Genomic DNA, 57,671 nt, shown 5'->3' with positions numbered 1-57,671 from the left:
ATCGTCCCCATGGCGCCATCCAGGATCAGGATGCGCTGCCGCAGCGCAAGGGCCAGGGGATGGTTTGCGAGACTGTCCATATCCATGGGTGGTTCCTGTAAAAAGCCCGCAATTCTAACAGATCAGGGGCGGCTTTGGCTGCGTTGAAATCAGATCTCGCACTATCCGGGAGAAGTTTGCTAGAATACTTGACCAATTTACTCGGAATGGAAGAGGTTCATGGTCACCATTACAGAATCGGCACAGGGTTATCTCGCCGAACTGCTGGCCAAGCAGGAGGATGCCCTGGGCGTGCGTGTCTTTATTAACCAGCCGGGGACGCCCAAGGCGGAAACCTGTATCGCCTATTGCCGCGAGGGCGACATTCAGGAAGGGGATGAAAAGCAAACTTTCGGCGAGCTCGACGCCTGGTTCGACGCTCGCAGCCTGCCGTTTCTCGAGGATGCGCTGGTGGATTACGCCAAGGATCGCATGGGTGGCCAGCTGACCATCAAGGCGCCCAACGCCAAGTTGCCGCGGGTGGATGAGAACAGCCCCCTGGAAGATCGCGTCAACTACATTCTGTATAACGAGGTGAACCCGGCCCTGGCGTCCCACGGCGGTGAAGTCAGCCTGGTGGAAATTACCGAGGATCCCTATGCCATTCTCAAGTTTGGCGGTGGCTGCCAGGGCTGTGGCATGGTCGACCAGACCCTGAAGGGCGGGGTGGAGAAAACCCTGCTGGAGCAGTTGCCGGAGCTCAAGGGTGTGCGCGACAGCACCGATCACTCGGACCGCAGCCAGGCCTATTACTAGACGCCAACGCGACTTGGCAGCGCATCCCTGAGAGTCTCGCGCAGTGCCCGCAGGCAGTGCTCCGTTTCCTCCCAGCCAATACAACCGTCGGTCACCGAAACACCGTATTCCAGCTCGGCCAGGTTCTCCGGTATCGGCTGGTTGCCCGCTTTCAGGTTACTCTCAATCATCAGGCCGATAATCGAACGATTGCCTTCCAGGATCTGGTTGCCCACGTTCTCCACCACCAGCGGCTGCAACTCCGGCTGTTTGCTGGAGTTGGCGTGACTGCAGTCGACCATGATGTTCTGGGGCACAGAGGCTTTTGCCAGTGCTTCTTCACACAGGCGCACGTGTACCGAGTCGTAGTTGGGACCATTGCTGCCGCCGCGCAGTACGATGTGGCCATAGCGGTTGCCGCGCGTGGTAATCACCGAGACCTCACCCCGCCCGTTGATGCCCAGGAAGCGGTGCGGCTTGGCCACCGAGTTGAGCGCGTTGCTGGCCACGGTGAGGCCGCCGTCGGTACCGTTCTTGAAACCCACCGCCGAAGACAGGCCGCTGGCCATTTCCCGGTGGGTCTGGGATTCTGTGGTGCGGGCGCCGATGGCGGACCAGCTGATCAGGTCCTGCAGGTACTGGGGAGAGATCGGGTCGAGCGCCTCGGTGGCGGTGGGCAGCCCCAACTCGAGGATGTCGAGCAACAGCCGGCGGCCGATATGCAGTCCCTCCTCGATCTTGAATGAATCATCCAGGTGCGGGTCATTGATCAGGCCTTTCCAGCCCACCGTGGTGCGCGGCTTTTCAAAGTACACCCGCATCACGATGTACAGGGTGTCTGACAGCTCCTTTGCCAGAATCTGCAGGCGCCGGGCGTAGTCCATGGCGGCGCTGACATCGTGGATGGAACAGGGACCCACCACGACAAAGATGCGGTGATCCTTGCGGTCGAGGATGTTCTGTATCACTTCGCGACTGTCACTGATCATCTCGTGCGCGGCGTCGCTGAGTGGCAGCATCTCTTTCAGCTGCGCCGGCGTGACCAGCACATCCTGAGAGGCGACGTTGACGTTGTAGACTTCCATATTGCTCATTGACCGTTACCTGATAGAGTGTCTCCAGCCGGCGCCGGAGCACCTGTCGAGGCGCGACATTCTATAGCAGCGCTGCAGTTTTGGGTAGGAACCGCCCGCCGCCAACGTCCGGAGAAACGCTTGCCCCGACTGTACGACATCGATCCATTGCAACCCCTGATCGCCGCCGGCTACACCTTGTTGACACCCACCCAGCGCCTGGCGCGGCGGATCCTCTCCGAGTGGGAGTTGGCTGCCGGAGACGTTGCCGGGGAGCGATCCGTGCCCCGGGTTTGTGCCCTGGAACCCTGGTTGCAACAGCGCTGGCAGGAGGCCGTGGCAGCGGGTCGACTGCCAGCCCGACGGCTGCTGAGCCCGGCCCAGACCCACGAATTGTGGCGCCAGGTTATCGCTGCGGACCAGGCCCAGGCCGGACGCTACGATCTCCTCCAGCCCGGCGCGGCGGCTCGTCTGGCGGCCCGGGCCCGGGACACGCTGCTGCGCTGGCAAGTTGAGCTGGCGGCGCCCGCGATACGGCAGCTGTTCCTGTTGGACGAAGATTGCGGCGCCTTCTTGCGCTGGACCGATGCCTTCAGCGCCCGTCTGGCCCGGGATGGCCTGACCACGTTGGTGGACGCGATGCTCGCGCTGGCCGCGCTGACCCCGGATACGCCGCGCATACCCGTCGCCCTGCTGGCTTTTGACACCTTGCCACCCCTGTATGAGCACTGCCTGCAGGGACTGGTCGCGGATCTGCAAACGCTGGAACCTGCAGTTGCGGCTGCGGTGGAGTGTGAAGTGCTGCGTTGTCAGGACAGCCGCAGCGAACTCGCGGCAGTGGCGCGCTGGGCGGCAGATCTGGCGACGAGAGAGCCGGATTTGCGGCTGGGTATTGTGGTCGCTGACAGTGCCGGGCAGCGGGCCACGCTGGACTACCTTCTGCGGCGCGAGTTCGATTGCCTGGATCGGCGCTACCAGAGCCTGCCGGTGAACTTTTCAGTGGGCCAGCCGCTGGCGGACGTTCCCCTGGTGCGGGACGCCCTGCAGCTGCTGACGCTGCCGGCCGAGGGTATCGGCCCGCAGGCGCTGGCCCTGCTGTTGCAATCGCGCTTTGTCCAGCCAGGCCTCGCGAGCGAGGGCGGCACGACACTGCTGACGCGCTGCTTCGAGAGCCGGCTCGAGCGCCTTACGCTGGCACAGTTGCAGAGAGAACTGGAGGCGGCTGGGGGCGGCAACTCCGCGCTGGCGCAAGCGCTGCAGGTCAGCGCGATGTCGGCTCTGACCGGTGGCCGCCATCCACCGTCAGTGTGGATGGCGCGCTTCGAGCGCCTGCTGGCGCCCTGGGGCTGGCCCCGGACGGCGCTGGATTCGCTGGAATACCAGCAGCTGGAACAGTGGCAGCGATTGTTGCGGGACTATGCCGGGTTCGATCTGGTGATGTCGTCCCTGGGATACGCTGAAGCCCTGCAGTTACTGCGGCGACTGGCCGGGGAGGCCGGTTTCCAGCCGCAAACCGATGACAGTACGGTGCAGGTGCTGGGCCCATTGGAGGCGGCGGGCCTGCAGTTCGACAAGCTCTGGCTGTGCGGAATGCAAGCCAGCCAGTGGCCTGCGCCGGCCCGTCCGCATCCCTTCATTCCGTTGCGCCTGCAACGCGAACGCGGCATGCCCCATGCCAGCGCGGAGCGGGAGTGGGCCTTCAGCGAAGCCTTGCTGGACCGCTACCGGCGCGCCACCGGAGTGCTCTATGCCAGTTTTGCCGCACAGCGCGATGGCGTTCCCGAACTACCCAGCCCGCTGTTGCGGGATTTCGCCCCGATGCCAGACCTGCCCCCGGCGCCGTTAAAGCACTCTTGGCTGCAGGCGCTGGGCAATACCTGCCAGGTGCCGGATCAGAGTGCACCGGCGCCACCGGTAGCGGCGACGGAGGCTGGCCTGCTACGGGGTGGCAGCGCGATCATCGAAGATCAGTCCCTGTGTCCCTTTCGGGCTTTTGCCCGGCGCCGCTTGCAGTTGCGGCCACTGCCGGAACCAGAACCCGGCCTGTCGGCTGCGGACCGGGGCGAAGTGCTGCACAGCGCCCTGTTCCACCTCTGGGGTGAGCTTGGTGACCGGGCCGCGCTGGAGCAGCTGTCACCGGCGGCGGAGCAGAGCTGCCTGCAGCGGGCGGTGGCATTGGCGATGGCGACATTGCCCGTGTCGCGACAGCGCGCCGCGGGTCGCGCTTGCCTGCGGCTGGAGGGCGTGCGTTTGCAGCGATTATTGGCGGAATGGCTGCAACTGGAGCGGCAGCGACCTCCATTCAGGGTTCTGGCGCGCGAGGCCCCGGGCAAGCTGGAACTGGGGGGGCTGACTCTGTCGCTGCGGATAGACCGCATCGATGCGCTCGAGGATGGTTCCACCCTGCTGATTGACTACAAGTCCGCTCTCTCCGCGGTCGCTGACTGGTTCGGGGAGCGGCCGGCGAAACCGCAGTTGCCGCTGTATGCGCTCGCTGCCGAAGCGCCTCTGGCAGGTGTTGCCTTTGCCACCGTGCAAGAGCGGCGTTGCCAGTTCGCGGGCCTGGCGCGGACGGATGCCGGTCCCGGAATCCACACCGACATCGCGGGCCGCACCCGTGGCCAGCACCCCTGCGCCGACTGGGAGCAGGTCGTGGCGCACTGGCGGCAGTCGCTGACTGCACTGGCCACCGCTTTTGTTGGCGGCGAGGCGGCAGTGACACCAAAATCGCCCGGCAGCTGCCGTCATTGCGGGATGCAGGCCCTGTGCCGCATCGAGGCGTCTGGCTCATGACCATCAGCGACGCCTGGCAGCGAGAGCGGGCACTGGATACCACCGGGAGCTTCTGTGTCAGCGCACCCGCGGGTTCCGGCAAGACCGAGTTGCTGATTCAGCGCTATCTGGCGCTGTTGTCGAGGGTTGCGCAGCCGGAGCAGGTGCTGGCAATTACCTTTACCCGCAAGGCCGCGGCGGAAATGCGCGACCGGGTTGTCGCCGCCCTGGGGGCTGCTGCGGCCGGGGAGCCGATTGCCGGCAGCCACGAACAACGCACCCGGGAACTGGCAGCGGCGGCACTGACCCATGGCGGGCAACAGGGTTGGCAATTGTTGCGTGATACAGCTCGGTTCAACATCCGCACCATCGATGGTTTCTGCCACGCCCTGACCCGGCAGATGCCGATATTGAGCCGCTTTGGCGGCCAGGCCAGCGCCGTGGACGACGCCCGCGAGCTCTACCAGGAAGCGGTCGCCGGCCTGTTCCGCCTGCTGGAGGAAGGGCATCCGGTAGCCGCGGATCTCGAGGCGCTGTTGCTGCACTTTGGCAACGATTGGCTGCGTCTGCAGGGACTGCTGTCGGCTCTGCTGGCCCGCCGCGAACAGTGGCAGGATTATGTCAGCCTGCGTCACGATCCGGCCTGGGCCGAAACAGTGTTGCGCGACACTCTCGAGCACCTGGTCAGGGACCGGCTGCGACGCCTGGCTGCGGCATTGAGCCCGGTTGCCGGGGAGCTGAACGGGCTGCGCACCTACGCCGCAGCCCAGCTGGGCCAGTCGCCTCCCGCTGACCTGTCTGCCACGAGCACGGCCTCGCTGCCCGCCTGGCGGGATGTTGCCCGACTGTTGTTGAAAGCGGACGGGCACTGGCGCAGCCGGGTAGACAAGCGCCAGGGATTTCCTGCGGCAGGCGTTCCTGCGGCAGGCGCTCCTGCGGGAGAGGGGTCCGCAAGAGACTGGAAAGAGCGCATGCAGGCCCTGTTGGCCCGCCTGGACGGCGAGGAGTCGCTGCGCCGGGATCTGCTGGACCTCGCAGTACTGCCGGCGACGGATCCCGACGACCACGGCTGGCATCTGCTGCTGCATCTGTTTCACGTGCTGCCGGTGCTGGCGGCCCAGTTGCTGCTGGTGTTCCAGCAGCGCGGACAGGTGGACCACACCCAGATTGCCCTCTATGCCCTGCAGGCGCTGGGCGAGGATGAGGCGCCAACGGATCTCGCCCTGCGCCTGGATTACCGCCTTGAACATCTGCTGGTCGATGAGTTCCAGGACACCGCCATCAATCAGTATCGGCTGCTGCAGAGGCTGACTCGCGGCTGGGGTGAACACAATGCCCAGCAGCCGGAGCGGCCCCGCACCTTGTTGCTGGTGGGCGACGGCATGCAGTCAATTTACGGTTTCCGCGATGCCAACGTGGGCCTGTTCCTGCGCGCCAGGGACGAGGGGTTCAATGGCGTGATACCGGAATACCTGGTGCTGGGGAGCAATTTCCGTTCCCGCGCGGGTATCGTCGCCTGGGTCAACGCCGTTTTTCGCCAGGCCTTTCCGGCCACCGACGATATCGCCCGGGGCGAAGTTCGTTTCACGCCTGCGGTGGCCACCCGCGCCGCGGCCGCGGGCCCCGCCGTAGCACTGGAAGTGATTGCGGACGAGCCGGGGCCGGGCGCGCTGCGCGAGGCCGGGCTGCTTGGCGAACGGATTGCCGCCATCCTGGCTCTGATGCCCGACACCAGTGTGGCTGTACTCGCGCGCAGCCGCGCCCAGCTGCAACCGGTGCTGGCGGCCCTGCGCCTGGCTGGTATCAGTTATAACGCCCAGGATATCGACAGCCTTGCCCGCAATCCCGTGGTCGCGGACCTGTTTACCCTGTGCCGGGCGCTGGCGAACCCGGCGGACCGGGTCGCCTGGATGGCACTGCTGCGCGCACCCTGGTGTGGACTGGACCCGGCTGACCTGTTGCGGGTGGCGCAGTTTGGCGCCTCCCCATTTCCGGCGCCGGTGGCCAGCGCACTGCAGGTTCCGGTCCTGCTGGCGCAACTCAGTGCCGACGGGCGCCGACGCGTGGCTCCGCTGGCCGCGGCGCTGGCAGAGAGCCGCCAACGCCGCGATCGACGCGGATTGCGGGTCTGGGTGGAACTGCTGTGGGAACAGTTGGGCGGACCCGCCTGTGCTGGCTCCGAGACCGACCTGCACAACGCCGATCGCTTCCTGCAGTTGCTGGAACAGGCCGACAACGAGGGCAGGGGACTGGACCTGCCCTGGCTGCAACGTCGCCTGGCGGGCCTGTACGCGCGCTCTGGAGAGGCTGCCGCCCGGGTCCAGGTGATGACCCTGCACAAGGCCAAGGGGCTGGAATTCGACCATGTGTTCATGCCCGGACTGGCGGGCCGGGCACGGGCGGACGAGCGCCCGGCGCTACTCTGGGACGATTACACCGACGCCGACGGCGCGCGCCGCTTCCTGCTGGCGACCGACGATCACAGTGAGCGCGACAGCCCCGGAGTCTACAACACCTTGCTGCGCATCCGCCGCCACAAGTCCCGGGTAGAAAATGCGCGCCTGCTCTATGTGGGCGCGACCCGCGCTGTCCGCACACTGACCCTGAGCGCGGTGCTGGCACCGGATCCGACGGCGGACAGTGGGGTGCGCATGCCGCCGGCAGATGCCCTGCTGGCGAGCATCTGGGACACGGTGGCGCCCCAGGCGCGGGTGCATCGGGTTGAGGAGGGGCCGGCTCAGGAAAGCGACGCGATAACCTCGTCGGCATAGCGTTTCACGCCGTCGATTTTCAGGTTCACGTCCCCCGTTTCGCCGTGATAGAAGGCCCAGGGCATGGTCAGGATGTGCGTGACGCCGGCGTCTTCCAGGCGCTTGTAGCCATCCGCATCCCAGGCGTCATTGGGTGTTGCCATCACTTCAAAGGGCTCGTGCTCCCGGCCACAGTCCCGCCGCCACTGCTGAATGCGCGCGATGCTGTCGATGATCTCACTGGAGGGCTGCAGGTCGGTGACCCAGCCGTCGGCCAGGCGCGCAGCCCTACGCATGGCCGGGTCGGAAATTCCCCCGATCCAGATCGGAATGCGTGCCGTGGGCGCCGGGTTCATCTCCAGGCGCTCGAACTGGTAGAACTGGCCGTGATACTCAACCATCTTGCCACTCCACAGCAGGCGCATGATCTCCAGCATTTCGTCGGTGCGCTTGCCACGGGTGCGGAAATCCTGCTGCATCAGGGCAAACTCATCCGCCGACCAGCCCACCCCGAACGCCGGCGTGACCCGGTTGTCCGACACTATCGCCGCGGTACTGATGGCCTTGGCGACGAGAAAGGGATTGCGCATGGGCAACACGAAAATATTGTTGGTAAAACGCAAACGCCTGGTGATGGTGGCCAGGGCGCCGATCACTACCCAGGGGTCGGGCCAGTCGGTGAAGGCGGCCCAGCGCCGGCTGCCGTCTTCAGTGTAGGGATAGGGTTCGCTGATCTGCTCCGGATGGACGACGTGATCGGAGAAGGACATCGCGTCCCAGCCGTATTCGTCGGCGACCGGGGCTATCCGGGTGAGATGGGCGACACTGCTGAATGAGGTGGAAAGAACAAATTTCACGGCCTGTGCTCCGCTTCTGGCTGGGGTTGTCAGGCCACCACTCTAGCAACCGGGGAACCAATGCCGGGAGCCTGGACCAGTCTTGAGCGGCAATCATCCCGGTGCCGGCCAACAAATCATACCCGGGCTTAGCGGCTGGCCAGGTAGATGCGAAACCTGCGGTCCTGGGCGAGGACCCGCTGCTGGCGGAAGCCATGTTCCAGTGTGCGCCGGTAGTCGAGGTGGCGATTGGCGACCAGGCACAGCTGGCCGCCCGGGGCCAGCACCGCCGCCGCCTGGCTGAGCAGGCGCCTGCCCGCATAGTCATCCACTGTATGCTGGAGATGGAACGGTGGATTGCACAGGACAAGGTCGGGTGCGGGAGCGTTCCAGTCCCGGAGGCCGTCGCCGTGGAAAAAATGGGTTTCCGGCATCCGCTCGGGCAACACGGTTTCGAGGTTGAGTCGTGCAGAGGCGATGGCGTGGGCGGACTCATCGCAAAACCACAGCTCCCGGGCCAGGCCGCGCTGCAGAGCGAACAGGCCGATGACACCGTTGCCGCAGGCGAGGTCTACCGCTCTCGCTACCGGCTGCAGTTGCGACAGTTGTTGCAGCAGGAGGCGAGTGCCAGGGTCGAGACTCTCGCGGCTGAAGACATTGGGCAGAGAGCGCAGCGCGGCGCCCAGCGGCTCGCAAAGGTAGCTGCTTAGGGGCTCAGGCATGGTCCCTGCCGTCTGCGCTCCGCGCTGCGCCCGCCAGGCATGGGCCTTGTACCGCCCGCGCAATCTGTCACAGGGGCCGATGTAGCGGTTGATGAGGTTGTCCACTCCGGCAGGCAGGTGCTTGTCCATTCCCGCCGCCAGCAGCGTGGCCCCGGCGGGGAGGACCCGGGCAAGCTGTGCCAGCTGGTATTCCAGCAGGGCTTTCTGCTTCGGGATTCGCAGCAGCGCCAGTGCCGCACCCGCGGGGGGGAGGTCGGTACTCCAGACCAGTGCCGGCGCCGGGGTGTTGTTGGTTCGGGCATTCTCCGTCAGCGCGCGGGCTGCAAGAGCAGAATCCGTCCACAGGGTGCAGGCAGCACCTGTCGCAATCAGGGGCAGGGACAGGGCGCCGTAGTCGTCGTTGACAATGAGCGTGGACCCCGGCAGGGGTTGTTCGGCAACCGTATCCAGCAACAACAAATCGGCCCCGCACCAGGCCCGCAACAGCTCCTGTTTGCGGGCTGGGTAACGTTGTAGCTGGAACGGTCCGAACGGAGTGTCGCAAATGCTCGCGGCGCCGGGATCAGCCGCCGCGGACATACATGGTCAACTGCTGGCCCGGATAGATTGTGCCCCGCGGATTGAGCGCGTTCCAGGCGATGAGGTCCTCAACCTTGACCTTGAACCGCCGGGCAATACGATACAGGGAATCTCCGCGGCGCACTTTGTAGTCCCGGGGTTGGATCTGCGCAGCGCCACTGTTGGCAGCCAGCGTGGCGGCTGCGTAATCCCCCCGGGGAATCAGCAGGGTCGCCCCTTCGCGGATCAGGCTGCCCTGGATGTCGTTGGCTTCCCGCAACAGGTCGACCCGGGTACTGAATGTCCGGGCTATCCGCGACAGTGAATCTCCGCGTTTGACCCGGTAGTGCCGCCAGCTGACCCGTTCGTCCGGACTGAGGGAGGCGAGACGGGCGCGGAACACGTCCGCCCTTTCCGGCGGCAGCAGCAGCTCGGTGACGCCGGGAGACGTGGCCCAGCGCAGGTGGCCGGGGTTGAGTGCCTGCAGCACAGGCAGCTCGACATCGGCCAGCTCCGCCGCCCGCGCCAGTTCAATCTGGCCGCCGGTAGGCACGGGCACAAACGCGGGCGCGTTGGCCAGCGGCGGCAGCGCGAGTTCCCAGGCATCCGGCTCTCCGACAAGGCTGCTGAGTGCCAACAGGCGAGGGACGTAGTTGCGGGTTTCCGCGGGCAGCGGCAGGGACCAGAAATCGGTGCGTCGACCGTGGGCGCTGTTGCCCATGATCGCGCGGCCAACACGGCCCACCCCTCCATTGTAGGCAGCGACGGCGAGCAGCCAGTCTCCATCCAGGTTGTCGTGCAGGTACTGCAGGTAGTCCAAGGCCGCGGTGGTGGATTGCCGCAGGTCGCGACGGCCGTCGTACCACCAGTCGCTGTCGAGCCCCAGGTTGCGCCCGGTTGCAGGCATGATCTGCCACAGGCCCATCGCCTGTTGCGAGGAAAGCGCAAAGGGATCGAGAGCGCTTTCCACCAGGGGTAGCAGCGCCAGTTCCAGAGGCATGTCGCGGCGCTCGATTTCCTCCACGATGTAGTGCAGGTAGAGTGCCCCGCGTTCGGTGATGGTGTCGAAATAGCGTTCCTGCGCCAGGTAATGGGCCCTGGCTTCCCGCACCTGGCGGTTGTCGGGTATGTCCCACTGCATGCCGCTGCGCAGGCGTGCCCACAGGTCGTCGGGATTGATCTGCTCCGGTGTCGGGGAGCGCAGGGTACGGGTAAGCGGGGCGCCTCTGCGCTGCAACTGACTGCTCGCAGTCGTCTCCCGGGCGCTGTCAACGGCGTCATCGGAGGGCAGGACCTGGCAGCCGGCGATCACGAAAAAGCTCGAAATTACTAGCAGTATCCTATATAGGTAATTGTTTATATTTGAAAAAATCAAAATTCGTCCTTCCAGGACCGAAGGGCGGCAAAGACCTCTGCAGGCTTCTCCCCGTGCCATTTGCCCTGACGTCGAAGTGCAGCCACAAGAGCGGGCTCCTCGCAGCGCAGGAATGGATTGGTGGCCCGTTCCTGCGCCAGCTCCGAGGGTACCGTGGGGGCACCGCGTTCCCGCGTGGCAGCGACTTCCGCTTCGCGCCGGATGAGGTCTTCGTTGTCGGGTTCTGCCGCCCGGGCAAAGCGCAGGTTGGCCTGGGTGTATTCGTGGGCACAGTACACGCGGGTGGCGCCGGGCAGGGCAGCGAGGGCAGCCAGCGAAGCGTACATCTGCGGGGCCGTGCCCTCGAAGATGCGCCCACACCCCCCGGCGAAGAGGGTATCTCCGCAGAACAGCAGGGGCGGCTGCCGATCGCTGCCGGCATGGTAATAGGCAATGTGATCCAGCGTATGTCCGGGCACCGCCATGACCGTGAACTCATGGTCCAGCACCGTGACCCTGGCCCCAGCTTGCAGTGGCCGGGTGATGCCGGCGATAGCCGGATTGCGCGGACCATAGACCACGGGGTCACTGTGGGCGACCAGATCCGGGAGGCCGCCGACGTGGTCGAAGTGGTGATGGGTGATCAGGACGCCAGCGAGTTCGAGCTGGTCCCGCGCCAGCACCGCCAGCACGGGGGCGGCGTCGCCGGGATCGACCACAAAGCAGCGCCGGCTGCCGCTGTCGCGCAGGAGCCAGATATAATTGTCGCTGAAGGCCGGTACTGCTTCGATTGCCAGCATGGATAACGTTCAAAACCCCCTGAAATGCAGTAACATGCCCGCTTGGACACACAACGAGCCGATAGCCGGCCGCTGGAGACAATGGGCGAGTGTAGCGACATTTCGGACGAACTGGAATCCTGGTATGCAACTGCGGCGGGGAGTAATCTGCGGGCTGCCGTGCAGGCCGCCCTCGAGCCCATACTGGAGACCGCCTTCGGCTACCATCTGCTCCAGGTCGGCCATGTTCGCCAGCAGCCCCTGTTTGGCAACAGCCGGATTCGCCATCGAGCCTATGCCGCGCCGCGCCCCGGCCACAGTGTAACCGTTGTTGCGGAGCACGATGAGCTGCCCCTGGAGAGCGACAGCGTCGACGTGGTCATTGCCCATCACTGCCTGGACTTCACCGCGCAGCCGCACCGGGTACTGCGCGAGTTGCAGCGGGTCCTGACGCCCAACGGCCAGCTACTGCTGATTGGCTTCAATCCCTGGAGCCTGCTGGGAGCAGTGCATCGCCTGCGGGGGCTGGGTGGCAACCCGCTGTGGCAGAGCCACCGGCCGGTGGGCTGCACCCGCCTGCTGGACTGGCTGCGGCTGCTCGGTTGCGAGGCGGAGTCCGCCCACTACCTGAGCCCGCTGCCGGTGCCGGGCGAAGGCCGGATCGGTCGTCAGGCCGCCACCATCAATCGCTGGAGTGAACGCCACCGCTTGCCGCTGGGTGATGTTTATCTGATTCGCGCCATCAAGCAGGTCGGCGGTGCCACCCGGCCCGTACAGCGGGCCCGCCGTGGCACCCGCCTGATCGGGCTGGCAGTGCCGAACCCGGCACCAACCCCGCGCCAGGGTGACCACGCCGCGTGAAGCATGTGGAGATCTTTACCGACGGCGCCTGCCGCGGCAATCCGGGACCGGGTGGCTGGGGCGCGTTGCTGCGCTGCAATGGGCGCGAGCGGCAACTCTTTGGCGGGGAAGCCCACACCACCAACAACCGTATGGAATTGCAGGCGGCAATCGAGTCCCTGCGGGCCCTGAAGGAACCCTGCGAGGTCACGCTGACCACCGATTCCGCCTATGTGCGCGACGGCATCACCAGGTGGCTGCCCAACTGGAAGCAGAAAGGCTGGAAAACGGCTTCAAGGCTACCGGTCAAAAATGTCGACCTGTGGCAGGCGCTGGATGAGCAGAGCCAGCGCCACCGGATCAAGTGGCACTGGGTCAAGGGCCACAGTGGCCACCGGGAGAACGACATTGCCGACCAGCTGGCCAACAGGGGCATCGATGAACTTTAGGCCCGGCGACAACGAGGAGTACCTGTGAGACTGATTGTACTGGACACGGAAACGACCGGCCTGGAGGTCAACCAGGGCCACCGGATCATTGAAATCGGCTGTGTCGAACTGGTGAACCGGCGCCTGACCGGCAACCACTTCCACCGTTATATCAATCCCCAGCGCGACATTGACCAGGGCGCCATCGAAGTACATGGCATCACCAGTGAATTCCTCGCCGACAAGCCCCTGTTTGCGCAGGTAGCCGCGGAATTTCTCGATTTCGTCCGCGGTGCCGAGCTGGTGATACACAATGCCCCCTTCGATATCGGCTTCCTGGACGCGGAACTGCGGCGTCTTGATGAACGCCATCCGGGCCTGGAGGTCCTGTGCCCGGTGACCGACACACTGCTCATGGCCCGGGCCCGACACCCGGGACAGCGCAACAATCTGGACGCGCTCTGCAACCGTTACACCGTGGACAACTCCCAGCGCGACCTGCACGGGGCTCTGCTGGATGCCGAGATCCTGGCCGACGTGTATCTGGCAATGACGGGAGGCCAGACCGCCTTCCAGTTGGCGGATCACGGGCCGGGAGAGAGCGACGGCAGTGGCCGCAGCGAGGGCATCCGGCGCTTGCCGGCCCAGCGACCGGCGCTGGTCGTGCCCAGGGCCAGTGCCGAAGATCTGGCCGCCCATGAGGCCCAGCTGGAGGCAATCGCCGGCGCCAGCGGCGGCAAGGTGCTGTGGCGGGAGGTGGTGCGGACATGAGTTTCAAACCCGACAATCGGCCTCCGGCCTCTGTGGAGGACGCCCTGCATCTGGTGTTCCAGCGCGGCCAGGTGGTTACCGACATGAGCAGCCGCGACCCGCTGCTGCAGCGGGAGGAGCTGCGGGCCATGGGCTGGGTGGTGATGCGTGAGCAGTTCCTCGGTTACTGGCACGGTCGTCCCTGCTACGCAGTGGAGATTGACGCCGGTATTGAGCCTGATCCCATGCGCTTTGCCCGCGGCAATCTGTATCAGTTGCTCGGCCGCATCGACGATGGCCTTTTTGCCCTCGCTGGCCGGGCCGCCCAGTTGCTGGCCTGGGAGCGCGATCACCAGTTCTGTGGCCGCTGCGGCGCCGCCATGACCGTCGACCTCGTGGAGCGGGCCATGCGCTGCGGCCCCTGCGGCACGGTCAACTATCCGCGCATCAACCCCTGTGTCATCGTGCTGGTTACCCGCGGGGAGGAATTGCTGCTGGCTCGCAATGCCAACTTCCCGGGCAACATGTACAGCACCCTGGCAGGATTCATCGAAGCCGGTGAGAGCGCGGAGGACACCCTGCATCGGGAGGTGCGGGAAGAGGTCGGGGTGGAGGTGCGCGGGCTGCGCTACTTCGGTTCCCAGTCCTGGCCGTTTCCGAGCCAATTGATGCTGGGTTTCTTCGCGCAGTATGCCGGCGGCCAGATTGTCTGCGAACCCGCGGAGATCGCCGACGCGGGTTGGTACCACTTCAGCGACCTGCCCCAGGTGCCGCCCCCGAGCTCGATTGCAGGACAACTCATTCGCCACTACATCAACGAACTGACACGGGAGTAACCCTTTTGGAATATCTTTACGAATATGGGCTGTTTCTGGCCCGGGCCGTCACTGTCGTTGCCGCCATCCTGTTGGTCGTCAGCGGTATGGTCGCCTTGAGCCAGCGGCACAAGTCGGAGCGGAAGGGGCACATGGAAATCAACAAGCTCAATGATCGCTACCAGCAGGTGGGCGACACCATGCGCGAGACGATAGCGGGTCCGGAGGTTCACAAGGCCGAACTCAAGGCCCGTCACAAAGCCGACAAAGCTGCCGCCAAGGCGGCGAAGAAACGCCTCAAGGGTCGGGAAACAGCATCAGAAAGTAATCGCAAGCGTCTGTTTATAATGGATTATGACGGTGACATCAGGGCCAGTGCTACAGATCAGCTGCGGGAGGAGATATCCGCGGTGTTGCCGCAGCTGGAGGAGGGTGACGAGATCCTGCTGCGGCTGGAAAGCCCCGGTGGCCTGGTGCATGGCTATGGCCTGGCAGCCAGCCAGCTCAAGCGCATAACCGATGCCGGGGCCCAGCTGACCGTGGCCGTGGACAAGGTCGCAGCCAGCGGTGGCTACATGATGGCCTGCGTCGGGCAGCGAATTATCGCTGCACCCTTTGCGGTGCTGGGCTCCATCGGGGTATTGGCCCAGCTACCCAATTTTCACCGTCTGTTGAAGAAGCACGACATCGATTTCGAGCTGCTCACGGCCGGTGAATACAAGCGCACCCTGACCCTGTTCGGCGAGAATACCGACAAGGGCCGGGAGAAGTTCATCGAGGACCTGGAGATTACCCACGGCCTGTTCAAGGCCTTTGTGGCCGAAAACCGGCCCGCGCTGGATATCGACAAGGTGGCTACCGGGGAGATCTGGTACGGTCGCGATGCGCTCGACATCGGCCTGGTGGATGCGCTCCAGACCAGCGACGCCTTTGTGCAGGAACAGCTGCGGGATCGCGACGTCTTCGAAGTCAAATTCGTAGAGAAGAAGGCCTGGCAGGAAAAGCTGGGCATGGCCGCCGAGGGCGCGGTGGAGCGCGGGCTGCTGAAGCTCTGGCAACACAACCGCGGCCCTCATGCCTGAGCGGCGCCGGCGATCCTGCAGCAGCCCGGTCAATAACCGTGGTAGCGATTGTAGTCAAATACCCCCGCCGCCCGCGAATCCTGTTCTCGCTGCAGAGTGTGCAGGCGGTCGCTGACCGACCAGAACCAGGGGGAATTGCGCCGTACCCCGTAGCGATAGCGCAGCAGCGCCATGTCCTCGTCCGTGCGCAGGGCGAGGATATCCGCCACGAACAGCGGTACCTGCTTCTCATGGATCTGGAAAAACTGGTTGGGATGTGAGCCGATAATCCCGGCCACGACCGTCAGCCCATCTTCTTCCGGCAATCTGCGCTCGTCCTCGCGGAACAGCTGGGCAATATTGCTGTAGCCGGCGTCATGCAGCAGCGTGTAGGCCTCGTCCCGCTGGCTGCCAATCACATGGATGAAGCTGACTGCGGGCAGGAAGCGGTTGTGCTTGCCGCGGGCTGCCACCAGGCGGTCGAAGGCCGCGGCCATGGCAGGGCTGGCGCTGTGGCGGTAGTCGAAATTGGCGGCGCCGGCAGCGTGGATGCGCTGTCGCATCCAGCCGAGGAATTCCGCCTTCGGGTCCTCGCTCTGGTAATCAAGGGGGCTCTCGAGCTGGATACTCTCGCTGCGGATGAACTGGTGTTCGCGGACGGCGTCGGGTGCACCCCGGTACCAGTGGTCCCAGAGTTCCTGACGCTGGTCCGCGGGCAGGAACAGGAGCAGGTTCAGCTCCCCCTCCATGCGCAGGAAATCCATGTACAGACGCGACTCGAGCTGATGGGAGACGGCGCCGAAGACGTCAAAGTTGGCCACCAGCAGATAGTGGATGCGCTCCAGCAGGGAATAGGTGATGACCCAGGCGGTCTTGGGAGTATCGCCGACAAAGCCCTTGACCACCGAGGCGGTGTCGACGTGGCGGAAGATGGTTAGTGCGGCGTTGGGGTTGTCGCCGTCGCCGTCCCAGATGGCCTCAAGGCCCGGTTTGCGCCCTTGCTGGGCGTACTGCTCGCGCAGGTGCTTGTCCTTGGCCCGCATGTAGCGTTTGTGGGCACGGGCGTAGCGGCGCCAGTCAAGCAGGTCGATGACGCTGCCGCTGGTGGCGGTGGGCAGGCGCAGGTTGTGGCTCTCCTGTTCCAGGAACGGGCCGTCAAGCTCCGGTTCCAGCTGATCCGGGTCAAGGAACATTACCCAGAACCTGTCGTCGATGACGTTCAGGGCAATCTGGCCACGGCACACCGGCCCCTTGATGAAATTCATGATGGTGAATTCCGCGTCCTCCAGCAGGAAGCGGTAGCGGGCCCTTACCGGGATAGCGGCGAAGTTGAGGAACGGGTTGCCGGCGGTTTCCTCAGCGTAGCCGGGGAGGGCGGGGACTTCGTACTCCGGTGCCAGGAACAGATCCCGGTACCAGTCCCTGCGTGCACGGTCGAAGCGATAGGGTTGGTGGCTCTTGCGGGCCACGACCACGGGCATGCGCTGCAACCGGTAGTAGAAGTCGCTGTACCCGGGGTCATCGAAGGGACGCCGGGTAGCGATGATCTCGACCGGTTCTCCGGGCGCCGTGCTGGAGCGTACCAGTCGGAACCAGTGCGGATTGTCGCGGTTCTCCAGGTGCAGGGTAGCCAGGAACAGGTGCTCGTACACATAGCGTGCCATCAGCCGGGACTTGTTATCGGGGGCATTGAGGAAGCTCTCCCAGGCTGTCACCTCGGTTGCCACTGCGTCTGGCAGCGGTTCCGGGGCCAGCGGCGGGGCGCCCGCATCCAGCCAGCGCCCGAGGATTGCGTGCTCTTCCGGCTGCAGTCCCGGCAGTCCATAGGGCATCCCCCACAACGGATAGTCGCGGGCGAAGCGGTCGAACTCGCCGGGCTTGGGGCACTGCTGGTCGCGGTGCAGATCGAAATCGAAGCCGTCGGGCAGGGCGCCGGTGCTGGGCAGTGGATTGGCCTGCTTGAGTTCCAGTATTCGCCGCATGACGCCCTGCTGTGGAGTGTTCGCATCGAGTACCGGGAAAAAGCCCTTGTCGCGCCACTCCCGAGGGCTGTGGGCATCGTCGAACAGGCGGGTCAGATCGCCGGCCAGCAGCCGGGTGGAGTCGTAGACCAGGGTCTTGCTGGCGCCCCGGGACAGCCCCTCGTGGGCTTCCAGCTTGAGCTGGCAGGGAGCGTCGTAGCAGGCGTGGCAGACGACGCAGCGCTGGGCCAGGATCTCCTGCGCCCTTTGCGCCGTGTCATCCGCCGACCCGGTAGCGGACAGCAGCAGCAACAGGACTGCAACGACCACTGGGTTGTTCCCTGGATTCACACGTGCTCCACGTCAGATTGGCGGCAATGACCGGGGACAACAACGGGTGCGGATCCGGCCGGGCATTGGTCTCCAACATGATAACACGCATACTATTCAGGCCCACTCGCCACGCAACAACCTGAACCGCGACAAGGAATCGGCATGAGCATCGACACCATCATCTTTACCCTGGACCTGCTGGGGGTTGCGGTATTTGCCATCAGTGGGGCGCTGGCGGCTGCGGAAAAACGCCTCGATATCCTCGGTTTCGTGCTGTTTGGCACCATCACCGGCATCGGCGGTGGCACGGTGCGCGATCTCCTGCTGCAGACCGGGGAGGTCTTCTGGATCGGCAATATCGCCTATCTCTGGGTCTGTATCGGTGCCAGCGTTGCCACCTGGTTTCTGGCGCACTTGTTCGAGTCCCTGCGCACCGTCCTGTTGTGGGCGGACGCCCTGGGCCTGGCGCTGTTCAGCGTGCTGGGCACTCAGAAAGCCCTGGCCTGGGATGCCCCGCTACTGGTGGCCATTGGCATGGGCATGATGACCGCCACTTTTGGCTCGCTGATCCGGGACGGATTGCTGGGACGACCGCCGGTGCTGCTGGAGCCGGATATCTATGTGACCGCGGCGGCACTGGGTGCGGTCAGCTATGTGGTGCTGGCCGCGCAGGACTGGGGGCAGGGTATAGCCCTGCCGCTGGCGGTGGCCGCTGCCTTTGCGCTGCGGGGCGCAGCCATCCTGTTTGACCTGCGCCTGCCCAAGTATCGTCCCCGCGGCGGGCAGGAGTCCTGAGCGGGGCGCATTGCTTCAGCCCTTGCCGGTGGGCTTGTTGGGTCCGGCCTGGGAGTCCTTTTCTATGTATTCGATGATCTTGCCGGCGATGTCGATGCCAGTGGCTTTCTCAATGCCCTCCAGGCCCGGCGACGAGTTCACCTCAATGACCAGCGGACCGTGAGCCGAGCGCAGGATGTCCACCCCGGCCAGGTCCAGTCCCATGACCCGGGCCGCCTTCAGGGCCAGGCGTCGTTCCTCGGGAGTCAGCTTGATCACCTCCGCGGTACCGCCGCGGTGCAGGTTGGAGCGATATTCGCCTTTCACCGCCTTGCGCTGCATGGCGGCAATCACTTTTTCCCCGACCACGAAACAGCGGATGTCCGAGCCGCCGGCCTCCTTGATGAATTCCTGCACCAGGAAATCGGAGCCGATCCCGCGGAAAGCATTGATCAGGGCCTCTGCAGCTTTTTTGGTCTCCGCCAGCAGCACGCCGTTACCGTGGGTACTTTCGGTCAGCTTGAGAATCAGCGGCGCGCCGCCAACGGATTCGATCAGCTTGTCCGTGGCCCTCGCAGAGTGGGCGTAACTGGTGACCGGTTGGCCGATACCGCGCCGGGCCAGCAGCTGGTGGGCGCGCAGCTTGTCCCGTGAGCGGGTGATGGCAATCGATTCGTTCAGTGAATACACCTGACCAACCTCGAACTGGCGTAACACCGCACAGCCGTAAGAGGTGATGCTGGCGCCGATCCGCGGGATAACCGCCTCGAAATCCAGGGCCTCCACCTTTTCCGCGGAGTGCTGGTAGGTCACCGTGGGATCGTTGGCAGTGATATTCATGTAACACTTGAGCACATCGATAACCCGCACGTCGTGCCCCCGCGCGGTCGCCGCTTCCAGCAGGCGACGGGTGGAATAGAGTCTGCGGTTGCGTGACAGAATGCCGATCTTCATAGAGTGTCCCTGGAGCTGGAATGGAAGTGACTGCAACGCGCATCATAGCTGGTATGGAGGCGTTTTACACAAACTCCCATGGCGGTGGGCGCCCGGCGGTGGAGCGAGACAGCTGTGGCTAGCGGATATAGTCCAGGTTCTGTTGCAGCATTTCGGGCGTCACCAGGGTCACCCCGCCGGGGGAGACCTCGAAGCGGCGCCGATCCTGCTCCGGGTCAAATCCGATGACAGTCCCCGCCGCCAGTTGGCAGCCGGTTTCAATCACTGCCTTGTGAATGTGGCAGTCGGGCCCGATCACCACCCGGGGCAGCAGAACCGAGTCCGTCACCCTGGCGGACTCTCCCAGCCGGACTTGAGAAAACAACACCGAGTGGCGTACCAGGGCCCCGGATACGATACAGCCGTTCGCAACCATCGAATCCACCGCCATGCCCCGGCGGCCCTCATCGTCAAACACAAACTTCGCCGGCGGCGCCTGGATCTGGTGCGTGCGAATGGGCCACTGGGTGTCAAACAGGTCCAGCTCTGGTACCACGCCGATCAGCTCCATGTTGGCAGACCAGTAGCTGTCCAGCGTGCCCACGTCGCGCCAGTAGGCCCGGGCGCCAGTCTTGGGGTCCCGAAATGGGGACGCATAGACTCTGTCCTGTTGTACCGCACGCGGCAGGATGTCCTTGCCAAAGTCGTGCCCGGACTTTTCATCCAGGTTGTCACGGCGCAGACAATCCAGCAGATAGTCGACGGTAAACACGTAGATACCCATGGAGGCCAGGGCGTAGTCCGGTTGTTGCGGTATGCCTTGGGGCGTCGCGGGCTTTTCTTCAAATCCACGTACGCGACCGTCGGGGTCAACTTCCATGACCCCAAAGGCGCTGGCATCCGCCAGCGGCACCTCCATGCAGGCGACCGTGACATCGGCCTGGTTCTCCACGTGGGTGGCGAGGAGGGCGCCGTAATCCATCTTGTAGATATGGTCGCCACCCAGGATCAGCACGAACCGGGGGTCGTGGGCGTGGATGATGTCGATATTCTGGAATACCGCATCGGCGGTACCGCTGTACCAGCCCCCACCGGTGCGCTGCTGGGCCGGTAGCAGCTCCACGAACTCCCCCAGCTCGCCGCGCATAAAGCCCCAGCCCAGGCTCAGGTGACGAATCAGGGAGTGGGCCTTGTACTGGGTCAATACACCGATCCGGCGCACGCCGGAGTTGACGCAGTTGGACAGGGTGAAGTCGATGATGCGCATGTTGCCGCCGAAGGGAACCGCGGGCTTGGCCCGCTCGGTGGTCAGGCCACCCAGTCGGGAGCCGCGGCCTCCGGCCAGAATCAGCGCCAGGGTGTCGCGCGTCATCGCGCTGACGAAACGCTCCGGGAAATGAAAGCTCACCCTAGCGGTGCCATTCGGCCCGCAGGTCTCGGCATTCTTCGCGCCAGGGGCAGTTCTCTTCGCTGCAGGTAAACCGCTGCTCACTGGCAAAGCAGGGACGTTTCCCCGCGGCAGCCTGCTGCGCCCATATTTTCCAGCGCCGCGCACTGCCGGTACGTCTCCGAGCGCTTGCGCGATCCGGGTCGGAAGCAGATCCGCTGTGGTTGCTCAATCTGGCCTGCTGCATGGTATGGCTCCTTGCGCACGACTGACAGGATCAACAAGCCGCCGCGCCAATTCGGTTCTGTCAGAGTAACGCCAAGGGGCATGGGCTGCGTTGACCCGCGTCAATCGAGTTGAGATTAGTACACTGAATAGCCTTCCGCAAAGAATCCACATATGCGCATAATATATATTATGTTAAGTAAAGGATTTGGGCACACAGTTATGCACAGGCTGCTTGCCGGGCGCGCTTCCCAGGGCCATGATGTCGGCCTCCCTCTTCACATTTCGTATAGCTGATTGTCATCATGAGCCACAAACTCCACATTCACAGTGAACAACGCGCCCTGCGCTGGGCGCTTGTAGGTTCCCTGGGTTTCATTGCACTGGCGCTGACATTCGCATTGATCACGCGCTCGGACGCTATATTGTTCGACGGTATCTACTCGCTGATCGCGTTTTGCGTGGCGTTACTGACGCTCAAGGTTGCCCGTCTGGCTGAGCGGCCAGATGATGACCGTTTCCACTTTGGCTATACCTCCATGGAACCGGCCCTCAACCTGTTCAAGGCGCTTTTTATCCTGGTTGCCTGCACCTGGGCCTGCATTGAGGCAGTCAAGCGGCTGATGCTTGGTGGCAATCCGGCGGAATACGGCCTGGCCACGATCTACGGTGCCGCTGCCACGGTTGGCTGCCTGCTGGTCGCCTGGTTGATGGCCCGCGCAGGGCGCCAGACTCGCTCCGACCTGGTAGCCGTCGAATCCCGGACCTGGCTGGTGGATGGCCTGCTCAGTGCCGCGGTGTTTGCCGGGTTCCTGTTTGCCTGGTTGCTGGAAGGTGCCGCCTGGGCCCAGTACGCTCCGGTGGTCGACCCGCTGCTGCTGATCGCCATAGTGCTTGTAGCGCTGCCCGTGCCGCTGGGGATTCTTCGCGACAGCATGCGGGAAATATTGTGGATGGCGCCTCCAGAACCGCTGGTCAACGACATCGAGGAGCAGCTGCTGGCCTCCCTCGCCGACGTGGCAACCGACCTGGTTGAGGTGCGGGTTACCAAACGTGGTCGCAATACCTACCTGCTCGTCCACGTGGTTGTCAGTGAGGATTTTCGTATCAATTCTGTCGCCGATCTCGATGTCATTCGCCATCGCAGTGAGGCGGCACTGAAATCCTGGCGGCCCGAGATTGTCATGGATATGTTGTTTGTCCGCGATCCGGCGCTGGCTGACTGACCCTGCCGCCATTCCGGGCAAGGGCGTTCGCGTACTTTACACAGCTGCAAAAAATTGCATAGAAAACTGACAGGAGTTGATGCCATGAATGCACCCTTGCCCACTCGCCGGGAAGAAACTGCTGCGCAGCGCTGGGGCCGGTTCAGCCCGATCAGCACAGGTGAGGAATATGTCGCCAGCCTGCGCAACCGCGGTGTCTGCGTGTACCTTTTCGGCGAGAAAATTGCAGAGCCCGTGGACCACCCGATCATCAGGCCTTCCATCAACGCCTTGCAGGCGACCTACGACCTCGCAATTGCAGACCCGGAGCTGGCAACGGCGCATTCCCCTCTGGTCAATGCGCGGGTCAACCGGTTCCTGCACATTGTCGAGTCACCACAGGACCTGGTACTGAAAAACCGGATGCAGCGCCGCATGGGCCAGCTCACCGGTACCTGCTTCCAGCGCTGTGCAGGCCTGGATACCATCAGCGTATTGCACTCCATTACCTGGGATATCGACCAGAAGCACGGCACGCCCTATCACCAGCGCTATCTCGACTTCATGCGCGAGGCCCAGTGCAACAACGTGATTATCGGTGCCGGCATGACGGATCCCAAGGGAGACCGCAGCAAGCGGCCCCACGAGCAGGCGGACCCCGACCTGTTTCTGCATGTAACCGCACGCAATGATCGCGGGCTTTACGTCACCGGGGCCAAGGCCCACATGACCGGTGGTCTCAACAGTCACTGGATCTGCATCATGCCGACCATGAACATGACAGCGGCGGACCGGGACTACGCGGTGGTGGGCATGGTGCCCGGCGATGCCGAGGGCCTGACCTATATCTACGGCCGCCAATCCTGCGATACCCGCGCCCTGGAAGCCGGCGATATCGACAAGGGCAACGCCCGCTACGGCGGGCAGGAGACCCTGGTGGTGTTCGACAATGTGTTCATTCCCTGGGAGCACGTATTGTTGGACGGCGAATACGAGTTCGCGCAGCCGATGGTGGCGCGGCTCACCGCGTACCATCGCGCCAGCTATGTCTGCAAGACCGGGCTCGGGGACGTGATGGTAGGCGCCGCAGCCGCGATCGCCGAGTACAACGGCGCCGATGCTGCCAGCCATATCAAGGACAAGCTGGTGGAAATGACCCACCTCAACGAGACCATCTACTCCTCCGCCATCGCTTCCTCCCACGAGGCGCAGCAGCTGGCTTCCGGTATCTATATGAACGATGAAATGCTGGCCAACGTCTGCAAGCACAACGTCACCCGCTTTCCCTACGAGATTTCCCGTCTGGCCCAGGATTTGGCGGGCGGCCTGATGGTCACCCTGCCCTCGCAGGCGGATTTCGAGCAGGAAGAGACCGGTCCAATGCTGCGCAAATATTTCCAGGGCCGGCCTGATATTCCGGTCGAAAGCCGCACCCGCATACTGCGCCTGATCGAGAACATGACCCTGGGTCGTAACGCAGTGGGTTACCTGACCGAGTCCCTGCACGGGGCCGGCTCGCCCCAGGCCCAGCGCATCCAGATCCTGCGGGGCATGGAACTGGAACGGAAAAAAGGCTACGCGCAAGAGCTTGCGGGTATCGAGATCATCGCCACGGACGCAGCAGCGCGCTGACTCAGCCCAGCTTCAAGCCGACGGTGGCGATGCGCTCGCCGTCGAGTTTCTTCACCACGAACTGCACGTGCCCCAGGGAGACCCGGTCACCGACCACCGGCTTCTGGTGGAACTGGCGGTTGATGAACTCTGCCACGGTCAGGGCACGCAGCGGCTCGGGCACTTCGAAGCCGTACATCTGTGACAGGTCCGCGAGACGCGCGTCGGGCTTGAGTACGAAGCTGCCAAAGAAATCCGCAACCTCGCGCTCGCGGTCAGTGCGGCTCGCGGTCGGGGTAAACAGCCGCGCCAGCGCCGGAGTGCCGCCGTCGGTCCCCAGTACCATGACGTGATCCGCGTCCTGTATCGTCTGCTGCTGCCATTCCTGCAGCAGTACCCCCTGGCGTACCAGCCCCACCAGCTGGGCACCCCCGGACAGTGGCAGGCGCGCCACCTGGGTGCCGATGGCCGGGCTGCCGACCACCGCCCGATACACCAGCAGCTCCTTTTCCTGGTCATCCGGTATTTTCAATACCAGGTGCTCTGGTTCCTCCAGCACCGGCGGTACTTCGATACCCAGCCAGCGAGCGATGGGGGCGATAGTCCAACCCTGCAACACCAGCGACACGAGAACCACGAAAAAAGCCAGTTCGAAGAAGGTATCCGCCAGCTCCAGCCCCGCCAGGGAGGGAAACAACGCGAGGATAATGGGTACGGCGCCGCGCAGGCCGCACCAGCTGATGAAGACCTGCTCCCGCCAGGGAAAGTGGAATGGCAGCAGGGCCAGCAGTACTGCCACCGGTCGCGCTACCAGGATCAGGGCCAGCGCGATGCCCAGGCCGGGCAACACCAGGGGTATCAGGCTGCTGGGTGTAATCAGCAGCCCCAGCATCAGGAACATGCCGATCTGCGCCAGCCAGGCGATGCCGTCGTGAAAACGGCGAATGTCCTTGGCGTGGGGCAAGGAGGCATTTCCGACCAGTATTCCCACCAGATAGATCGCCAGGAAGCCGCTGCCGCCCCACAGGTTGCTGATGCCGAAGACACTCATGCCTCCCGCCAGCGCCAGTAGTGGGTACATGGACACCGGCAGTACCAGCCGCTTGAGCAGCAATACCAGTAAATAGCCGCCGGCAAAGCCGATCGCGAGGCCCAGGCCCATTTGTTCGGCAAAGGCTCCGAGAATCTCGAGGCCCGGACTGGCGGCGCGCAGCACCAGCAGTTCCACCAGGGTGATGGTCAGGAAAATGGCCATCGGATCGTTGCTGCCGGACTCGATCTCCAGCGTGGCGCTGGTTCGCTCCTTGAGTCGCAGGCCGGCTGATCGCAGCAGGCCGAACACCGCCGCTGCATCGGTGGAGCCAACGATGGCGCCTATGAGCATGGCCTCGAGCCAGGGCAGGTTCAAGACCAGCTTCGCGGCCAGGCCGGTGATGCCCGCCGTGACCAGAACACCCACAGTGGCCAGGGACAGGGCGGGGCCGAGACTGACCCGGAACGTGTCCTTGCGTGCACCCTGGCCGCCGTCGAAAATTATGATGGCCAGCGCCAGGCTGCCGAACAGGAATGCCTGGCTCACGTTGTCGAAGCGGATGCCGCCGACGCCCTCCTCTCCGGCCAACATGCCCAGCACCAGGAATACCAGCAGTACCGGGGCGCCCACCCGCCGCGACAACCCACTCGCCACAACGCACAGCAGCGCCAGCAGGGCACCCCAGAAGATCAGCGAGTTGGTGATTGCTGCGGGTAGCATGGCGTCAAATGTGGCTGTCCTGTAGCGAAAAGGCAATACTACACTAACTCGAACCCCGACAAGCCAGCGTGCTGGGGGGGGGGAACGTATCCCCGCTGAAGTAGTCTGACTGAATTGCGCAATCGCTGCGATCACTTATTGGAGCGGCGACGACGGCGCGTTACACTGGATCGTGATAACAAGCGGAGGTATTTTCATTGACCACAGCCATTGTACGCCCAGCCAACCGCCGGAGCTGGCTCCCTGCAGCCCTCGTTACCCTTGTCGGTGCGCTGCTGCTGGCCACCGCCTCCGTCCCCGCCTTCAGCTATATCACCTATACCGACAGCCAGCGGGAAACCGTAGTCGAGCTGATAGAGCAGTTGGAGCAACGCCACTACGCCAAACTCAAATACGATGATCATCTGTCATCCATGCACCTGGACAATTACATCGACAGCCTCGATGGCGGCAGGATGTTTTTCACCGCCACCGACCTGGCCGAATTCGAGCGCTACCGGCAGAGCATGGATGAGGAGCTGCATGCGGGCAACCTGGAGGCGGGCTTCGCCATCTTCAACCGCTTCCAGAAGCGCCTTGAGGCGCGGCTCTCGACCATTGTGCATACGCTTGAGACGAGGGTTGCGGAAATGGATTTTACCGCCGACGAGGACTACCTCCTCGACGGCAAGTCCCGCCCCTGGGCCGCGGATGATGCCGAGCTCGACGATCGCTGGCGCCGGCATCTGAAGAACCAGGTCTTGAGCCTGCGCCTCGCGGAAAAGGACGAGCAGGAAATCGTGCCGACGCTGGTCAAGCGTTACAGCAATCAGCTCAAGCGGGTCAAACAGTACAACCATCAGGACGTCTTCCAGATCTACGCCAATGCCCTGACCGAGCTCTATGACCCCCACACCAACTATCTGTCCCCGCGTCGCTCCGAGAACTTCAACATCAACATGAGCCTGTCCCTGGAGGGCATTGGCGCAGTGCTGCAGATAGAAGACGAATACACCAAGGTGGCGCGCCTGGTGGCGGCGGGCCCCGCGGACAAACAGGGCGAGTTGCGCCCCTCGGACCGGATTACCGCTGTCGCCCAGGGCGAGGATGGCGATTTCGAGGATGTGGTCGGCTGGCGCCTGGACGAGGTGGTGGAACTGATTCGCGGCCCCAAAGGCTCCACCGTGCGTCTGCAGGTGATTCCGGCCAAGTCCCCCGCCACCGATATCCGCCGCGAAATCACCATAGTCCGCAATCAGGTCAAGCTAGAGGAACAGTCGGCGCAGAAGGAGATCATCGAAGTGCCCGCGGGCGACGACATGATGAAAATCGGTGTCATCGATATTCCGGCCTTTTACATCGACTTTGATGCCATGCGCCGCGGCGACGATGACTACAAGAGTACCACCCGGGATGTGCGCAAGCTGCTTGATGAGTTGCAGGAAGAGGGAGTTGACGGGATCGTCATCGACCTGCGCCACAATGGCGGTGGCTCCCTGCAGGAGGCCAATGAGCTGACCGGCCTGTTCATCGAATACGGTCCGACGGTACAGATCCGCCACTCGTCGCGGCGCGTCTGGCGCGATGGCAAGCGGGCGCGCACGCCCTACTACGATGGCCCGCTGGTCGTACTGATCAACCGGCTCAGCGCATCCGCCTCGGAAATCTTTGCCGGCGCCATTCAGGATTACCAGCGTGGCATTATTGTCGGTGACCGCTCCTTCGGCAAAGGTACCGTGCAGACCATGGTGCCCCTGACCGAGGGGCAGCTGAAATTGACCGAGTCCAAGTTCTACCGCATTTCCGGCGAAAGCACCCAGCATCGTGGCGTGGTTCCGGATGTACTGTTCCCCTCCCTCTTCGATCCTGAGCAGATCGGCGAGAGCGCGCTGGATCACGCCCTGAGCTGGGACCAGATCAACCCGGTGCGGCACCGTCGCTACGACGACATTACCTCGGTGATTCCCGAGATCACCCGGCTGTTCCGCAGTCGCAGCCACCAGGACCCGGAGTTTGTGTTCCTTGAGGAGCAGGTCGAACTGGCGGAGGAAGCCCGCGCCATCAAGACCCTGCCGCTCAATGAAGAAACCCGTATCGCGATGCGTGAAGAACAGGAACGCAAGGCCCTTGCCATCGAGAATCGGCGTCGCGCCGCGCTCGGCGAGGAGTTGCTCACAGACCTGGAAGATGACTTCCTTGAGGAAGATGAAGAGCTTGATGAGGACGCCGCCGACTCCGTTGACAAGCGCCCGGATGTCCTGTTGACGGAAGCGGGCAATGTTCTGGTGGATGCCCTCCTCCTGCGGCAACAGCGCTTTGCCCAGCACAGCCCGAGAGGCGGGCAAGAGGACTAGGTATTCTCGACAGGGTGGAGTTGACCATGGATTGGGCTGAGGGGTTGGGGGAATTGATGCCGGTCACCCGGCTGGACGAAGACCTGCGAATCGTATCGATGTCGCCCGCGGGCCTGCGCCTGAATGGTGTCACCATGGAGCAGGCGCGGGGCAAGACCCTGTCGGAGCTGGCCCAGCGCGAGGACATGGCCTTGGTGCTGCCTGCAGGCTGGCGCAGAACCAGTCCCATGCAGAAGGATCCTGTTGGTGGCTTGCTGGAGGATGCCGCCAGACTGTACGGCAATGCCACCGCCTGGGTCTGGCTGTTGACCCCCGCGGGACGCATGTTTCGGGGAATCCTGAATGTGGTGAAGCTGGCAGTTGGTTATGTCGTCTACCTGGCCAATATTGAGGACCCCTTCAATCGGAGCCTGGTCCGGGCCGACCAGGACGGGCACATCACGGACTCGCTTGGAGCTCGCTGGACCCTGCAGACCCTGCAGTTGTTCGAGGATTTCATCAGCGGCAATCCCCTGCACCAGATCGCCGCTGAACATGGCATCTCTACCAGCCGGGTGCGGTCTATCCTCGATGAGCTGGCGGCCGGCACGGGCTACAGTACAGCGGGCGCACTGCGAACGGCCATTTACCGTAGCTGTGCCGATGAACTGGTGCCCGCCCGGCAATCCATTTTTCCAGTCATGTCGGATGATTTGCCGGGGTTCCCCCGGTTCGACCGTCGACCGCTATAGGGTTGCACTCGCTTGCCACGCCTCCGCTACCGGATCTTCTCGGTGCTCGCATTGTCGGGGACCGTGCTTGCACTGCTGTTGACCGGGGACCAGCTGGAGCTGTTGACCAGTTGGCTGCCCTGGCCGGAAGGCGCGACAGTTGTCGGTTATTCGCATGTCGACAAACTGATGCACGCCGGGATGTTCGCTGTCTGCGGCTGTTTTATCGTCCTCGGCTGGCTGACCCGAAACCTGCAGATCCTGCCCCTGTCCGTCGGCCTGCTGGTATTGGGCGGGAGTACCGAATGGCTGCAGGGGTATATTCCCGGGCGCAGCGCGGATGTCTGGGACGTCGTCGCTGATGCCGCAGGTGCCGCTGCCGGTGTCGCTCTGGGCCTGTACTTGCTCCGGCGCCATGGGTCACCAGGCTGAGGAATCAGCTGTGCGATATGTTAACTTGGGACGGCGCGAACCGCAGCCAATACGCTCCTTCACAGGTGACCGATGAAACCCTACTCCCAGGCGTGTGAGAACAACAAGCAGCCCATCTTTGAATGCTTGCGGGACGTTCTTGTCGAACCGGGACTGGTCCTGGAGATTGGCAGCGGTACCGGGCAGCATGTCGAATATTTGGCGACGCAGCTACCGCACCTGCAGTGGCAGCCCACGAATCACCCATCGGCCGCTGATTGCGAGGAGCGTTTGCGCGAGGCTGCTCTGGCCAACGTTCTGCCGCCGCTGGCACTGGATGTCGCGGCCAGCAACTGGCCGCTGGTGGCCGCCGATGCCGCCTTCTCTGCCAACACGGCGCACATCATGGGCTGGCCGGAAGTGCAAGCCATGTTCCAGGGGCTTGCCGCCATCCTGCCGGAGGGGGCCCCGTTCTGTCTCTATGGCCCTTTCAATTATGGGGGAAGCTTCACCAGCGACAGCAACCGGGCCTTTGATCAGCATCTTCGCAGTCGCGCAGCGCACATGGGTATCAGGGATATCGAGGATCTGCTGGAGCTGGCGGCCCTGTCGGGCTTTATCCTGGCTGCAGACAACGCCATGCCGGCCAATAACCGGCTACTGGTCTGGCGCCGAACCTGAGCCCGGATCTGTTGCACCGAACCAGTCCAGTTCCCCCTGCAGGCGCACCACATCGCCCACGATAATCAGGGTGTGGGCGGAAGGTCTGGACTTCGCCACCACGCCGGCAATACTTGCCAGGCTGCCCGTCAACACTCTCTGCTCGGGTAACGTCGCCCGCTCTATGACCGCTACCGGTGTGTCCGGATCACGCCCGTGGGCAACCAGCTGCGAGCAGATCTCTTCCAGGCCCGCCAATCCCATGTAGAACACCAGGGTTTCGCTGGGCGACTGGAATTCATTCCAGCGGTGCTGCAACCGGTTGTCCTTGAGGTGGCCGGCAACGAAGCGCACTGACTGGGCATGATTGCGGTGCGTGAGCGGAATCCCCGCATAGCAGGCGGCGCCGCTGGCGGCGGTGATCCCGGGTACCACCTGGAAGGGAATATGGTGCCGGGCCAGCAGCTCGATCTCTTCGCCGCCGCGGCCAAAAATGAAGGGGTCGCCGCCCTTCAGGCGTGCCACCCGCCTGCCCTGCCGCGCCAGGTCCAGCAACTGCTGATTGATATCCGGCTGCGGCACGCTGTGTTGCGAGCGCTGCTTGCCGACATAGATGCGTTCCGCATCCCGTCGCGCCAGGTCGATAATCGCCGGGTTGACCAGGCGATCGTACAATACCACATCCGCTGCCTGTAGCAGCCGCAGCGCCTTGAACGTCATCAGGTCCGGGTCTCCCGGGCCTGCGCCGATGAGGTAGACCTCGCCCTGGTTCAGGCTTTTCGGGTTGCGCTGCTGCAGTGCCAGTAACTGCCCCAGAGATGCTCGCGCCTCCCCTTCCCTGCCTGCGAGTACCTTGCCGGCAATGGGGCCGTCAATGACCTGCTCCCAGAACCGACGCCGGTGTTCTACATCGGGCAGCGCCCGGGCCACGGTCGAGCGCAGACTGCGGGCAAACTGCGCCAGCCTGCCGTAGGCGGCGGGGACCATGGCCTCGATGCGCCGGCGCACCTGCCGCGCCAGCACCGGGCTGCCACCGTTGCTGCCGATCGCAATGACAAGGGGCGAGCGATCCACGATCGCGGGGAAGATGAAGCTGCACAATTCCGGTGAGTCCACCACATTGACCAGCATACCGGCGGTCCTGGCAGCGGCGGAAATTTCCGCATTGAGTGCCCGGTCGGGGGTGGCGACCACCACCAGGCGTGCGCCCTGCAGTTGCTCTGGCCCGTTATAGGGGCCGCGGATCCAGCGGTGGTGGGCACGCTCATCCGGCTGTACACCTTCCGGCAGACCCAAGAGCGCTGCCAGCTCATCACTGATGGCTGGCGCCACCACCGTGATCAGCGCCCCCGCTGCCGCCAGCAAGCGCGCCTTGCGGGTGCCGATCTCGCCGCCGCCCACCAACAACACCGGGACACCATCGAGCTTGAGGAACAGCGGCAGGGTTTCCATGCTACAGCGTCGTCAGGCCGCCCATATAGGGCGCCAGTACCGAGGGCACCGTCACCGAACCATCTGCCTGTTGGCAGTTTTCCAGAATTGCCACCAGGGTGCGGCCGACCGCGAGTCCGGAGCCGTTGATCGTGTGCAGCAGTTCGGGTTTGCCGGTCTCGGGGTTGCGCCAGCGCGCCTGCATGCGCCGGGCCTGGAAGTCACGAAAATTGCTGCAGGAGGAAATTTCCCGGTAGGTTTCCTGGGCCGGCAGCCACACTTCCAGATCGTAGGTGCGGTGGGCGGAAAAGCCGGTGTCGCCCGCGCACAGTGCCATCTTGCGGTAGGGCAGCTCCAGCAGCTGCAAGACCCGCTCGGCGTGGCCGGTCAGGGCCTCCAGGGCGGCATCGGATTCCTGCGGGCGCACCAACTGCACCAACTCCACCTTCTCGAACTGGTGCTGGCGAATCATGCCGCGGGTGTCGCGGCCGTAGCTGCCGGCCTCGCTGCGAAAACAGGGGCTGTGGCAGGCGAACCGAACACCGTGTTCACCCAGTTCCGCGTCTTCGAAGATACGGTCGCGGGCGACATTGGTGACCGGTACTTCGGCCGTCGGGATCAGGTAATAGTCCTGCTCCCCTTCCAGCTTGAACAGGTCTTCGGCGAACTTGGGCAATTGGCCGGTACCGTGCAGGGACTCCCAGTTGACGATATAGGGCACGTAGATCTCCCGGTAACCGTGTTCGCCGGTGTGCAGGTTGAGCATGAACTGGATCAGGGCCCGGTGCAGCCGTGCCAGGGGGCCGTACATGACGGTAAAGCGCGAGCCGGTAATCTTGCCCCCGGTCTCGGCGTCCAGCTGCTGCAGCTTCTCACCCAGCGCCACGTGATCCAGCACCGGGAAATCAAAGCGGCGCGGCTCGCCCCAGCGCGCCAGTTCCACATTCTCATCTTCGCCCTTGCCGTCGGGGACGTCCGTCGCCAGCAGGTTGGGAACTCCCGACAACAGCTCGTCGAGTTCCGCCTGTACGCGCTTTGCCTGGTCCGTGAGGTCGTCGAGTTGAGCTGCGATTTTCTCCAGAATCTCGTTGACCTGGGCCTTGGCGGCATCAACGCTCATGCCCTCGCCGACCAGCTGGCCGATTTTTTTCGAGGCGCTTTTCCGTTCCGCGAGAAGCGCCTGGCTGTCCATGTCCGCCTGCTTGCGGCGTGCGTCCAGTGCCTGAAAGGCGGCGACGTCAAACTCGAAGCCGCGACGAGCGAGTTGCGCGGCGACGGCTTCCGGGTCCTGGCGCACTGTCTTGATATCCAACATCGTGTCTGTCCTGTTGTTCGGTTTGCCCGGCGCCTACAGCAGAGCGCGGGTCAGGGTAATGGCGGCGCCGGCGCCGGCCACACAGAGCGCCACACTGGCCAGCATATAGCCCAGGGCCTGGCCTGCGTGACCCGATTCCCAGAGCGTAATCGCTTCCAGGGAGAAGGTGGAAAAGGTGGTAAATGCGCCGAGGAATCCCACCATCAGCACCCCGCGCCAGTCCGGGTGCAATACCTGTCTCTCCAGCAACACGAAAATCACGCCGATGCCGAAGGAGCCCGCAAAGTTGACCAGCAGCGTGCCCAGCGGAAAAACACCCTGCCATTGGGCCTGGGTCCACTGCGCCAGCAGGTAGCGCGATACCGAGCCGGTGGCGCCACCGAGGGCTATGAACAACAGGTATTGCATGGGCTTGTCATGGCGGCCGCTCAGAAGGGGCGCATTGTACTGATTTTGTCGCTGAAAGGCAGCAGGTCAGGGATAGCGCTGGCGTGGACTGTCGCGGTCGCGCTGGCGCAAATAGTCCAGCTTGGCGCGGATTTTCTGCTCCAGGCCGCGATCAACCGGCGCATAGTAGTGGCGCTCGCGCAGGGCCTCCGGGAAGTAATTTTCGCCCGCGGCATAGCCCTCCTCCTCATCGTGGGCATAGCGGTAGTCGTCGCCGTGGCCCTCGGCCTGCATCAGTGCCGTGGGTGCGTTGCGCAGGTGCAGCGGCACCTCGTCGCTGCCATGGGCGCCCACATCCACCATCGCAGCCTTGAACGCGCTGTACACCGCGTTGCTCTTCGGCGCGCAGGCCAGGTAGACCACGGCCTGGGCGATGGCCAGTTCGCCCTCGGGGCTGCCCAGGCGTTCCTGTACCTGCCAGGCATCCAGGCAAAGCCCCATGGCCCGCGGGTCGGCATTGCCGATATCCTCGCTGGCCATGCGCACCACGCGGCGGGCCAGGTACAGCGGGTCACAGCCGCCATCGAGCATACGGCAGAGCCAGTACAAGGCGGCGTCCGGAGAGGAACCGCGCACTGCCTTGTGCAGCGCGCTGATCTGGTCGTAGAAGAGGTCGCCGCCCTTGTCGAACCGGCGCAGTGAGGCCTGCAGTACTTCCGCCAGGGTCGTTGCGGTGATCTCGCGCCCGGCCGCACCCTCCTCCGCCAGGTCCGCCGCCAGCTCCAGCAGGTTCAGGGCGCGGCGGGCATCGCCGTCGGCCTGGGTGGCAATCTGGCGCAGGCAGTCCGCGCTTGCGGTCACTGCCGGTTCCATAGCGGCCAGGCCGCGCCGCAGCACGTCCAGCAGGTCGGCGTCCTCAAGCGAGCGCAGTTTGTAGACGCGGGAGCGGGACAGCAGCGCATTGTTGAGCTCGAAAGACGGATTCTCCGTGGTGGCGCCAATAAAAATCACCGTTCCGTCCTCCACATGCGGCAGGAAGGCGTCCTGCTGGGACTTGTTGAAGCGGTGTACCTCGTCGACAAACAGCACGGTGTCGCGGCCCGCTGCACGGTGTTGCCGGGCCTGGGCGATCGCCTCCCGGATCTCCCTGACCCCGGACAGTACCGCGGAAAGCTGCAGGAACTGGGCATTACCGGCAGCAGCAACAATCCGTGCCAGCGTGGTCTTGCCCACGCCGGGCGGGCCCCAGAAGATCATTGAGTGCAGCTGTTGCCGTTCTATCGCCTGGCGCAGGGGCTTGCCGGGCCCCAGCAGGTGACTCTGGCCGGCAAACTCTTCCAGGGTCAACGGACGCAGGCGCGCAGCCAGTGGCTGGTAACCCGGGTCTGGCACGTCGCTGAACAGGTCGGTGCTCATGACATGCCTGCGCGATCGCCCGCGGAGCGGGCTCCTACATTATTCTTCATTGTAGAGCAGGTCCGCGTCCGGCGGCGGGCTGAAGTCGAAGTCCATCGGCGCCAGTGGGCTGGTCGTGTCCAGGCCAGTGAACTCGATCACCACCTGCTGGTTGAGGTTATCCAGCACCTCCATGCCGCGAACTTCGGCGCCGGCAATGGTCAGGGCCAATTGCAGGAAACCGGCATCCGGATTGTGCGGCTGCAGCACGAAACGGCCGTCGGCGTCCCGGCTGACCACATAGTCCCGGCGCAGGGCCTCGCCGTCACCGCCCAGCACCTGCAACGGCGTCATGGCTTCGCTGCCGGCCACGGGGCGCCGCGTCACGGTTTCCAGGTCGCGGTCGTGATGCCACAGATACTCGGGATTGGCGATAATAAGCTGGCTGTCGGGGCTGTTGATCTCCCAGGCGAAGTAGCCGGGCCGCAGCAGCTTGAAGCGGCCCGTGGACTCGGCGCTGACGCTGCCATCGGCGGCGTACTGACGCTGGTGAAACTCACCCTGCAGGCGCTCAATGCCCTGCAGTGCCTGCAGCAGTTCGTCCACGGGCTCGGCCCGCAGGGCGGGCGCCAACAGCAGGCAAAGTACAACACCTGCAGCAAGGCTGGCGCGCAGATGGAGACGGATCAGGGCATGGGGCACGGCGGTTTTCCTGTGTGCGGGGACATTGATGGACACTGCTGCAGTTACTCTGGCGGTGGCGGCGCCAGTACTTCACGCTGGCCGTTGCTGCTCATCTCGCTGACCACGCCCGCCTGCTCCATGGCCTCGATCAGGCGCGCCGCCCGGTTGTAACCAATGCGCAGCTTGCGCTGGACCGAAGAAATGGAGGCGCGCCGGCTCTGGGTCACGTAGTGCACTGCCTCGTCGTAGAGATTGTCACTCTCGGGATCTTCGTCACCATTACTGGCCTGGAGTTCCCCGGCGGTGACCGGCGTAGTGCTGCCCTCGTCGAGCAGGCCGTCGATATATTTTGGTTGCCCGCGCCGTTTCCAGTCCGCGACCACCCGGTGCACTTCCTCGTCAGAGCAGAAAGCGCCGTGGACCCGGGTCGGCAGCCCCGAGCCCGGCGGCAGATAGAGCATGTCGCCGTGGCCCAGCAACTGCTCCGCCCCGCCCTGGTCGAGAATGGTGCGAGAGTCAATCTTGGATGACACCTGGAAAGCGATCCGGGTGGGGATGTTGGCCTTGATCAGACCGGTAATGACGTCGACCGAAGGGCGCTGGGTGGCCAGGATCAGGTGGATGCCCGCAGCCCGCGCCTTCTGGGCGATACGCGCGATCAGTTCCTCGACCTTCTTGCCGACGATCATCATCATGTCGGCGAACTCGTCGATCACCACGACAATCGACGGCAGGTGTTCCAGTGCTGGCGCCACCTGCTCCTCATCGGTGACCGCAAACAGGGGGTCCGGTTTCCAGGTCGGATCCACTATCGGCTTGCCCTCCTTGATCGCGTCGGCAATCTTGCGGTTGTAACCCGCCAGGTTGCGCACGCCCAGGTGCGCCATCAGCTTGTAGCGGCGCTCCATTTCCGCCACGCACCAGCGCAGGCCATTGGCGGCATCCTTCATGTCGGTGATGACCGGGGTCAACAGGTGCGGAATGCCGTCATAGACCGACAGTTCCAGCATTTTCGGGTCCACCATCATCAGCCGTACTTCCGCGGGAGTGGACTTGTACAAGAGGCTCAGGAGCATGGCGTTGACGCCCACGGACTTGCCGGAGCCGGTGGTGCCCGCCACCAGCAGGTGCGGCATCTTCGCCAGGTCTGCCACCACCGGTTCACCGGAGATGTCGTGGCCCAGGGCCAGGGTCAGCGGTGACTTGGAGTGGTCGAAGGCCCGGGATGACAGTACCTCGCGGAAATTGACGATCTCCCGGTCCTCATTGGGAATTTCAATGCCCACCACCGACTTGCCGGGGATCACCTCGACCACCCGCACACTGATCACCGCCAGCGAGCGCGCCAGGTCCTTGGCCAGGTTGGAAATGCGTGACACCTTCACTCCCGCGGCCGGCTGGATCTCGAAGCGGGTGATTACCGGGCCGGGGTAGACCGCCACTACCTCGGCGCTGATACCGAAATCCGCCAGCTTCAATTCCAGCAGCCGCGACATGCCCGAGAGCGCTTCCTCGGAGAATCCCTTGTCAGGATCCTTGATCTGCGCATCCAGCAGGCCCAGAGCTGGCAACTCGCCGGTTACCGGCGCGTCGAACAACACCTGTTGTTTCTCTTTCTCGACCCGCTCGCTCTTCTCAACCTTGGGTGTGAAAGGCTTGATCTTCGGTGGCTTGCGCTGCTTGCTGCGCTCCACGTGCTCGTCGATGACCGCCTTGCGCGCCTCCAGGGCCTTCTCCCGCTCGCGGCGGTCCCGGATCCGGTCGAAGGTGGCGATGAACCAGCGCTGCGAACGCCCGTAGAGCCCCAGGCTCCAGCGCCCGAGGCGCTCGCTCAGCTTCAGCCAACTGAGGTCGGTGAAGATGGTCATGCCGAACAGGAATACAGCGAGCAGGATCAGCCTGCTGCCGATGGCACTGAAGGCTGCGGTAAAGGCATCGCCGATCGCCTGGCCGAGAATGCCGCCGGCGCCCTGGGGCAGGCCGGAATTGCCGCTTTCATTCATCGCGGCCAGCGCCGTTCCGGCGATCATCACCAGCACCAGGCCCAGGCCGCGGATGCTGAACGTGACCCAGTCAAAGGCCTTGTGACTGTGACGCTCGCGGAGGATGATCAGGGCGCGGTAGGCCAGCAGCAGCGGAAACAGGTACGCCGCGTAACCCACCAGCGAGAAGGCGACGTCCGCGACCCAGGCGCCAGTGGGACCGCCGGCGTTGGCGATACGGGTGCCGACGCCGGTCGCCGACCAGCCCGGGTCCTGGGGACTGTAGGTGGTCAGTGCCAGCAACAGGTACAGGCAGATGGCGCCAACGGCGATAAAAGCCCCCTCGCGCAGTCGCGGGCCCAATACAGTGTCGTTGCGGGTTTTTTCCGGCACGCCTTGCTATCCCCTTGTGCACGCTGGCGAAAAGCCAGTGCCGCGCAAATTACTTCGGCAATTGTGACTTATTTTATGATGATATTCAAAAGCTTATAACGGATATTTAGAAATGGCCTCGGCTTTGCCGACAGGCGGGCTTTACATTACCATAGCGTGCCCCCATTAACTCCCGGGGTCAGCGGCCTGCGTGGCCGACACGAGCACCTCATTTAACACCAGCAATCGGGAAATGACCACTATGAGCGACGTCCAACACCACCCCCTGATCATTCTGGGTTCCGGGCCCGCGGGCTATACTGCCGCCGTCTACGCCGCAAGGGCCAACCTGAAGCCTGTTGTGATCACGGGGATGCAACAGGGCGGGCAGCTCACCACTACTACCGAAGTGGAAAACTGGCCCGGCGGCCATGCGGAACTGCAGGGGCCCGAACTCATGCAGCAGATGCAGGCCCATGTGGAGCGCTTCGAGACCTCGGTGGTCTTCGATCACATCGACGCGGTCGACCTTGCGGTACGCCCCTTCCAGCTGACCGGCAGCAACCGCTACAGCTGCGATGCGCTGATCATAGCGACCGGCGCCTCCGCCCAGTACCTGGGCCTGTCCAGCGAGGAGGCCTTCATGGGCAAGGGCGTTAGCGCCTGTGCCACCTGCGACGGCTTTTTCTACCGCAACCAGAAGGTGGCGGTGATCGGCGGCGGCAATACCGCGGTGGAGGAAGCGCTGTATCTCGCCAATATTGCGTCAGAGGTGACACTGGTGCATCGCCGCGACAGCCTGCGGGCGGAAAAGGTGCTGCAGGATCGCCTGTTCAAGCGTGAGCAGGAAGGCAAGGTACGGATTCTCTGGAACCATACCCTGGATGAGGTGCTGGGCGATGCCAGCGGCGTCACCGGCATGCGGGTCAAATCCACCGCGGACGATGACACCACCGACATCGACCTCGCCGGCGTATTCATCGCCATTGGCCACAAGCCCAATACCGACATGTTCCAGGGCCAGCTGGCCATGCAGAATGGCTATATCACCATCCACAGCGGCACCGAGGGCAACGCCACGGCGACCAGCGTGGCTGGCGTGTTTGCCGCCGGTGACGTGGGCGACCACGTCTACCGCCAGGCCATCACCTCGGCGGGCTTCGGTTGCATGGCGGCGCTGGACGCGGAAAAGTACCTCGACAACCTGGCCTGACACTGTGGCAGGGATCGTCCGCCTGGCGCCGGGGCAGGATTTCCCTTCTACCCGCCTGGCCCTTGATTACCCCAACGGCCTGCTGGCTGCCGGTGGCGGGCTCGCCCCCGAGCGACTTCTGGCAGCCTACCGCCGGGGCATCTTTCCCTGGTACGAGGCGCCACAGCCGGTGCTGTGGTGGACCCCGGACCCTCGCTCCGTCCTCTATCTGGAAGATCTCCATGTCGCCCGCTCCCTGCGCAAGACCCTGCGCCGCAACCAGTTCGGGCTGGCGGTGGACCGGCGTTTCGCTGCGGTGATCACGGCCTGCGCTGGCCCCCGCCGGGGCAGTGATGGCACCTGGATTGGCGAGGAGATGCTGCAGGCCTACCTGGGCCTGCATCGCCGCGGCATTGCCCACTCCGTGGAGGTGCTGGACCTGGATGGCCAGCTGGCAGGTGGGGTGTATGGGGTTGCAGTCGGGCGGATGTTCTTCGGCGAGTCGATGTTTTCGCGGCTGCCCAGCGCCTCCCGGGTGGCACTGGTTGCCCTGGTGCACATTCTCCGCCGCGGCGGCTTCCGGCTGATTGACTGTCAGGTGGAAAGTGCGCACATGAACACAATGGGGGCACGCAACATCAGCAGGCTGGACTTTGAGGCGGAGCTTGCCCAAACTGTGGATGAGATTGTTGATCCGGCGATCTGGGCCCTGCCGGCCTACTGCGGAGACCTGCTACCGTGACCTCATCCCTGCGGGACCTGAAGGTGTATACCACCTACCCCCACACCTGCAGCTACCTGAAAGACCAGGAAGCCACAACCCTGTTTATCGATCCCCGGCAGGAGGTGGACCAATTGCTCTACAGCCGGCTGTCGCACATGGGCTTTCGCCGCAGCGGCAACCATATCTACCGGCCCCATTGCGGTCGCTGCAATGCCTGCATCCCGGCCCGGATTCCCGTCAACCGGTTTGCCCCCAACCGCGCCCAGCGCCGCACCTGGGCCCGCAACGCGGATTTGCGGGTGCAGCGCTGCGACGACATCCGCGACGAGGCGGCCTACGATCTCTACTACCGCTACATCGAGCAGCGCCACGCAGACGGTGACATGTACCCGCCGGACCGCGAGCAGTACCAGTCCTTTCTCAACAATGCCTGGGGCTGCACCCGCTACTACCGTTTTTTCGCCGGCGAGCGCCTGCTGGGAATCGCGGTGGTGGATGTCCTGATCGACGGCCTGTCGGCCATCTACACCTTCTTTGAACCCGGAGAGGAGCGCCGCAGCCTCGGCAGCTACGCCATACTCTGGCAGATCGAGCAGGCGCAGGAGATGGGCCTGGATTATTTGTACCTGGGTTACTGGATCCGCGATTGCGACAAGATGTCGTACAAGGCCGCGTACCAGCCGCTGGAGCTGTATGTCGACAGCCAGTGGCAGGGGGGTCCTTAAACTGAATCTGAAAATGGAGGCTCGGGTCGGAATCGAACCGGCGTTGACGGATTTGCAATCCGCTGCATAACCACTCTGCCACCGAGCCATTTTAAATCTGTCGTACCCACGGTGGTTATCGGGGGTAGATGTTGGAGCGGGAAACCGGGTTCGAACCGGCGACCTCAACCTTGGCAAGGTTGCGCTCTACCAACTGAGCTATTCCCGCACTGTTACTTCGTTACTACTGCCGCGCTGGTCGCTGGAACCGGCGAGGCTGGGCGCCCCCCCTCAACCTTGGCAAGGTTGCGCTCTACCAACTGAGCTATTCCCGCACTGTTACTTCGTTACTACTGCCGCGCTGGTCGCCGGAACCGGCGAGGCTGGGCGCCCCCCCTCAACCTTGGCAAGGTTGCGCTCTACCAACTGAGCTATTCCCGCAGTTCTCGCATGTCCAGCAGGGAGGCACGCGTGAGGGCGCCTATTCTATGAGTTGTGCGGCCCCTGTCAAGGAGAACGGTCGTCGTCCTGCGTTTTCATGACTTCCGCGGCAGCCCGCAGGTAGATGATCATCGACCAGAGGGTCAGTACGGCGGCTGCGTAGAGCATCAGGTAGCACAGGGCCAGCAGCCAGCTTTCATCGCGTACCGGGTCGATGGCCAGCAGGCCGATGATGGCGATCATCTGGAACGCGGTCTTGACCTTGCCGATGTAGGACACGGCCACGGAGGTGCGCTGGCCCAGCTCGGCCATCCACTCCCGCAGCGCGGAGACCACAATCTCGCGGCCGATGATGACGCTGGCGGCGAGGGTCAACAGGATGGTGTCGTGACGCTCCACCAGCAACACCAGGGCCACGGCCACCATCAGCTTGTCCGCCACCGGATCGAGGAAGGCGCCAAACTTGGTCATCTGCCCCAGGCGCCGGGCCAGGTAACCGTCCAGCCAGTCGGTGACGGCCGCCACGGTGAATATCACGGCGGCGACCAGCAGGTGGTGCGTAAACGGCATGTAGAAAACGACCACGAGTACCGGGATCAGAAGGATGCGCATGATAGTCAGCGCGTTGGGAATATTGATGCTCAAGTTGTTGGCTACTCTTCCAGGGGGCCACTGCCATGCAGGTGATCGTATATCTGTTGCGCCAGCGTTGCACTGATCCCGCTGATTTTTTTCAGCTCGGCGACGTTGGCATTGCTGACCCCGGCGGCGCTGCCGAAGTGGCGCAGCAACTCCCGCCGGCGCTTCGCCCCGATACCGGGGATACCTTCCAGGCTGGATTGCGTGCGAGTCTTGTCCCTGCGGGCGCGATGGCCTGTGATGGCAAAGCGGTGGGCCTCGTCGCGAATCGCCTGGATCAGGTGCAGGGCCGGATTGTCGCCGCGCAGTTGCTGCTCGGCGCCGCCCTGGCCGCGGACCAGGGTCTCGAAACCCGCTTTACGGGTGACGCCCTTGGCGACGCCCACTACCTCGATTCCCGATAGCTGCAGGTCCGCCAGTACGCTCATGGCCTGGGCGACCTGGCCCTTGCCACCGTCAATGAAGAGAATGTCCGGCAGGCTGCCCTCCCCCGCCTGCAGGCGCTTGTAACGCCGCTCCAGAGCCTGCTGCATGGCCGCGTAGTCATCGCCGGCGGTGATCCCGTCGATGTTGAAGCGGCGGTAATCGGATTTGCGCGGGCCGTTCTGGTCGAATACCACACAGGATGCGACGGTGGCCTCGCCGGAGCTGTGGCTGATATCGAAGCACTCCATGCGCTCGGGTAACCGGGACAAGCCGAGTTGCGCCTGCAATGCCTGCAGGCGCTCCAGGGTGGACTGGCGCCCCGCCAGGTGTGAGCGCAAGTTGGTTTCCGCCGTCTGCTGCGCCAGCTGCAGCCAGCGCGCCCGGGCATCCCGTACCCGCGAGCGGATCGCCACCTTGCGCCCGGCCTGGGTTGTCAGCGCCCGAGCCAGGCTGTCGCTCCCATCGGGCAATTCATTGACGATGATCTCGCCGGGTATGGGGCGGGCCGCGGCCAGGTAAAACTGGGGCAGGAACGCCGCCAGCACCTCGTCGATACTTTCATCCAGTTTCAACGGCGGGTAATAGGTCTTGCTGCCCAGCACCTGGGCATTGCGCACGAACAATACCTGGACACAGGCGCGGCCGCCCTCGACGACGGCAGCGAGGATATCCAGCTCGCCGCTGGCGCCCTCGATGCCCTGGCTGGCCTGGACATGCTGCAACTGGCTCAGCTGGTCGCGATACACGGCCGCCTTTTCATACTCCAGCGCCGCCGCGGCCTGTTCCATGTCATCCGCCAGCCGCACCATCAGCTCCTGCGACTTGCCGCCCAGGAACAGGGCGGTGTGCTGTACCTGCTCCGCATAGTCCTCCGCGGAGACCAGGCCGACACAGGGCGCGGTGCAGCGGTCGATCTGGTGCTGCAGGCAGGGTCGGGAGCGGTTGCGGAAAAAACTGTCCTCGCACTGGCGCACCCGGAACACTTTCTGCAGGAAATGCAGGGATTCACGCACTGCCGAGGCGCTGGGGTAGGGCCCGAAGTAGGTGCCCTTGCGGCGCTTGGCGCCCCGATGCAGGCTCAGGCGCGGAAATTCATCCTCGGTGGACAGGAAAATATAGGGATAGGATTTGTCGTCCCGCAGCAGGATGTTGTAGGGCGGCCGGTGACTCTTGATCAGGTTGTGTTCCAGCAACAGCGCATCCACCTCGGTGGAGGTCACCGTGACCTGGATGTCGGCGATCTTTGCCACCAGTGCCATGGTCTTGGTGGTCAGTCCACTGGCGCGGAAGTAGCTGCTGACCCGGGCGCGCAGATTGCGGGCCTTGCCCACGTAGAGCAGTTTGCCCTCGGCGTCGTACATCTGGTAGACGCCCGGCCGGGTGGTCAGCTGCTTGAGGAAACTTTCCTGATCGAAACCGCTCACGCCGGTTCTCCGTAGACCCGCGGTTCCAGTTCCAGCGTAATCGCAAATTTCGCCTCTACGTCAGCCTGGATGTCAGCTGCCAGACCCAGCAGCTCGCTGCCATCGTCGGCGCCGTAGTTTACCAGTACCAGGGCGTGGCCCGGATGCACCCCGACGGCGCCGCGACGGCAGCCCTTCCAGCCGGCGCGCTCGATCAGCCAGGCCGCGGGGAGCTTGCTGTACCCGGGGCCGGCCGGATACAGCGGCAGCTCGGGATATTCAGCGCACAGTGCTTCCGCCCGGGCCCGGGGCAGCAGCGGGTTCTTGAAGAAACTGCCGACATTGGGCTCCCGGACCGGGTCCGGGAGTTTGGCCTGGCGCAGGGCTACCACCGCGTCGAATACCGCCTGTGGTGTCGGCGAATCCGCATCGCCACGCTGCTCAAGGGCTTCCCGCAGGCCGGGGTAGCTCGTTTCGGGCGTGGTCCACACGGGTAGTCGCAGATCCACGTGGGTGATCACGACCTGGTCGCGCAACGCCTGCTTGAACACGCTGTCGCGGTAGCCAAAGCGGCAGTCCGCCTGGCTCAGGCGCAGCGGGCTGGCATCCGCGCAGCGCAGGGCGTGGACGGCGGCAACGAAGGGCCCCAGCTCACGACCATAGGCACCGATATTCTGCACCGGGGCGGCGCCCATCGTGCCAGGGATCAGAGCCAGGTTCTCCAGCCCGCAGTAGCCTTCGGCCACTGTCCAGGCCACCAGCGCGTGCCAGTTCTCGCCCGCCCCGATGCGCAACAGCACCTGCTCGTCGTCCCGCTGCAGCACCTCGCGACCTGTGAGTTGAACCTGCAGCACCAGGGCATTGATCTTCGGCAGCAGAACGACATTGCTGCCCTCCCCCAGCGGGACTACGGCGAGTTTGTTGCTGCGCGCCCAGCGCAGGGCCCGCTCCAGCTCGGCGGTGCTGGTGACGCAGCGCAGGGCGCGGGGGCTGGAGTGCAGCCGCAGGGTATTGCGCGGCCGGGGCGCAATTTCAACTCCGCTCACGGCGTCCAATCTCTGCCAGCAATCCCTCGTTGGCAGCCTCCACCAGCTCCAGCACCCGGACAAAGCCGCCACCATCTCCGTAATAGGGATCCGGAACTTCGCGCTCGGGGGCCTGCGGCGCGAAGTCCAGCAGCAGGCCGATATGCCCGGCGTAGTCCAGCGGCGCTTCCCGGCGCAGGATCTCGAGATTGCTCTCATCCATCGCCAGCATGTAGTCGAAGTCGAAATAATCCTCCCAGCAAAGCTGCCGTGCTCGCAGCGGGCTGAGATCGTAGCCGCGCTCCCGCGCCGCCGCGACGCTGCGCGGATCCGGCGGCTTGCCGACATGCCAGCCGGCAGTGCCACAGGAGTCTACCCGGATGTGTCCGGCCAGGCCACGCTCCTGCACCCACAGGCGCAATACCGCGTCGGCGGTTGGTGAGCGACAGATATTGCCGAGGCAGACGAACAGCACACGGGTAACAGCATCAGTCATTATGGCCCTCCGCCAGCAGTGCATTGATGGCCGCGAGGTCGGCAGCGGTATCCACCCCGCCGGGCACGGGCACGACGGCTGGAGCGACGTGGATGGCGACGTCATGGTACAGCGCCCGCAGCTGCTCCAGTTGCTCCAGCCGCTCCAGTGGCGCTGGCGGCCAGCTGACATAGCGGTGCAGGAATCCGACCCGATAGGCGTAGATGCCAATGTGACGCTGCCAGTGCTCGCCCTCGGGCATCGTTTCAGGGTCCGAGGCGAAGCTGTCCCGGGCCCAGGGTATGGCGGCACGGCTGAAATACAGCGCACTACCGCGAGCATCGAACACCACCTTGACCACGTTCGGATTGTGCAGCTCGTGGCGATCGCGGATGGGCACGCACAGGGTTGCCACGCCGCAGTCCGGATTGGCCGCCAGGTTGGCCGCGACCTGGTTGATCACTGCCGGCGGAATCAGCGGCTCATCGCCCTGCACGTTGACCAGGATGGCGTCATCATCCAGTGCCAGCAGGCGCGCGACTTCCTGCAGCCGGTCGGTGCCGGACGGGTGCGCGGGATCGGTCATGCAGACCTCCGCGCCAAACGCTTCCGCCACGTCCCGTATCCGCGCGTCATCAGTGGCAATGAGTACCCGCTCGGCATCACTCTGCCGGGCCCGCTGCCAGACCCGCTCGATCATCGGCCGGCCGCCGATGTCCAGCAGGGGTTTGCCGGGCAGCCGGGTGGAAGCGTGGCGAGCGGGAATAACAACGGTAAATGACATACGGATTCCGGGGTTCAGGGCTCGGGCCGGGTCAGGGCAGCGACCCGGTTCACCAGGGCTGGGGGCAGCCGGGCACTGATTCTCAGGTACCACAGGTTCTCCCCCACGCCACCCTGGCCGGCGAAGGCGCGACATTTTACCGCGTCTTTCTCGGTCATGATAAGCGGTCGCTCGCCGAGCCCGGCAAAGTCATCGGCGACAAAGGCGTGGTGGTCGGCAAAACCGTGCCCCGTGACCTGGTAGCCCATTGCCTCGAGGCTGGCGAAGAATTGCCCCGGCTGGCCGATGCCGGCGATGGCGTGGACGGCGGCTCCCTGCGCCGGCGGTGGTGCCTCACCGTCGTCGAGCAGGGGCAGCAGGCCGTCGATGACATAGTCTACGCTGGTGTCCGGCTCCTTGCCGCCCCGGTACAGGATCCAGTCCACTGTGCGCAAGCGCGCTACGGGCTCGCGCAGCGGTCCCGCGGGCAGGCAGAAGCCGTTGCCCAGCAGACGCTGCGCGTCCAGCAGCGCAATCTCGAAATCCCGGGCCAGGGCATAGTGCTGCAGGCCGTCATCGCAGAGCACCAGATCCACGGGCGTCGCCGCCAGCAGGGCCCGCACCGCCGCTGGCCGGTCGGGCGCAACCACACAGGGCACACCAGTGCGCTGGTAGATCAGGAGAGGTTCGTCACCGCAGTCCGCGGCACTACTGGTGGCGTCGACCCGGTGCGGAAAGGTGGCGCCGCTGGCCGCGCCATAACCGCGGCTGACGACGCCGGGGCGCAGGCCCCTCGCCTGCAGGGCCTCCACCAGGGCAATCACCACCGGCGTCTTGCCGGTGCCGCCGACAGTAATGTTGCCCACCACCACCACGGGTACGGGCGCCCGATACACAGTGCAAAGCCCGGTGCGGAAAGCCTGGCGGCGCAGCCATGTCAGCAGCCGGTAGACCAGTTCCAGTGGCCGCAGCAACCACAGCCAGGCGGCTCCCGCATACCAGGCTCTGACCAGCGCAGGCTCGGCAGTTCGCTCAGTCACTGAATTCCTGACGGTAGAGCTGGGCGTAGAGACCGTCCTGGGCCAGCAACTCGGTGTGGCTGCCGCTGGCGATGATCTCTCCGGCATCCATCACCACGATGCGGTCGGCGCGCTCCACGGTGGACAGGCGGTGGGCAATCACGATCGAGGTGCGGTTCTGCATAATGGTATCCAGGGCGCGCTGGATACGGTGCTCGGACTCGTTGTCCAGGGCCGAGGTGGCCTCGTCGAGAATCAGAACCGGTGCGTCCTTGAGGATTGCCCGGGCTATGGCCAGGCGCTGGCGCTGGCCGCCGCTGAGGCCGGAGCCATCGTCGCCGAGGACCGTGTCCAGGCCCGCGGGCAGCTGGTCGATGAACTCCATGGCATGCGCGGATTCGCAGGCGGCAGTCACCGCCTCGCGACTGGCACCGGCGAGGTCACCGTAGGCGATATTGTTGAACACGGTATCGTTGAAGAGCGTCACATTCTGGGAGACCATCGCCAGCTGGCGCCGCAGGTTGCCCAGCTGGTAGTCGGCAATCGGTACGCCGTCCAGGGTGATGCGGCCCTGCTGCACCGGATAGAACCGCGCCAGCAACTGGATCAGGGTGCTCTTGCCGCTGCCCGAGCGCCCCACCAGGGCCACGGACTCCCCGGCCTTGATGCTGAAATTGATGTTCCGCAGGACGTTCTGGTCGCTACCCGGGTAGGCGAAACTGAGCTGCTCGAAGGCAATGTCGCCCCGCGCCCGGTTCACGCTGTGAGTGCCGGTATCGGGTTCGTCCTCGAGATCCAGCTGGGCGAAAATATCCTCCGCCGCCGCCAGCCCGCGCTGGATCACGCTCTGGACGCTGCTGACCTGGCGGATGGGCTTGCCCAGCAGTCCCGCCGCGGTCAGGAACGCGACCAGAGAGCCGGCACTGAAGCCGCTCAAAATGTCGGGGCTCAGGGCAAACCACACCATGGCGCCCAGGGCCACTGCCAGCATGGTCTGTATCACCGGGGTGCTGAGGGCATCCACCAGCGCCAGTTTCAGGCTCTGGTTGCGATTGTAGGCACTGGCGAACTCAAAGCGATCGCCCTGCTGCCGCTGTCCCCCGAACAGGCGCACTTCCTTGTAGCCGCCGATGCTCTCATTGGAGACCTGGGTGACATCGCCCATGGAATCCTGGATGCGCCGGCTATAGCGCCGAAAATGCTTGCCGACCACTGACACCACCAACGCGATACACGGCGCCACCAGGATGAAAATCAGACTCAGGCGCCAGTTCAGGTAGAACAGGTAGCTGAGCAGGCCGATGACGGTCAGCCCCTCCCCCACCACGACCTTGAGTGCTTTGGTGGCAGCGCCGGTGACCTGCTCCACATTGAAGGTGATCTTGGAGATCAGTACGCCCTGGCTGTGACTGTCATAGTAGCTGCTGGGGGCAAGCAGCATTTTGTTGAACAGCTCCCGGCGCATTTCGTGCACCAGGTTGCGAGCGACATGGTTCATGAAATAGCTGCCGGCGAAGTAACCCATGGCGCGGGTAAATGCCAGCACCACCATCGCTACCGGCACGCCAATGCGGGCGAATTCCAGTGTGGTCATGTCGCCCGCGTCAAGCAGTTTGTAGGCGGCGCCCGCTACCAGGCCGTTTGCGGCTTCTGCAGACCCGTTCAGAGAGTCCAGCAGGAACTGCATCAGGTCCGCCAGCAGGACGTTGCCGAGTGAGTACAGGACGTAGCCGGCGATGCTCAGGGCAAACAGATACCAGTAGGGCAGCACGTAGCGCAACAGGCGCCGGTACAGGCGCCAGTCGCTGCCGTCGCGGGCGGGGACCTCAGTCACCGGTCGCAGTCTCCGCCGGTTGCCGGGTACTGATGCTGAGATGCACAAACCCCATTTGCCCCGCCGCATCCATCGCGCGAACGACATCCTGGTGGCTGGCCTGGGCGTCGGCCGCGATCACCAGTGGCAGGGTGGTATCGCCGGCGGAAACCTTGTAGATCGCCGACTGGATGGTGCGCACACGGTTGTCAACCAGCGGCTGGCCATTGACCCGATAGCGGCCCTGCTCGTCCACCAGGACTTCCACTTGCTGTTCCGGCGCGTCCCGGGCCTCGCCGCTGGCCTCGGGCAGGTCCAGGGAGAGCTGGGTCTCGCGGGTAAAGGTGGTCGACACCATGAAGAAGATCAGCAGCAGGAATACCACATCAATGAGCGGGGTCAGGTTGACGCTGACTTCGCCCGGACGCTGGCGGCGGAACTTCAATTGTGCTCGTCCCGGCGTTCGTCATTATGCAGGGCGTCCATCAGCTTGATGGTTTCCTGCTCCAGCCCGACCACGATGGCGTCGATGCGGCCGGTGAAATAGCGGTGCATGACCAGTGCCGGGATGGCTACCGCCAGTCCGGCAGCGGTGGTGATCAGGGCCTCGGAAATTCCTCCCGCCAGGGCGCTGGCGTTGCCGGTACCCTGGGCCATGATCTGGGCGAACACCTTGATCATCCCGACCACGGTGCCCAGCAGACCCAGTAGCGGCGCGATGGCGGCAATGGTGCCGAGAGTGTTGAGATAGCGTTCCAGCTCGTGCACCACATGGCTGGCGGCGTCCTGGATGCTCTCCTTCATGACCTCGCGACCATGGCTGGCGTTGACGAGTCCCGCGGCCAGGATTCTTCCCAGCGGCGAGGACTGCCGCAGGTTGCGCAGGCGGGTACTGTCGAGCTCGCCGGCCTTGAGCTGCTTCCAGACCGTGGCCAGCAGGTGTGGAGGCGAGATCTTTTTGGGGTTGAGGGTATAGAGCCGCTCAATACAGATGGCAAGGGCCACAATGGAGCAGAGCAGGATCAGCACCATCAGCCAGCCGCCCGCGGTTACCAGTTCCAGCACAATAAGAATCCGTAGCCATAGTCAGGCCGCATTATACGCACAGGGCAGCTACTGTTCCCAGTAGCGAGGGAAGCGGCTGCGGTGAGCCAGCAGCTGTGGCGCCTGACCCGGGCGCAGGGTCCACTCCAGCGCCCCTTCCAGGGCAGTGCTGCGGGTGGCAATGCCCAGTAGCGCATGGCGCTCGGTGACCGCTGCGGCGGGGTGTCCGTAATGGTTGGCGCGGCCGTGGGTGTACACCACCAGTGACGGATCCACCTGTTTCAGCCAGGCGCTCGACGACGAGGTATTGCTGCCGTGGTGGGGCGCCAGTACCAGGTCACTGGCCAGGCTCTCGCGCCAGTAGCGCACCAGTTGCCGCTCGCGATCGGCGCCGATATCGCCGGGCAGCAGCAGGCTGTGGCCGTGAGCCTGCAGGCGCAAGACACAGGAACCGTCGTTGCGAGCGAGCGCCTCGCCAGTTGCGGGCGCAAGGACCTGGAAGCGAACGCCGCCGGGCCAGCGCCAGGCCATGCCGGCCCGGCATACCGTCGCTCCCGGCTCAGCTGCCATGTCAGCGCCCACCAGCAGTGTCTCCAGGGGCAGGCGCGCGCGCAGGGTGTCCAGGCCTGCGCTGTGATCGTGGTCAGCGTGACTGACGATCAGGGTATCCAGGCGGCTGATACCGCGGCTGCGTAACAGGGGCAGGATGACCGAGTCCGCCAGGTCAGGGCCTCCGGGCACGCCGCCGCCGGTATCATAGAGCATGGCGTGATCGCGGTCATAGACCAGTACCGCGGTGCCCTGTCCTACATCGAGGGCGATGATTTGCACCGCATCGGCCGCGGCTGTTCGCTGACCGTGCAGCGGCAACAGCAGGGGCAGCAGCAAGGGCGTCAACAGCAGCAGTTTTCGGAGGCTGCGCAGCGGCATCACCGCCAGTGCCAGGGCAACAAGCGCCAGCGCCACTGCCGGGAGGGTCGGGGTCAGCGTGGCATACAGCCATTCCGGGTGGTCTTGCGCGCCTGCCTGGCCCAAGGGCAACAGCTGTTGCAGTGGCCAGGCCGCCAGCCCCCAGGCTTTGCCCGCCAGGTTGCCGCTGAACGGCGCCAGCATCACTCCCAGCAACGCCAGCGGCACCACGCCCAGGCCCATCAGCGGCACCAGTACCGCGTTCGCCGCGGCCGCCACCTGGCTGGCGCCGCCAAACCACCAGCCGGAGAGCGGCAACATCGCCAGGCACATGTAGGCGTGGGTTCCCAGCCAGCGCCCGGCGAGGCCGGACCGGGGTCGCCACAGGGCCAGCCACAACAGGCAGGCGACCGAGCCGAAGGACAACCAGAACCCCGCCCCCAGTGCCGCCAGCGGGTTCAGAGCCAACAGTAGCGCGGCGGCCAGCAGCAGATTGTTCCAGGACAGGCCCGGCCGCCCGCACAGGCTCGCCAGCAGGAAACAGAACAGCATCAGCCAGGCCCTGGTGGTGGCGAGGCTGAAACCGGCCAGAGTCGTGTAGGCCGTAGCGAAAACCAGTGCGGACAGAGGCCCGACCAGGGCGCTGCCGCGATAAATCCCCGCCAGCGCCAGGCCCCGCACCAGAATCCCCCCCAGCAGAAACCCGCAGGCGGCCACCATGCCCACGTGCAGTCCCGAGATGACCAGCAGATGGCTGATCCCGTACTGGCGGAACAGGGTCCACATGGCGTGGTCCAGGCCGCTGCGGTCGGCCACCACCAGCGCCCGCAGGATGGCACTCGCAGAGCCTTCCCCGAGAGCGGCCAGGATCTGCTCGCTGAGCCGCTGTCGGTAGTGCTGGTGCATGGCCGCGACCCCCGGCTCCGCCAAACGCAGCGCCGGCGCTGCGCTGCGGACGCTGCCCACGGCATCAATGCCGGTCTGCGCGTACCAGGCCTGCATGTTGAACGAACCGGGATTGACCAGGCCCCAGGGACGGCGCAGCAGCACGTCGAGCTGCCAGCGCTCGCCCGCTGTCAGCTGCGGCTCGCCAGGCGCGTTCAACAGCAGCCTGCGCGGGCCGCGGCAGTGGGCCAGAGACAGCGGGTCGCTGAGGAATTCGAAGCGCTGCTGGCGACGCCCGTCGGGATACAGCGTGACCCTGGGCAGGCTGGCGACAGTACCGGTCACCGACAGCGGTACCCGTTCACAGGCATCGGGAAGGCGTCGCTCCAACAGGGCATGACCGTAGCTCACTGCCAGCCCTGCCCCGGCCACGCAGGCTGCCAGGGTACGCCAGTGGCCCCGCCTGCAAGACAGCAGCACTGCCGCCAGGCCCAGCAGTACTCCTCCCCACGCTGGCGGCAGCGCCGGTGCCTGGCCAACGCCGATAATGCTGGCAACAAAACCGCCAAGCGCGGGTCTCATTGATGGTTCTGCGGGGTTTTTGCCTTCATAATGCCACCCTGCGCCTCCTTGCTGGCGCCCGAGGTTCGACGCCCGCTACACAGTCAAGCACAGTGCGTAATTTCTTTACACGTCCATTCCGACCAGAGTTCTCATGCCGAGAAAAACCCTGAAGCAATGGCTGCCAACGCCCACCAGGATTCGCGAGATCGAAGCCCTGCACGTGCTGGGCGACTGGATCTACCAGACCAATCTCTGGCACATCAACCGCTATTCAGCGTCGATGGCGTTCTTTGTTGGTATCTTCGTCGCCTTCTTGCCGATTCCCGGGCAGATGCTGGTGGCGGCCGTCCTCGCGGTGCTCCTGCGCTGCAACCTCCCGCTGTCCGTGGTTCTGGTATGGATTACCAATCCGGTGACCATGCCGGCCATTTTTTATATCTCCTACCGGGTCGGCGCGCTGTTGATCGACGTGCCGGTGCAGGTGGCGGAATTCGAGATGAGCGCTGCCTGGATCAGCACCCGTATCGGGTTGCTCTGGAAGCCGCTACTGGTGGGCAGTCTGCTGTGTGGCCTGTTGTTCGGTTCCCTGGGCTATACGGCTGTACACCTGCTCTGGCGCTGGCGCGTGGGCAGGCAGTGGCGGAGACGTAAACTGCACCGTGCCCGCCACGGCCTGCCGCGTACTCATCGAACTCCCCGGACGGACACTAAACCCGCTCCTGGTGGAGAATGAGCGCCGGTGCCAGGCGCGCGGCACGGCGTGCAGGATAGAGTGCCGCGAGTACGCACATGACGAAGGCCACGGCGCAGACCAGGGCAATGTCCGCAAGCAGGATATCCACCGGCAGGAATGACACCGGGTAGACGTCGGTGCTGAGGAAACGCAGTCCCAGCAACTGTTCCAGCGCCGCCACCAGAGGCGGTATCCCCAGGCTGAGGAGTACGCCGCAGACAGCACCCAGCGCCACCCCGACGGCGCCGATCATGGCGCCCTGGAGGATGAATATCCAGGTAATGTCGGCGCCCGATGCGCCCAGCGTGCGGAGGATGGCGATATCCCCCTGCTTGTCGAATACCACCAGCACCAGCGATGACACCACGTTGAACGCGGCGACGGCAATAATCGAGAACAGCAGGATGCTGACCAGGTCGCGGGAGAGCTGGATCGCGGCGTAGAGGTTGCCGTGGGTCATCATCCAGTTGCTGGTGTAGAAGCCTGCAGGTAGCGCCCCCAGCAACTCCCAGCCCAGGCGGCTGACGCCAAACAGATCCCGGGTCTGCAACTGCAGGCCACTGACGCCGCCATCCAGCCCCGCCAGGTCCGCCGCCTGCGCCAGCTGCACCACCGCCGCCGACTCGTCCAGTTCGGTACCGGTGGCCAGCACGCCGGCCAGGGTGACACTGGCAAAGCGGGTCTGCGCCGGGGCGCCGCCAACGGCGCCGGGCACGATCAGGGTCAGGCGGTCGCCGACCTGGGCCCCCAGCCGCTCAGCGAGACCGCTGCCCAGCAACAGCCCCTCCCCCACTGCGGCAAACTGCGCTTGCAGCGACGCTGGCAGCGCCCCCAGAAGACCCTGGTCGCCACCCGGTTCCAGACCCAGGCCAATGGCGGTTTCAATGGCAGTGCCACGCAGGAACAAAGCGTCAAACTGGACGAAAGGGACCGCCGAAACGATCTCCGGGTGCGCCTGCAGGTCCGCGGCCAGTGTCTGCCAATCCAGCAATGGCTGCTGCGCGTGGACGGTAATGTGGGGTACCAGCGCCAGAATCCGTTCGCGCATCTCCTTGTCGAAGCCGTTCATCACCGACAGCACCGCAATCAGCAGGCCGATGGCCAGGACCAGGCCCAGGGTAGAAAGTGAGGACAGGAAGGTGGACAGATAGCCGCGGCCGAAGGCAAAGCTGTAGCGCAGCGCGATCCGCAGCAGTTCAAGCCGACTCACGGGCCCCGCTCCAGCAATGTGCCCTGCAACAGTTCCAGCGTACGGTCCATGCGCCGGGCAATGGCCGGGTCGTGGGTGACCACCACAAAGGCGGTACTGCCGGCGCTGAGGGAATCGATCAGCGTCAGTACCTGCGCCGCCGACTCCGGGTCCAGGTTGCCGGTAGGCTCGTCCATCAATACACAGTCGGGAGTGGTTACCAGCGCCCTGGCAATGGCCACCCGCTGGCGCTCGCCACCGGACAACTCCCCGGGGCGATGTTGCAGGCGGTGGCCCATCCCCACCCCGGCGAGCATCTCCTCGGCGCGCTGCCAGGCCTGGCGCCGGCGCGTGCCGCCGATCAGCAGGGGCATGGCGACGTTTTCGCGGGCATCGAACTCGGGCAGCAGGTGGTGGAACTGGTAGACAAAACCGAGGTGGCGGTTGCGCCAGCGACAGAGATCGCGTTCGCCCAGTGCCGCCAGGTCCTGTCCGCGCATCAGTACGCGCCCGGAACTGGGTTCATCGAGGCCGCCAAGCAGGTTGAGCAGGGTCGATTTGCCGGAGCCTGAAGCGCCGACGATGGCCACTTTCTCCCCTGGGTGCAGGGCCAGCTGCAGGCCATCCAGTACCTTGACCTCGCGATTGCCATCCCGGTATACCCGGCCCAGATTGTCGGCACAGAGCACGACCGGATCATTCATAGCGCAATACCTCAGCGGGGGCGATGCGAGCGGCGCGCCAGGCCGGGTACAATGTTGCGACGAGGCTGAGCAGCAGCGCTGCGGCCACCACCCAGAGCACGTCCTGCCACAGCAAATCCGCCGGCAGCTCGCTGATAAAATACACCGCCGGGTCAAACAGCTTCATTCCCAGCCAGTCTTCCAGGCGGGCGGTGACCGCGGCGACATTGGATGCCAGCAGCACACCCAGCAGGGTACCGCAGCCTATCCCGGCGGCGGCCAGCCCCAGGCCGTGGGCGACGAAAATGCCCATGATACCGCCGGCGCGGGCGCCCATGGTGCGCAGTACGGCGATATCGCCGCGCTTTTCCGCCACCGACATGACCAGGGAGGAGACGATATTGAAGGCCGCGACTGCGACCACGCTCAGCAACAGCAGGCCCACCATGATCTTTTCCATTTTTACCGCCCGGAACAGGCTGCCCTGGGTCTGGCTCCAGTCGCGCACCACCAGCCCTGGCGGCAGGACCGGTGCCAGCGCCGCCAATTGCTGCGGGGCGGTCATCAGATCCGCAGTCCGGACCTGCAGCCCGTCGACTGCGCTGCCGGTGGCGAACAGGCGCTGCCCCGTCTGCAGTGACACATAGGCCTGGTGACCATCCGGCTGGGCGTTGATCTGGAACAGCCCCGTGACCCGGAGCCGCTTGCTGCGCGGGAAGGTGCCCAGAGGGGTGACGGTAAGCCGGGGAATGGTGACCTCGACGCTGTCACCGGGGCCCACGCCGAGCGCCCGGGCCAGGCTGATACCGAGCACCACGCTGAAGGGTTCCGCCTGCAGGTCAGTGAGACTGCCGTGGACCATCGCTGCCGCTATCCCGGAAACACCTGCCTCCAGAGAGGGCTCGATCGCGGTCAGTACCGCCCCGCGCAGCTGTGCCGGGCCGGCAACAATCACTTTATCGCTGATGTAGGGGGCCAGAGCGAGGATCTGCGGCTGCATTTCCAGAGTGTTCGCCAGCGCCCGCCAGTTCTCCAGTTGCCCCCTGTCGACGGGTTCCACGTAGCCGTGCGGAACCAGCGAGAGGATGCGCCCGCGCAGCTCTCCGGCGAAACCATTCATGATCGCGAGCACCGTGATCAGGCTGGCCACTCCCAGTACCATACCCAGCATGGAGACCAGGGCGATGACGCTGGCGAACCGGTTGCGTTTGCGGCTGAAGCTGTAGCGCAGGCCGACAAACAGTATATAGCGCGCGTTCAGGGTATGACTGCCAGGCGAGATCCGTTGCGCAGAAGGCTAGCGATCGGCGGAATAAAACTGCCCGCTGTCCGCCGGGGGGGTCTTGCTGTCGCGGTTTTCCTCCTCGCAGAGCGAGGGATTGCCGCCGCAGATATCACAGGCCGTGTCAAAGCCCAGAGCACCCATGCCGCCGCAGGAGCCCTTGATCGGACCGCGGCCTAAGAGCACACCGACGGCCATGATGGTCATCATGAGACCGATAAACACAGCGGTGAGAATGAAGGTAGTCATGGCTTTCTTCCTTGCGGCGGCAATCGCCGCTAGTCAATCCGGGTCGACACCTCGAGCCAGGGCTCGAAAGCGCTTGAATATGAGGGCACGATACGCTCACCGTCACGGCGCAGCAAATATACCGCGAGGCCCTGGTCCTCGGCCAGTGCCAGTGCCTGCTCGGCGCCGAGCACGGTGAGCGCTGTGGCCCAGGCATCAGCACCCATGCAGTCGGCTGCGATTACCGTCACCGACACCAGGTCGTGAGCCACCGGTCGGCCACTGCGCGGGTCGATGCTGTGGGAGTAGCGGCGTCCGTCGACCTCGAAATAGTTGCGGTAGTCGCCCGAGGTGGCCACCGCCGCATCCGTCAGGGCTATTCCCAGGGCCACCGAGCGTGCTCCCGGCTGCGGCCGCTCCACCGCCACCCGCCAGGCATCCCCCCTGGGGCTGCTGCCGGACAAGCGCATCTCACCACCCACTTCGACCAGGAAATCGGTAATTTGTTGCGCCAGCAGGGCTTCCGCCAGCACATCCACGGCATAACCCTTGGCAATGGATGAGAGATCCAGCTCCACTTCCCGCAGGCGCCGCATGCGGCCCTGCTCCAGGTCCAGCTCGAGGAACTGCTGTCCAACCTGCTGCTGGCGCTCGCGGATGGCAGCGGCGCTGGGCACATCAATGCGTGGCCGGGCCGGGCCAAATCCCCACAGCTCCACCAGCGGGCCCACGGTAACGTCGTAGGCTCCCCCTGACAGCTCGCCTATCGCCAGGGCTTCCGCGACCACCTCGGCAAAGGAGGTGGAGACGGCAACCCACGCCCCCGGAGAAGAGCGGTTGAAACGGCTGATCTCGGAATCCGTCTGCCAGGTGGACATGCTGTCGTTGATCGCGACCAGCAGTGCCTCAAGCTCGGCCTGTACTGCCTCGGGCTCAAACCCGTTGGCGACCGGCAGATAGGTCACATGCCAGCTGGTGCCCATGGTTGCCCCGGACAGTTCCACCGGCAGGGGCTGGCGCTGGCAGCCTGCCAGCAGCAGTCCTGCCAGCACCAGCGCCAGCGCGGCAGCTGCGGACCTACAAAAAAGCCACCCCGAAGAGTGGCTTTGCCTTCGGGACATGGCCGCCATCAGCCGCCGAAGTCGTCCAGCAGGATGTTTTCCGGCTCCACGCCCAGGTCGGTGAGCATACGGATCACGGCGGCGTTCATCATTGGCGGCCCGCACATGTAGTACTCGCAGTCCTCCGGAGCCGGGTGGTCCTTCAGGTACTGCTCGTAGAGCACGGTGTGGATAAAGCCGGTGAGACCATCCCAGTTGTCCTCGGGCTGGGGGTCCGAGAGCGCCACGTGCCATTCGAAGTTGTCATTCTCCGCCGCAAGACTGTCGTAGTCCTCGACATAGAACATCTCTTTCAGCGAGCGCGCGCCGTACCAGAACGAGATCTTGCGCTTGCTGTTGAGGCGCTTGAGCTGGTCGAACAGGTGCGAGCGCATCGGCGCCATGCCGGCGCCGCCGCCGATGAAGATCATCTCGGCATCGGTGTCCTTGGCAAAGAACTCCCCGAATGGGCCGTACACCTTGACCTTGTCGCCGGGCTTAAGGTTGAACACCCAGGAAGACATAATCCCGGGCGGAATGCCCTCGCTGCCCGGGGGCGGGGTGGCGATGCGGATATTGAACTTGACCACACCGCGCTCTTCCGGGTAGTTGGCCATCGAGTAGGCGCGGATGGTGGTCTCCTTGACCTCGGACTCCAGCTTGAAGAAACCGAAGCGCTCCCAGTCGCCGCGATACTCCTCCTCGATATCGAAGTCCTTGAACTTGACGTGATGCGGCGGGCACTCCAGCTGCACATAGCCACCGGCGCGGAAGTCCACGTTCTCGCCTTCCGGCAGACGCAGGGTCAGTTCCTTGATGAAGGTGGCGACGTTGGGGTTGCTCTCGACCGTGCACTCCCACTGCTTGACGCCGAAGACCTCTTCCGGGACCTCGATCTTCATGTCCTGCTTGACCGCGGCCTGGCAGCTGAGGCGCCAGCCCTCTTGCGCGTCGCGGCGGGTAAAGTGGTTCTCTTCGGTCGGCAGCATGGCGCCGCCGCCCTCCTTGATGATGCACTTGCACTGGGCGCAGGTACCGCCGCCACCGCAGGCAGAG

At 64.4% G+C, this 57,671-nt stretch carries 51 protein-coding genes and 2 tRNA genes (2 of these 53 only partly in view); 19 read left to right on the top strand and 34 right to left on the bottom strand.

All coding sequences use genetic code 11. From position 1 onward, the window contains the following. Nucleotides 1–86, bottom strand: the start of a protein-coding gene (metH, locus tag RLO07_RS16630; RefSeq protein WP_462293264.1) for a methionine synthase. The gene continues 3,604 nt to the left of window position 1, outside the view; 86 of the gene's 3,690 nt are visible here — the first part of the coding sequence; the start codon lies at nt 84–86; its stop codon lies off the left edge, out of view. Between the two features lie 133 nt (nt 87–219). Here metH and nfuA point away from each other — a divergent pair, with 133 nt between their 5' ends. After that, nucleotides 220–795, top strand: coding sequence for a Fe-S biogenesis protein NfuA (nfuA, locus tag RLO07_RS16625; RefSeq protein WP_462293263.1), 576 nt, complete (start codon nt 220–222; stop codon nt 793–795). Here nfuA and RLO07_RS16620 read toward each other — a convergent pair. Continuing rightward, entirely contained in the window at nt 792–1,868 is a 1,077-nt protein-coding gene (locus tag RLO07_RS16620) for a 3-deoxy-7-phosphoheptulonate synthase (RefSeq protein ID WP_462293262.1), read from the bottom strand. The two genes, nfuA and RLO07_RS16620, sit on opposite strands and share 4 nt — an antisense overlap. A 120-nt stretch (nt 1,869–1,988) precedes the next feature. Between RLO07_RS16620 and RLO07_RS16615 the strand changes: the two genes are divergently transcribed. Together RLO07_RS16615 and RLO07_RS16610 are read left to right on the top strand one after the other, a co-directional pair. Further along, the gene (locus RLO07_RS16615) at nt 1,989–4,640 is read left to right on the top strand and encodes a PD-(D/E)XK nuclease family protein (RefSeq protein WP_462293261.1); all 2,652 of its coding nucleotides are present in this window, start codon (nt 1,989–1,991) and stop codon (nt 4,638–4,640) included. Beyond that, nucleotides 4,637–7,390 carry a UvrD-helicase domain-containing protein gene (locus tag RLO07_RS16610; RefSeq protein WP_462293260.1) on the top strand — a complete coding sequence of 918 codons (2,754 nt, stop codon included), beginning with the start codon at nt 4,637–4,639 and terminating at the stop codon, nt 7,388–7,390. The genes RLO07_RS16615 and RLO07_RS16610 overlap by 4 nt, the downstream gene beginning before the upstream one ends. Here RLO07_RS16610 and RLO07_RS16605 read toward each other — a convergent pair. The 4 genes from RLO07_RS16605 to gloB all read right to left on the bottom strand — a co-directional run bounded on the left by RLO07_RS16605 (nt 7,357) and on the right by gloB (nt 11,639). Continuing rightward, nucleotides 7,357–8,226, bottom strand: a complete 870-nt coding sequence (locus RLO07_RS16605) for an LLM class F420-dependent oxidoreductase (RefSeq protein WP_462293259.1) — start codon at nt 8,224–8,226, stop codon at nt 7,357–7,359. The two genes, RLO07_RS16610 and RLO07_RS16605, sit on opposite strands and share 34 nt — an antisense overlap. A 128-nt stretch (nt 8,227–8,354) precedes the next feature. Then, nucleotides 8,355–9,506, bottom strand: a complete 1,152-nt coding sequence (locus RLO07_RS16600; RefSeq protein ID WP_462293258.1) for a class I SAM-dependent methyltransferase — start codon at nt 9,504–9,506, stop codon at nt 8,355–8,357. Then, on the bottom strand, nt 9,490–10,797 hold the full coding sequence (locus RLO07_RS16595; RefSeq protein WP_462293257.1) for a LysM peptidoglycan-binding domain-containing protein: 1,308 nt from the start codon (nt 10,795–10,797) through the stop codon (nt 9,490–9,492). Before RLO07_RS16595 ends, RLO07_RS16600 begins: the two co-directional genes overlap by 17 nt. Nucleotides 10,798–10,856: 59 nt before the next feature. Further along, nucleotides 10,857–11,639 carry a hydroxyacylglutathione hydrolase gene (gene gloB, locus RLO07_RS16590; protein WP_462293256.1) on the bottom strand — a complete coding sequence of 261 codons (783 nt, stop codon included), beginning with the start codon at nt 11,637–11,639 and terminating at the stop codon, nt 10,857–10,859. Nucleotides 11,640–11,681: 42 nt separating this feature from the next. Here gloB and RLO07_RS16585 point away from each other — a divergent pair, with 42 nt between their 5' ends. Genes RLO07_RS16585 through sohB form a run of 5 tightly spaced genes read left to right on the top strand, consistent with a single transcriptional unit; the run spans nt 11,682 to nt 15,533 of the window. After that, the gene (locus tag RLO07_RS16585) at nt 11,682–12,479 is read left to right on the top strand and encodes a class I SAM-dependent methyltransferase (RefSeq protein WP_462293255.1); all 798 of its coding nucleotides are present in this window, start codon (nt 11,682–11,684) and stop codon (nt 12,477–12,479) included. Continuing rightward, the gene (gene rnhA / locus RLO07_RS16580; protein WP_462293254.1) at nt 12,476–12,907 is read left to right on the top strand and encodes a ribonuclease HI; all 432 of its coding nucleotides are present in this window, start codon (nt 12,476–12,478) and stop codon (nt 12,905–12,907) included. Before RLO07_RS16585 ends, rnhA begins: the two co-directional genes overlap by 4 nt. 24 nt (nt 12,908–12,931) lie before the next feature. Beyond that, the gene (dnaQ, locus tag RLO07_RS16575; protein ID WP_462293253.1) at nt 12,932–13,657 is read left to right on the top strand and encodes a DNA polymerase III subunit epsilon; all 726 of its coding nucleotides are present in this window, start codon (nt 12,932–12,934) and stop codon (nt 13,655–13,657) included. Then, nucleotides 13,654–14,472 carry an NAD(+) diphosphatase gene (nudC, locus tag RLO07_RS16570; protein WP_462293252.1) on the top strand — a complete coding sequence of 273 codons (819 nt, stop codon included), beginning with the start codon at nt 13,654–13,656 and terminating at the stop codon, nt 14,470–14,472. The genes dnaQ and nudC overlap by 4 nt, the downstream gene beginning before the upstream one ends. A 5-nt stretch (nt 14,473–14,477) precedes the next feature. Continuing rightward, nucleotides 14,478–15,533, top strand: coding sequence for a protease SohB (gene sohB, locus RLO07_RS16565; protein ID WP_462293251.1), 1,056 nt, complete (start codon nt 14,478–14,480; stop codon nt 15,531–15,533). A gap of 29 nt (nt 15,534–15,562) precedes the next feature. Here sohB and RLO07_RS16560 read toward each other — a convergent pair whose 3' ends face one another. Next, nucleotides 15,563–17,803 carry a fatty acid cis/trans isomerase gene (locus tag RLO07_RS16560; RefSeq protein ID WP_462293250.1) on the bottom strand — a complete coding sequence of 747 codons (2,241 nt, stop codon included), beginning with the start codon at nt 17,801–17,803 and terminating at the stop codon, nt 15,563–15,565. 165 nt (nt 17,804–17,968) lie between these two features. Between RLO07_RS16560 and RLO07_RS16555 the strand changes: the two genes are divergently transcribed. Further along, complete coding sequence (locus RLO07_RS16555) at nt 17,969–18,601, top strand: trimeric intracellular cation channel family protein (RefSeq protein ID WP_462293249.1); 633 nt, start codon at nt 17,969–17,971, stop codon at nt 18,599–18,601. A 15-nt stretch (nt 18,602–18,616) separates the two neighbouring features. Here the strand turns inward: RLO07_RS16555 and rimK are convergent, their stop codons facing one another. Further along, complete coding sequence (rimK, locus tag RLO07_RS16550; protein ID WP_462293248.1) at nt 18,617–19,534, bottom strand: 30S ribosomal protein S6--L-glutamate ligase; 918 nt, start codon at nt 19,532–19,534, stop codon at nt 18,617–18,619. Between the two features lie 118 nt (nt 19,535–19,652). Next, nucleotides 19,653–20,921 carry a glucose-1-phosphate adenylyltransferase gene (glgC, locus tag RLO07_RS16545; protein WP_462293247.1) on the bottom strand — a complete coding sequence of 423 codons (1,269 nt, stop codon included), beginning with the start codon at nt 20,919–20,921 and terminating at the stop codon, nt 19,653–19,655. 509 nt (nt 20,922–21,430) lie between these two features. Here glgC and RLO07_RS16540 point away from each other — a divergent pair. Both RLO07_RS16540 and RLO07_RS16535 read left to right on the top strand, forming a co-directional pair. Beyond that, nucleotides 21,431–22,351: a cation diffusion facilitator family transporter gene (locus RLO07_RS16540; RefSeq protein WP_462293246.1), complete on the top strand. Its 921-nt coding sequence runs from the start codon at nt 21,431–21,433 to the stop codon at nt 22,349–22,351. 84 nt (nt 22,352–22,435) lie between these two features. Further along, nucleotides 22,436–23,962 (top strand): 4-hydroxyphenylacetate 3-hydroxylase family protein, encoded by a 1,527-nt coding sequence (locus RLO07_RS16535; protein ID WP_462293245.1) that lies wholly within the window; start codon nt 22,436–22,438, stop codon nt 23,960–23,962. Nucleotide 23,963: 1 nt separating this feature from the next. Here RLO07_RS16535 and RLO07_RS16530 read toward each other — a convergent pair whose 3' ends face one another. Continuing rightward, a complete protein-coding gene (locus tag RLO07_RS16530; RefSeq protein WP_462293244.1) occupies nt 23,964–25,694 on the bottom strand; it encodes a potassium/proton antiporter in 1,731 nt (576 codons plus the stop codon). A 197-nt stretch (nt 25,695–25,891) separates the two neighbouring features. On the opposite strand from RLO07_RS16530, the gene RLO07_RS16525 reads away from it, so the two are divergent. The 4 genes from RLO07_RS16525 (at nt 25,892) to RLO07_RS16510 (ending at nt 29,829) form a co-directional block, all read left to right on the top strand. Beyond that, on the top strand, nt 25,892–28,027 hold the full coding sequence (locus RLO07_RS16525; protein ID WP_462293243.1) for a carboxy terminal-processing peptidase: 2,136 nt from the start codon (nt 25,892–25,894) through the stop codon (nt 28,025–28,027). 26 nt (nt 28,028–28,053) lie between these two features. Next, the gene (locus tag RLO07_RS16520) at nt 28,054–28,758 is read left to right on the top strand and encodes a PAS domain-containing protein (RefSeq protein ID WP_462293242.1); all 705 of its coding nucleotides are present in this window, start codon (nt 28,054–28,056) and stop codon (nt 28,756–28,758) included. Nucleotides 28,759–28,770: 12 nt separating this feature from the next. Then, on the top strand, nt 28,771–29,169 hold the full coding sequence (locus tag RLO07_RS16515) for a VanZ family protein (RefSeq protein ID WP_462293241.1): 399 nt from the start codon (nt 28,771–28,773) through the stop codon (nt 29,167–29,169). Nucleotides 29,170–29,241: 72 nt separating this feature from the next. Then, nucleotides 29,242–29,829 (top strand): DUF938 domain-containing protein, encoded by a 588-nt coding sequence (locus RLO07_RS16510; RefSeq protein WP_462293240.1) that lies wholly within the window; start codon nt 29,242–29,244, stop codon nt 29,827–29,829. On the opposite strand, the gene cysG is transcribed toward RLO07_RS16510, so the two are convergent. The 6 genes from cysG to RLO07_RS16480 all read right to left on the bottom strand — a co-directional run bounded on the left by cysG (nt 29,806) and on the right by RLO07_RS16480 (nt 37,395). Next, nucleotides 29,806–31,260 (bottom strand): siroheme synthase CysG, encoded by a 1,455-nt coding sequence (gene cysG / locus RLO07_RS16505; protein ID WP_462293239.1) that lies wholly within the window; start codon nt 31,258–31,260, stop codon nt 29,806–29,808. The genes RLO07_RS16510 and cysG overlap by 24 nt on opposite strands. A gap of 1 nt (nt 31,261) precedes the next feature. Beyond that, a complete protein-coding gene (serS, locus tag RLO07_RS16500) occupies nt 31,262–32,554 on the bottom strand; it encodes a serine--tRNA ligase (protein ID WP_462293238.1) in 1,293 nt (430 codons plus the stop codon). Between the two features lie 33 nt (nt 32,555–32,587). Beyond that, nucleotides 32,588–32,962 (bottom strand): fluoride efflux transporter CrcB, encoded by a 375-nt coding sequence (crcB, locus tag RLO07_RS16495; RefSeq protein ID WP_462293237.1) that lies wholly within the window; start codon nt 32,960–32,962, stop codon nt 32,588–32,590. 66 nt (nt 32,963–33,028) lie between these two features. Further along, complete coding sequence (locus tag RLO07_RS16490; protein WP_462293236.1) at nt 33,029–34,357, bottom strand: replication-associated recombination protein A; 1,329 nt, start codon at nt 34,355–34,357, stop codon at nt 33,029–33,031. Nucleotides 34,358–34,396: 39 nt separating this feature from the next. After that, nucleotides 34,397–35,038, bottom strand: coding sequence for a LolA family protein (locus tag RLO07_RS16485; RefSeq protein WP_462293235.1), 642 nt, complete (start codon nt 35,036–35,038; stop codon nt 34,397–34,399). A 44-nt stretch (nt 35,039–35,082) separates the two neighbouring features. Further along, nucleotides 35,083–37,395: a DNA translocase FtsK gene (locus RLO07_RS16480; protein ID WP_462293234.1), complete on the bottom strand. Its 2,313-nt coding sequence runs from the start codon at nt 37,393–37,395 to the stop codon at nt 35,083–35,085. Nucleotides 37,396–37,636: 241 nt separating this feature from the next. On the opposite strand from RLO07_RS16480, the gene trxB reads away from it, so the two are divergent. From trxB to RLO07_RS16465, 3 genes are read left to right on the top strand one after another with little or no spacing between them, the layout of a single operon-like run. Beyond that, on the top strand, nt 37,637–38,587 hold the full coding sequence (trxB, locus tag RLO07_RS16475; RefSeq protein WP_462293233.1) for a thioredoxin-disulfide reductase: 951 nt from the start codon (nt 37,637–37,639) through the stop codon (nt 38,585–38,587). A gap of 4 nt (nt 38,588–38,591) precedes the next feature. Beyond that, nucleotides 38,592–39,308: a leucyl/phenylalanyl-tRNA--protein transferase gene (aat, locus tag RLO07_RS16470; protein ID WP_462293232.1), complete on the top strand. Its 717-nt coding sequence runs from the start codon at nt 38,592–38,594 to the stop codon at nt 39,306–39,308. After that, a complete protein-coding gene (locus tag RLO07_RS16465) occupies nt 39,305–40,015 on the top strand; it encodes an arginyltransferase (protein ID WP_462293231.1) in 711 nt (236 codons plus the stop codon). Before aat ends, RLO07_RS16465 begins: the two co-directional genes overlap by 4 nt. Before the next feature lie 14 nt (nt 40,016–40,029). Here RLO07_RS16465 and RLO07_RS16460 read toward each other — a convergent pair. From RLO07_RS16460 to RLO07_RS16405, 12 genes are all read right to left on the bottom strand, one after another. After that, nucleotides 40,030–40,103, bottom strand: a tRNA-Cys gene (locus tag RLO07_RS16460). A gap of 44 nt (nt 40,104–40,147) precedes the next feature. Continuing rightward, nucleotides 40,148–40,223: transfer RNA gene (locus tag RLO07_RS16455), tRNA-Gly, on the bottom strand. Between the two features lie 278 nt (nt 40,224–40,501). After that, complete coding sequence (pgsA, locus tag RLO07_RS16450; protein ID WP_462293505.1) at nt 40,502–41,074, bottom strand: CDP-diacylglycerol--glycerol-3-phosphate 3-phosphatidyltransferase; 573 nt, start codon at nt 41,072–41,074, stop codon at nt 40,502–40,504. A gap of 14 nt (nt 41,075–41,088) precedes the next feature. Further along, entirely contained in the window at nt 41,089–42,924 is a 1,836-nt protein-coding gene (gene uvrC / locus RLO07_RS16445) for an excinuclease ABC subunit UvrC (protein ID WP_462293230.1), read from the bottom strand. Further along, nucleotides 42,921–43,949, bottom strand: a complete 1,029-nt coding sequence (murB, locus tag RLO07_RS16440) for a UDP-N-acetylmuramate dehydrogenase (protein ID WP_462293229.1) — start codon at nt 43,947–43,949, stop codon at nt 42,921–42,923. Before murB ends, uvrC begins: the two co-directional genes overlap by 4 nt. After that, the gene (locus RLO07_RS16435) at nt 43,936–44,424 is read right to left on the bottom strand and encodes a low molecular weight protein-tyrosine-phosphatase (RefSeq protein ID WP_462293228.1); all 489 of its coding nucleotides are present in this window, start codon (nt 44,422–44,424) and stop codon (nt 43,936–43,938) included. Before RLO07_RS16435 ends, murB begins: the two co-directional genes overlap by 14 nt. Continuing rightward, the gene (kdsB, locus tag RLO07_RS16430; protein ID WP_462293227.1) at nt 44,417–45,187 is read right to left on the bottom strand and encodes a 3-deoxy-manno-octulosonate cytidylyltransferase; all 771 of its coding nucleotides are present in this window, start codon (nt 45,185–45,187) and stop codon (nt 44,417–44,419) included. The genes RLO07_RS16435 and kdsB overlap by 8 nt, the downstream gene beginning before the upstream one ends. A 14-nt stretch (nt 45,188–45,201) precedes the next feature. Further along, on the bottom strand, nt 45,202–46,206 hold the full coding sequence (gene lpxK / locus RLO07_RS16425) for a tetraacyldisaccharide 4'-kinase (RefSeq protein ID WP_462293226.1): 1,005 nt from the start codon (nt 46,204–46,206) through the stop codon (nt 45,202–45,204). Further along, nucleotides 46,199–48,019, bottom strand: a complete 1,821-nt coding sequence (gene msbA / locus RLO07_RS16420) for a lipid A export permease/ATP-binding protein MsbA (RefSeq protein WP_462293225.1) — start codon at nt 48,017–48,019, stop codon at nt 46,199–46,201. Before msbA ends, lpxK begins: the two co-directional genes overlap by 8 nt. Further along, nucleotides 48,012–48,443, bottom strand: a complete 432-nt coding sequence (locus RLO07_RS16415) for an ExbD/TolR family protein (protein WP_462293224.1) — start codon at nt 48,441–48,443, stop codon at nt 48,012–48,014. Before RLO07_RS16415 ends, msbA begins: the two co-directional genes overlap by 8 nt. Then, on the bottom strand, nt 48,440–49,063 hold the full coding sequence (locus tag RLO07_RS16410) for a MotA/TolQ/ExbB proton channel family protein (protein WP_462293223.1): 624 nt from the start codon (nt 49,061–49,063) through the stop codon (nt 48,440–48,442). The genes RLO07_RS16415 and RLO07_RS16410 overlap by 4 nt, the downstream gene beginning before the upstream one ends. Nucleotides 49,064–49,111: 48 nt before the next feature. Further along, nucleotides 49,112–51,418 (bottom strand): DNA internalization-related competence protein ComEC/Rec2, encoded by a 2,307-nt coding sequence (locus tag RLO07_RS16405; protein WP_462293222.1) that lies wholly within the window; start codon nt 51,416–51,418, stop codon nt 49,112–49,114. Nucleotides 51,419–51,551: 133 nt separating this feature from the next. Here RLO07_RS16405 and RLO07_RS16400 point away from each other — a divergent pair, with 133 nt between their 5' ends. Continuing rightward, nucleotides 51,552–52,133, top strand: coding sequence for a DUF2062 domain-containing protein (locus tag RLO07_RS16400; RefSeq protein WP_462293221.1), 582 nt, complete (start codon nt 51,552–51,554; stop codon nt 52,131–52,133). Here the strand turns inward: RLO07_RS16400 and RLO07_RS16395 are convergent. The 6 genes from RLO07_RS16395 to nqrF form a co-directional block, all read right to left on the bottom strand. Further along, entirely contained in the window at nt 52,108–53,343 is a 1,236-nt protein-coding gene (locus RLO07_RS16395; protein ID WP_462293220.1) for an FtsX-like permease family protein, read from the bottom strand. The genes RLO07_RS16400 and RLO07_RS16395 overlap by 26 nt on opposite strands. Beyond that, the gene (locus RLO07_RS16390) at nt 53,340–54,026 is read right to left on the bottom strand and encodes an ABC transporter ATP-binding protein (RefSeq protein WP_462293219.1); all 687 of its coding nucleotides are present in this window, start codon (nt 54,024–54,026) and stop codon (nt 53,340–53,342) included. The genes RLO07_RS16395 and RLO07_RS16390 overlap by 4 nt, the downstream gene beginning before the upstream one ends. Beyond that, nucleotides 54,019–55,236, bottom strand: a complete 1,218-nt coding sequence (locus RLO07_RS16385) for a lipoprotein-releasing ABC transporter permease subunit (protein WP_462293504.1) — start codon at nt 55,234–55,236, stop codon at nt 54,019–54,021. Before RLO07_RS16385 ends, RLO07_RS16390 begins: the two co-directional genes overlap by 8 nt. 66 nt (nt 55,237–55,302) lie before the next feature. Next, a complete protein-coding gene (nqrM, locus tag RLO07_RS16380; protein WP_462293218.1) occupies nt 55,303–55,536 on the bottom strand; it encodes a (Na+)-NQR maturation NqrM in 234 nt (77 codons plus the stop codon). 29 nt (nt 55,537–55,565) lie between these two features. Beyond that, a complete protein-coding gene (locus tag RLO07_RS16375) occupies nt 55,566–56,567 on the bottom strand; it encodes an FAD:protein FMN transferase (RefSeq protein ID WP_462293217.1) in 1,002 nt (333 codons plus the stop codon). Nucleotides 56,568–56,644: 77 nt separating this feature from the next. Then, a protein-coding gene (gene nqrF / locus RLO07_RS16370; protein WP_462293216.1) for an NADH:ubiquinone reductase (Na(+)-transporting) subunit F crosses the window boundary here: on the bottom strand, nt 56,645–57,671 show its 3' portion. 197 nt of this gene lie beyond the right edge of the window; the window shows 1,027 of its 1,224 coding nt (coding positions 198–1,224); its start codon lies beyond the right edge, outside the window; it ends in the stop codon at nt 56,645–56,647.

Source organism: Haliea sp., from assembly GCF_040221975.1.
GTDB lineage: Bacteria > Pseudomonadota > Gammaproteobacteria > Pseudomonadales > Halieaceae > Haliea.
Note: the sequence above shows the minus strand (reverse complement) of the source record. Positions and strands in the feature narration are given on the sequence as shown.

Coding starts and splice junctions, on each gene's coding strand:
- nfuA (WP_462293263.1), top strand. CDS start 220: ATGGTCACCATTACAGAATCGGCACAGGGTTATCTCGCCGAACTGCTG.
- RLO07_RS16620 (WP_462293262.1), bottom strand. CDS start 1,868: ATGAGCAATATGGAAGTCTACAACGTCAACGTCGCCTCTCAGGATGTG.
- RLO07_RS16610 (WP_462293260.1), top strand. CDS start 4,637: ATGACCATCAGCGACGCCTGGCAGCGAGAGCGGGCACTGGATACCACC.
- RLO07_RS16600 (WP_462293258.1), bottom strand. CDS start 9,506: ATGTCCGCGGCGGCTGATCCCGGCGCCGCGAGCATTTGCGACACTCCG.
- gloB (WP_462293256.1), bottom strand. CDS start 11,639: ATGCTGGCAATCGAAGCAGTACCGGCCTTCAGCGACAATTATATCTGG.
- nudC (WP_462293252.1), top strand. CDS start 13,654: ATGAGTTTCAAACCCGACAATCGGCCTCCGGCCTCTGTGGAGGACGCC.
- RLO07_RS16555 (WP_462293249.1), top strand. CDS start 17,969: ATGAGCATCGACACCATCATCTTTACCCTGGACCTGCTGGGGGTTGCG.
- rimK (WP_462293248.1), bottom strand. CDS start 19,534: ATGAAGATCGGCATTCTGTCACGCAACCGCAGACTCTATTCCACCCGT.
- RLO07_RS16540 (WP_462293246.1), top strand. CDS start 21,431: ATGAGCCACAAACTCCACATTCACAGTGAACAACGCGCCCTGCGCTGG.
- RLO07_RS16535 (WP_462293245.1), top strand. CDS start 22,436: ATGAATGCACCCTTGCCCACTCGCCGGGAAGAAACTGCTGCGCAGCGC.
- RLO07_RS16530 (WP_462293244.1), bottom strand. CDS start 25,694: ATGCTACCCGCAGCAATCACCAACTCGCTGATCTTCTGGGGTGCCCTG.
- RLO07_RS16520 (WP_462293242.1), top strand. CDS start 28,054: ATGGATTGGGCTGAGGGGTTGGGGGAATTGATGCCGGTCACCCGGCTG.
- RLO07_RS16510 (WP_462293240.1), top strand. CDS start 29,242: ATGAAACCCTACTCCCAGGCGTGTGAGAACAACAAGCAGCCCATCTTT.
- cysG (WP_462293239.1), bottom strand. CDS start 31,260: ATGGAAACCCTGCCGCTGTTCCTCAAGCTCGATGGTGTCCCGGTGTTG.
- serS (WP_462293238.1), bottom strand. CDS start 32,554: ATGTTGGATATCAAGACAGTGCGCCAGGACCCGGAAGCCGTCGCCGCG.
- crcB (WP_462293237.1), bottom strand. CDS start 32,962: ATGCAATACCTGTTGTTCATAGCCCTCGGTGGCGCCACCGGCTCGGTA.
- RLO07_RS16490 (WP_462293236.1), bottom strand. CDS start 34,357: ATGAGCACCGACCTGTTCAGCGACGTGCCAGACCCGGGTTACCAGCCA.
- trxB (WP_462293233.1), top strand. CDS start 37,637: ATGAGCGACGTCCAACACCACCCCCTGATCATTCTGGGTTCCGGGCCC.
- RLO07_RS16435 (WP_462293228.1), bottom strand. CDS start 44,424: ATGACTGATGCTGTTACCCGTGTGCTGTTCGTCTGCCTCGGCAATATC.
- kdsB (WP_462293227.1), bottom strand. CDS start 45,187: ATGTCATTTACCGTTGTTATTCCCGCTCGCCACGCTTCCACCCGGCTG.
- RLO07_RS16405 (WP_462293222.1), bottom strand. CDS start 51,418: ATGAGACCCGCGCTTGGCGGTTTTGTTGCCAGCATTATCGGCGTTGGC.
- RLO07_RS16400 (WP_462293221.1), top strand. CDS start 51,552: ATGCCGAGAAAAACCCTGAAGCAATGGCTGCCAACGCCCACCAGGATT.
- RLO07_RS16390 (WP_462293219.1), bottom strand. CDS start 54,026: ATGAATGATCCGGTCGTGCTCTGTGCCGACAATCTGGGCCGGGTATAC.
- nqrM (WP_462293218.1), bottom strand. CDS start 55,536: ATGACTACCTTCATTCTCACCGCTGTGTTTATCGGTCTCATGATGACC.